This window comes from Candidatus Jettenia sp. AMX1 (assembly GCF_030263775.1).
Taxonomy (GTDB): Bacteria; Planctomycetota; Brocadiia; order Brocadiales; family Brocadiaceae; genus Jettenia; species Jettenia caeni.
This window is the reverse complement of the sequence record NZ_SZPP01000009.1, coordinates 1-57671: the sequence shown is the minus strand read 5'-3', so window position 1 is coordinate 57671 and position 57671 is coordinate 1. Positions and strand designations below refer to the sequence as shown.

The window sequence follows — 57671 nt, the reverse complement described above, 5'->3', positions numbered from 1 at the left end:
ATTCCTATCCACAAGTTGGGTGAAATGATGCAGGTAAAGTACCATGTGGGGAGACAAAAGGTACATGAAACCCATCAGAGATATTCAGTTTTCCTTCCCTATAAAACCCTTGAAATCCCTGCATCTTTGTTAGATAATTGTTTTGTTACATCTGTATAAATTGATTTTCTTTGCTTTATGAGATAAGCATATATAATTATGGTACATCCTGGTTTTCTGTTGAGGAATTTCAATTCTGTAGGGCAAACCTTTCGGTTTGCTATCCTCGTGTAGGTTATTCAGGAGGGGAGGCAAGGCTAAAGCCTCGCCCTACAAGGTTAGGTTCTTATGATAGATTATTTTTCAAGAACAAAGATTGTATGCACTATTGGACCTGCTTGTAGCTCCGCATCCATGATTGAGGGTTTGATCCATGCGGGCATGGATGTTGCACGGTTAAATTTCTCTCATGGAACCCTATCGGAACATGAGGCTACTATTAAGAATATACGCCTCGTTTCTCAGCAACTCAACAGGCCAATTGCTATCCTTCAAGATCTATCAGGGCCAAAGGTTAGAATAAAATCTCTCTATAAAGATGCAATTACCTTGAACGCTGACGATGTATTTACCCTCACCAGCAAGGACGTGGAAGGAAATGAAAAAATAGCATCAATTACCTATACGTGTTTACCGGACATCGTTTTCCCTGGCGATACTATCTTTCTCTGTGATGGCGAAATAGAATTAAGGGTCGTCAGTAAAAATAGTACGGACATTATCTGTCAGGTTATTGTCGGTGGTATTTTACCATCAGGAAAAGGAATTAACATACCCAAAAGGAGCCTGCCAATACCTTCTCTTACGGAAAAAGATAAAAGTGACCTTGAATTCGGGATTGAACATGATGTAGATTACGTGGCTCTGTCATTTGTAAAAAATAAGGATGATATTCTTGAGCTTAAGGAAATTATACGCGCGAAAAACAGAGATATTCCCGTTATTGCTAAGATTGAAAAGCATGAAGCGCTGAATAATCTTGAGGATATTATAAAAACCGCAGACGCTATTATGGTGGCCAGGGGAGATTTGGGCGTTGAAATACCGCTGGAACAGGTCCCTCTGGCTCAAAAGAAGATCATTCATCTGGCTAATTCTTACTGTAAGCCTGTTATTACCGCCACCCAAATGTTAGGCTCTATGGTCACAAATTATAGACCAACCCGTGCAGAGGTTACTGACGTAGCGAATGCTATTTTTGATGGAAGCGATGCAGTTATGCTTTCCGAGGAAACAGCTAAAGGCCGATATCCCATCGCATCCGTCATTATGTTATCAAAAATTGCTAATGAAATAGAACCTGCTTTAGTGAGAAAAGAAAACTTCGAGACATTACGGATACCGGACAGTCCGATTACCGTACCCGATGCAATAAGTATTGCAACATGCCAGGTTTCTAATAATCTCAATACAAAAGTTATCATTACCGCTACACAGACAGGAAGTACTGCGCGATTCATTTCTAAATACCGTCCCAAACAGCATATTCTTGCAGTAACCACATCATTACATACCTATAGAAGACTTGCACTCGTATGGGGAGTTACTCCTATCGTTACGGAACCCATACAAAATACTGATGACATGATGAAAAAAAGTATAGAAGCCGCTAAGCAAGCTGGTTACATCAAAGAGGGTGAAATGATTGCCTTCACCGGTGGAGTTCCTATCTGGAAGCCAGGCTCTACTAATTTGTTAAGGGTTTTTTAGGCCAGTAAAGAAAAAGAATGAAAAACAAAAAAGGCTTAATCCTTATCAGAGATTAAGCCTTTTTATTATTTTTCTGAAAAGCCCGGTTACGAGCAATCAGAGGTTTTACATAGCCTGTTAATCAACCAGACAATTTTCACCCTCATGTTTACAAGCTGATTTATCTACATCGCCTGGCTTTCTTCTCCAGCCCAAGAGTAAATCGGTATACTCGCCGTGCTTCCAGAAATCATATGCTTTATGTTTTATGCCTACCTTATCTTCCAGCGCCCTTAATCTTCTTAACCGGCTGGCCTCGCTCTTCACCTGAACAAGCCAACGATCCTGCAGAAAAGCGCCTTTCCCGTAAGTAGCGCCATACATAGCGCCATGCGCCATCGCCTTGTACACGGCATTGGTTACATAGACAAGCATCTCAAAGGAGGTTCGCTCTATGTCGGAAACGTTATACATTCTTCCCTCGCCACCTAACAGACTAAAGGTATAATGCCCTGCATAGTCGGGCGCCAAATCGTTTGGCATGGGATCCAGCATACCATCATTGTAGAGATCCATTACGACCTTCATAGCTTCACGCCATTTGGTAAAACTGAGCTTTACGGCCTCATCCATAGCATTTAGCTGATCTGCCGCAAATCTGGGTGAGTGACATCCCTTACAGGTATTAATCCAATTTTGTCTCTCCTCTTTAAATTTCGGCGCTCCCCGGTCTACCAGAGATGTACCCATATGACTGTAGATGGTAGACGCCTTCTGTGCGTTGTGTTCACCATCTTTCATATGACAAAATGCACAGGTAGGGGTCTTATAGTTTGCCGGTTTCAGAGGCTTCGTCCAATCCCAGGTATGTTGTTCAGATTCATAAATCATCCCGTGGTATGATTCCCGGTACATCTCATACTCATAGTGGTCCAAGCCTGTATGACAGATACCGCAGTTATTGGGCTTTCTTGCCTCTGCCAGAGAGAAGTCGTGTCTTGTGTGGCATCCATCACACCGATTTTCAGCTATACCATGGCACGTCGCACAGGCGGTTACCTCTTCTGCCGGTTTTGCTATCTGCCACGGAGTCTCTACTACATTTACGTGAAACGCATATGCGTGCGAGCCTAACTTACCATCACGATGGCCTGATTGCTGCTCCGGATGACATTCACCGCAGTGTCGCCAGGAAGGCATGTAGAGCTGCTGATGATTGTTCCCGTGGCATTTATCACATCCCACCACACCCTTTTCCGTTGATGCATGCTTGCTTTTCTTCCACTGTGCAACAATACCCGGCGTTTGCACCGTATGGCACATAACACATTCTTCGTGTCTAAACTCTCCGGAAACTGCCATATTCGGTGTATAATAATGGTCCGGATCATACCACCTTATAATAGGCAAAAAGCTGAATAGCTTCCCGAATTTACCTTCACCGGGGAATACCTCTTTTGGTCCTGTATAGGTTGCTGTCAATCCGTTATGGTAGAGATCGCCAGAGTTATCAGGGCCTATTTTTTCCCCTGTTATCTGAGAAATAATTTCCTGAATTGTCCTCGTATCTTTTGGATGAGAAGCCATTTCTTCCTGTTTTGATGGGCAACCGGCATGCGATTCTTTACGCTCCTCCTGCTCCTCAGGGACAGGAGCTTCTTGTTTTGCTTCTTCCTTTTTTACTTCTGCCTTCGGCTGAGCAACAACTGGTTCCTGAACAGCTTGAGTAACTGACGGCTTTTCTATTGTCTCTTTCGTTATTTTGGGCGCGGTAACAGCTTCTGCTTTTCTCGCACTCGTATTTTTGCAGCCAAAACCGACACAGACAAACAGAGCCATCATTATTATAGAGACGATACATCTTACTTCTTTGATCATATAAACCTTTCCCTCCTTAAATTCAAACAACATATACATACATAAAAAATAGATTTTTCCCTACGCGGGTTATAACCCGTGTTATTTTTTTGTTATTTCTACCTTCCAGGTTTCCGGTCCTTGTTCAATATATTTCCAATCCATTTGCCCCTTTCGTTCCGCATCAAGCTGATACTTTAACGGCTTGGGATCATGATCGTTTATCAGGACCATCATCTCTCCTTTTTTGAGGCCATCAAAAGTATTAAAAATCTTTGGATGTCTTTCCCTGGGCACAATATTTCTAACGTCTAACGTAACAGGTGATTTCTCACTCATGACTACTCCTTGTCTAAAAGTCTTTCATTATGGCCGCGGTACGATTGAAGCAAGGACAACCATCTGCTCATCAGCCTTCATTCCATGCGCTTCCATGCTCTCACAAATCGCTACAGAATCTGGTTTAACCTTATATATCTTGTCTCCTACAGTAAATGAACCTTTTCCTGAAATTACCAGCATTATCACCTGAGGTTTCACTGTATGCAAAGGCACCTCCTGCCCTTTTTCCAAACAGAACAATACGACCCGTGCCTTATCACTATCAAACAGGATTTTTGATACATATTTTTCTTTTGAAAACTCTATCTGTTCTTTTACATTAATTTTTCCCATTCTTTTACCCCGCACTCATAGCTAAAACAACCATTCGTTCCACACATTTCATTCCCCTGGATGCGCCTTCCGGAGCAATAACTACGGTTCCTTTTTCCATATCAATTTTCTGATTATCGAGGGTGAAGATCCCTTTACCTTCCTTCACATAAAATATACCCACGCTGTGCCCTCCATGGGATGGAATTTCCTGTCCGGGTTCCATACAAATAAGGGGCATTTTTACCTTCGGAGAGGCATAAAGGATATTTGGGATAAAATGCTCTTTATTAAATTTTATCTTTTCTTCCAAATGTATTGGCTCCAAATGTATTTATCAACCTCCTCATCAGATTTTCGGGTTTCTTTAAAGATGTATACGGGATCGTTTATGAGGTTTTACTTGCCTCTTGTTTCGCCGCTTCGTTTAGTTCTTTGACAAATTTATCAACATCTGTATTATGCATCATGCATGCAAGGTTAATATCCTCTGTGCCAAAGGAAGGGCAATCAAAACATCCTTTCCCAAAATATTTTGTGAAAACCGCTTTTGTTGCCGGGTATTTCTTTGTCACTTCTCCCGTGCTCATTTTCTTTGTGATAAGAATCTCATTACCCATAGTTACCTCCGATCATAGAAATAATTCAAAGGATAAAAAACTTCTTTTATTTTCGTCACTAATGAACTCCTGCAAGATTAGTCTCCTGTTCCGCCAGTTCAACAGGCGCGATATCTTCTATTTTTACCGGTAGTCTTACATCTTTCGGAAGTGGATCAATATACTTCTTTCGGTATGCCTTACTTTGCATCCGGCATGTAGGATATCTCTTGCTAAAATCCGGATGCGTGACCATCTTTTTCCATATTTCCTGAATAGACATCTCACGTACATTTCCGAAATTAATCGGGTTGAAATCACAGGGATTGATATCGCCATATGCTGTCATATAAAATTGCGATTGTGCTCCATAGCAACCCACTCCCCTTGGAGAATTAATAATTGACATGCAATTGATCCCCATAGGATGATCCATCTCATGATATTTCTTTGTAAGCGCAATCAATTGTTTCCGGTCTTCCGCTGTCAGTATTTTTGATGTATCTTTTAAGAACCGGCCTGAAGGTATGCAATCAAAAATAGTAACCTCTGAAAAACCCTGATCCTGTGCGATCTTTAAAAGCTTTTCGACCTTCCCTGTCTTGATACTTTCGCCGGTCGCATAGGTAGAAATACCTGTTAAGATGCCAGCTCTCCGGCAGCGTTCAGCTCCTTCAAATGCTTTTTGGTAACAACCGGGTACCGCCCTGAACTCATTGTGGAGTTCAGGTTCACTGCTATCTATAGAAATATTGAGCGAGAATAAGCCTGCATTGGCAAGCTTCCGGACATTCTCTTCCGTCAGAAGCAATCCGTTCGTAAATATCATAGGAATAGCTTTGGTCTTATCTACATAATGAATGAGTTCGTAAAGCTCTTCGCGAAGCAAAGGCTCTCCGCCCACATAAATAACCAGACTTGCGCCAAGGTCTAGTGCGCCATCAACAACTTTTTTTATCTCCCCGACCGTAAGCTCTTTCTTGGCAGGGTCAATAAATGGGTCTGCACTGCAGTGAATACACTGGCACTGGCATTTATGCGTTATGGCTAAATTAGCGGTGACAGGGAATGCCATTTTAGAGAGCATCATTCTTAACTTTCTTTCCAGGAATCTCATTCCTGCCTGACTGGGGAATGGCGGATTATAGAGATTATATACCTGCATTCCATTCTTTTTTGCAATTACTTTTAAGGAATTGATCTTTTCAAAAAATTGATCTACATAGGGCTGTAACATCTTGCCCAGCACCCCTCCTGCCTTCCCAACAACCCTTCCTCCAATAATTTCAGCATCGATATGCAGAAAATCAAATGATGTCATAATTCGTCCTCCATACTTGGCATATGGGCCAGCTTAAGATTTCTTTCTATCTCGCATACAATATCGTTTGCGACCTCTATAGCTTTTAAGCCTTCTTCACCTGAAACAAGAGGCTCTTTATGCTCTACAATACAATTCACAAAAGATTCCAGCTCTTTTTTGAGCGGTTCATAGTCATCCATCTTGATATGTTCTATCTTTAACAGGTCGCCAAATACATAACTTTTCAGATCTGCGATAGTAGAAACATCCATCTCAGAGACATTCAATGCCTTTAAGGTTAATTTAGGTGATTTTTTATATAGTAACGCATCCTTTTTCTGATAATCAACAGAAATATATGAATCCTCAGAGAATAATCTCATTTTACGCATAGGGGTAAGAGAGACGCGGCTTGCTGTTATATTTGCCACGCATCCGTTTTCAAACTGAAGACGAACATTCGCTATATCCTCTTTATCGGAGATAACATTTACTCCTACAGCATCGAATTTCTTTACTTTAGAACCTGTGATATGTAAAATGATATCAATATCATGTATCATCAGATCTAATACCACACCAATATCTGCCGAACGGAAGGTAAATGGGCTTAGACGATGACATTCAATAAATTTTGGATTAATAGAAAATTTTTTAATCGCAGCTATAGCAGGATTAAATCGTTCAATATATCCTGCCTGAAGTATCACGCCCTTTGCTTTACTGATATGTATTAATTCCTTCGCCTCAGGTATTGTCCCCGTCATTGGCTTTTCGATCATAACATGTATGCCATTCTGCAGAAATTCCTTTGCAATAGCATAGTGTGATTTCGTAGGCACCGCGATACTTACGGCCGAAACCTTACCGATTATGTCCTTATAATTTGTAAAATAACACGTATTGTGCAGTTGGGCAATTTTCTCTGCCTGACCAGTGTGTATATCGACTACGCCAACCAGCTCTACTCCGGGCAGTTCGGCGCATACCCTTGCATGCTCTTTCCCTAAATGCCCAACACCAACAACTGCAATTTTTAATCTCCGCATTCCTCTCGCCTGGTAGTCCTTACCATGAATTCGTTTAATCTAAAACATTTTAGATTTGTATATCGGCAACCCGGCCTCTTTTTTATCTTCTTCCGGATCAGATGTAGTATTTAATTTATCGTTACATGATGAATATCGGAATGCCTCCCGATATCTTCCAAACTTGCCTTTATCAGAATTTCTCAGGAAAGTAATCAGATAACTGACCTCAGAGGAGATATCTTTTTGCTTTTCCAACATTTCTAAATTTTTATTCCTGCCTGATTCATTCCTGCGAAACAATGTCCGAAATGCCTTTTTGATTTCGTCAACTTGCTCTTTCTTAAAACCTTCCCTCTCCAGCCCAATGACATTCACTTGTCGGATCTTTGCGGGATGACCCTCAATAATTACATATGGTGGCACATCCTGAACAATTCGGGTATGACCTCCCACATAGGCATACCGTCCAATAGTTACAAAAGGCTGTATGCCAACAAGGCCCATTAATTTTGCGCCTCTTTCAATAATAACATGCCCACCGAGTAATACTCCGTTCGCCAGAAGAACATTATCTTCTATGATACAATCATGGGCAATATGTGCATACGCCATAAAGAAGTTACTATCGCCAATTACGGTCTTTCCTCCCCCGACTGCTGTACCTATATTAATGGTCACACCCTCCCGAACTACGTTATTATTTCCCAGAAAAAGAGAGGTACATTCACCATGGTATTTAAGATCTTGCGGTTCGGCGCCCAAAACTGCGTTGGGATGGATAATAGTGTTTTTCCCTATCGTGGTATTTCCTGTAATGGTGACATGATTCTTAATAATCGTTCCATCTCCAATAGTAACACTTGCTCCTATAACTGAAAAAGGCCCGATTTCAACATCATTACCTAAAACAGCATCCGGATGCACAATAGCAGACTTATGAATTCTCATCCCATTTCTTTCCTTTTCTTCGTACATTCCTTATGTTTTTAAAATGTCACTATGAGCAACCATATTCTCTAAATCAAGCACCCCTTGTGCAATCTTTTCTGCCATCTGAACATTGAGGGAGTGACCAGATCTGTGCGCAACAATATGGCCTTGAATTACTACATTAGCAAGGTAAAGATCCCCCACAAGGTCTAAGATTTTATGCCTTACAAACTCATTGGGGAACCGTAATTCCGCAGGTTCCATAGAAATGGGTCTTGTTATCTTGCCATCTTTATGCACAATGACGCTGTTAAAATCGGTAATCCCTTTCCCCAAACCAAGCAATTTAAATTCTTCGACATTGGTGCTTAAGCCAAATGTCCTTGCTGGCGCGATCTCCCTGCAAAAGTTATCCTGCGTAAATTCAATATCGTATGTTTGCTGAGGGATAAAAGAGCCATCAAAATCAAGGGTATAAGAAAATATCAAACCTTTTTCATACGGCAGCGCCATAACACTTGCATTCCCATTCTGCACAATGATTGGATCTGTTACGATATAGAGTTTCTTTTTACCGCCGAGCACAACAATCCCTGCTTTTTTGAGAATTTCTAAAAATAGCTTAGCGCTTCCATCAGCACAAGGAATTTCCCGACCGTTAATTTCAATCTCTATATTATCTACGCCTAAACCTGCTAATGCCGCCATAAGATGCTCTACGCACTCAACCTCAGCCTCTTTCTGTTTCAGAAATATACGTTTATAATTACTCGATAAGGAACAAACATGAGCAGGAATTCTGGGTCTGCCAGGCATATCTACACGAACAAAATATATACCCGAATTTAACGGTGCTGGCTTAAAACGAAGCTTTGTACTTTCCCCCCGAAACAACCCTACACCAGAGTACTCTATTTCTTGTTCAATTGTCTTTTGTCTGTTATCCACGCATTATTTTCCCTTGCTAGCTTCTGCATATTTTTTATTTAAGGTCTCAATTACCCGGTTGGTAATATCAATTTCATCAGAATGGTATAAGACTGCTTTTATTCCAACCTTAAACTGCAGCTCTGAGATTCCCCCGCTCTGCAATTCAGGCTCTTCTTTCTTAATAATCAGATCATATTGTTCAAGCTTGCCTATATTTTCTACTTCCTTACATACCTCCGTGTAAAGATTTTCAAAATAATCCTTATACTTCTTCATCAAGCTTTTCTCGGCAAACTTCGCATATGATTCTAATTCTATATTTTTCTTTTCAAAAGCCTCTTCATCTTTTCTCCTTGCTTCACTTCCTAAATCGAGGAGTTGTATCTTCTCATTCAAGCTTACCAGCTCTTTCTTTTTATCATTAATAATTTTTTGATGCTTCTTCTCCTGTTCTTTAAGCTGCGCATCAAAATTCTTTCTCTTCTCATACTTCTCAAACACACTGTTTAAATCAACCACTCCTAACTTCAGGTTTCTTGAAGGCACATTCCCCCCGACTGCTTCTTTTGCCTGCACAAGCGACAAACCCGACAACGAAAAGAGATACAAACAGGTAACCATTGCTGTAATACATAAAAGATTGTTTATTTTCCTGCCATGCTTCAGTACTGTTTCTAATTCCATAATTAGTAGCTACCGCCTCCTCCAAAATTAAATGAAAACGCCTCAACCTCATCCGCAGCTTCTTTCATAACAGGAATACCGTAATCAATCGAGATCGTAGAACGGCCAAGAAAGGGAATGCTCAACCTTAATCCAACTCCCATTGATACCCTGAAACGATCGAAATTAATATCACTAATTCCCCGGTCTGCCTTTCCGCTATCAATAAAAAAAGCTGCCCGAATAATATCTTTATAGAGAGGGACAATATACTCTGCATTCATCAACATCAATAAATTTCCACCGATTTGATCTTCTGTTTTTTCATCGACAGGCGCTACCCCTCTATAGTCAAACCCTCTCAATGAGCCATAACCGCCGGCAAAAAATCTTTCAAATATTGGCACATCTTCTCCGGAAGTTGATTCCACAACACCAAACGTACCTCCATACATAAAGACATGCTTTCCCCACTTTGGAACATCAAAGAGTGGGTGGTATCTCGTCGTTTGGATTTTATACTTAACGATATCCACATCCATCCCTGCAAACTCTAACGAAGAATCTCCTTCATAGCCTCTCATTGGCGCATAGATATTATCAGTTCTGTTTATAAGCGCTGATAAGGTAATACCAGCCTTCAAATGGCTTCCCGCAACATCCAGTACATCTTGCGGCGTATCCTCTTTCTCATCCTGTCTTTTAATATTTATAACACTAAACTCCGGACTTACTCTTACAAAAAAATCCCTCTGAATCTCTCTTCCCAAAGAAACTCTTGAGCCGCTACTTTGCTGCTGATACTCTCTGTACCATCTCAGATAACTGAATAAGCTTAATCCGGCGCTGTAGGGAGAATCGAATACGGCCGGATTCGTTAAAGATGCCAGGATTTCGGTCCTCTGGAAACCAGGGCTGAACCGCAATGTTAGCACCTCACCTGCGCCGCGGAAGGCATTGCCTTCCAGGAAATCATTCCAGCTTTTTGGTAAATCCGTAACATCAAAATTTCTATCAGTATAAGAAATATCACCAAAGGCCCCAACGTTTGCGCCGTAACCGCCACCAAACCGCAACATTCCGGTTCTTCCCTCTTTCACCTCCACCAGGATATTTTGTTTATTAGCTTCAGAACCCGGTTCGAAGTTAATTCCCGCCGGCACGCCGGATTCCATATCAAAATATCCCGTATTGGTAAGACGTCTCTGGCTATCACGTATCTTTTCCGTATCTAACTTTTCTCCGGGATAGAATGTCAATTGCCTTCGAATAACATTATCCCGTGTTTTATCATTACCGAGTATTTTAATCTTTTCTATATAATGTCTGTCTTTTTCGTCTATAGTAAAAAAGACATTTACCTTTGTACCTTCCGAACTAAAGGTATGTCTTTCCTCAACACGGGCGCCAATATATCCCTGTTCTCCATAGGCCAAACGAATTTGATAGGTATCTTTATCGACGGCATCCAAAAAGAAGGGGCCGCCCTCTTTTAACTTTAGCTTTTCCTTTAATTCCTCTTCGGTAAACAGGTTTTCCCCTTCTATCTTAACATTTTCCACATAATATCGTTCGCCCTCTTTTATATGGATAATAATATACATCTTATTATGATTCTTGTAGGCTATTTCCCATCCAATCTCGACATCCAGCCATCCATTATTCATGTAAAATTCTTTCAGTTTATTTATATCAGATTCAAACGTTTTCTTATCAAACCTGCCCGGAAATATGAAGGTTGGGAAGCGTTTCCGCCGTATTTCCATTTGCTTCAGAAGTTTTTTACGTTTAAAACCTGTATTCCCTTCAAACTTTATCTTTGCGATACGGATTTTCGGGCCCTCGTCAATATGAAAGACTACTATACTTCTGCCGTCTGCTATTTTACTTTCCGCTTGCACCTGTACTCGGGGAAAACACTTTTTGATGTAAAACTCCCTAATCTTATCCTCGTCCAGCTTCAAAAGATAATGCTTTAAATAATCTCCCTCTTTGATTTCAATTTGCTTTTTCAGCTTTTTTGTCTTAATTTTCTCATTACCATCAAACTGTATTTCATCAATTACGGTACGCTCAGTAACAGCAAATATAAGCTTCAATCCTCCAGGAATCTCTTCCAACTCTACTTCTATATTATCAAAGAACCCCATTGACCAAATTGCATCCACATCCTGACTTACTATCTGTGGATCATACGTATCGCCTTCTTTTACCCGAATACTGCTTTTTATTGCAGCCGTACTAATACGTTGATTCCCTTTAATTTCAACCTTTTTGATGATCCTTGAGATTTTTTCTGATGCTTCGGCACATAAAACTTTCGTATATACAAGACAAAAAGTTAAAACCAGCAATAGAATTATCCCTGTCTCACGCAGTAAAACTTTATATCTCATTTGTTACCTGCAGAGGCCAAACTCTCAAAACGCATAATATGAGAACGAAACGCCAGCTTCACTGTTCCGGTGGGCCCGTTTCGTTGTTTGGCAATAATAAGCTCTGCGGTGTTGTCCTTTTCCGGATCGTAATAACTATCCCTGTGCAAAAGGATAATAACATCTGCATCTTGTTCAATTGACCCTGATTCACGCAAATCTGACATCCTTGGTTTATGTCCTTCTCTTGCCTCCACAGACCTATTTAACTGCGATACAGCAATCACCGGGATCGATAATTCCCTGGAGAGTGATTTAAGGCCACGGGATATAATGGAAATTTCTTGTTGTCGGCTTTCCGCCCGTGGCGATTCCATCAACTGTAAGTAATCTACTACTACTACTTGAATATCATATTGAGCCTTTAACCTGCGTGCCTTTGCACGCACTTCCAGAACAGTAAGGCCAGGAGTATCATCGATAAATATTGGCGCTTCAGACAAGGACCCCAATCCAAAGGAAAGATTACTCCATTGTTTATCATCTAAGAAACCCATACGTAGTTTATGTGCATCTACCTGCGCATGGGAGCACAGCATGTTCTGGGCTACCTGTTGTGCTGACATTTCCAGAGAAAATATGACAGCGGGTTTTTTCTCGACAACTCCCACATGTTCAATAATATTGAGAGCAAGACTCGTCTTGCCCATACTTGGTCTTGCAGCAACAATAATAAGTTCAGAGGCTTGTAATCCACACGTAATGTCATCTAAATCGTAAAATCCTGTAGACAATCCCGTTAATCTGTTTTGCCTGTCATGTAAATTTTCAATACGATTAAAGGTTAATTTAAGAACTTCGTTCAGTCTCGTAGAAGCTGTATTAAATTTTTTTTGGGTAATATCAAAAATTGCTCTTTCTGACGTATCGAGTAAATTATCAGTGTCTAAAGTATCATGAAAGGCTTCCTTTTGAATATTTGCTGCCACTTCAATTAAATTTCTTTTAATGGCTTTTTCGCGAACTATATTTGCGTAATATTCTACATTTCCTATCGTAGGGACAGACTCTTCCAGTCCTATTATATATTCTATCCCGCCGACCTTCTCTAATAATGAACGCTTCTTCAGTTCTTCTCTGAGAATAACTAAATCAACCGTTTGTCCTTTATCGTAGAGTTCTACTATGGTTTGAAATAATTCCTGATGTGCCGTTTTGTAAAAGCTATTTTTGCTTAGAATGGGAATTACGATACTAATTACCTCATTATCCAGTAGCATCGCGCCCAGAACACTCATCTCGGCCTCGATGCTTTGAGGTAGGGTGCGTTCAAGTATGGACTCAACAGCCATGACTACTTCTCCGAAAAGAAATTAAGTGTTCTCTGGCTGACCGGCATCCTCGTTTACCACCGTTACTTTACACTTTGTTTGTAATTCCATATTCACGGCGACTACAACATCATATACACCACAAACTTTTATCGGGCTATCTAATTTTACCATTTCTTTATCTACCGGATAGCCTTCTTTTGCCAATGCTTCTGCAATTTGAGCGCTGGTAACAGAACCAAAAAGCTTGCCTTCTTCGTTTGCCTTCGCAGGAATTATACAAGAAGCAGCAGCAATTGTATCGAGTACCCCCCGCAATCGTTCACCCTCTTCCTTCAACTGCAAGACCATCTTTATCTTTTCTTTCTCTATCTGTTTTACATTAGCCGGAGAAACGGTTGTCGCTAACCCTCTGGGCAATAAATAGTTTCTTGCATACCCTTCCTTTACCTTTACGATATCACCAATCATGCCCAGTTTATCTACGTTCTTCTTCAACAACAATTCCATACGTTTTATTTCCTCCTCGGTAACTCAAATTTCAAGCTTAATTACAAATAACAGAATATTTTATGATTCCACAATTATCGTTCCTTCTTTTTTGTAGCGATTACGCTACGTAGGGAAGCAGCGCCATAAATCTTGCCCTTTTAACAGAAAGCTTTACTGAATGCTGATGATGAGCGCAATTTCCAGAACGTTTTCTTGAAAAAAGCTTTCCCTGATTTGTGGTAAGTTTTACCAGGTTTTGAGTGTCCTTGTAATCTAACTCTTCAATCCCCATCCTGCAAAACCGGCACTTACTTGTTCTGTTAAACCTCTTTTTACTCATGGTTAATCCTTTTTATCCTTATAAAAATTTTATGAAACGATCTTAAAACGGTATATCCTCATGATTTATATCAAGATTAACATCTTCCGGCACATCGCCTGATTGTTTACCTTCTTTAGATGATACTCCAGCCCCTTCTTCCGGACGTTTCGTTAAACCTCCAATGAATTGGAAGTTGTCTGCAACAACGCGAAGCGTGTTCCTTTTTTGTCCATCTTTGGTCTCCCATTGATTATACTGTAAACGACCTTCTATAAAAATCGGATTCCCCTTACTAAAATATTCACCAACAACCTCTGCTCTACGCCCAAAAATATTAATGTCAACGTAGCACACTTCCTCTTTCTTTTCTCCACTTTTAGCTGTCCAAGCGCTATTGATTGCAATCCCGAAACTTGCGACTGCTAATCCTGCCGGGGTATATCTTAACTCCGGGTCTCGAGTAAGATTCCCCATAAGAAAAACCTTATTAAGACTTGCCATACGTTACTCCTTTAAAAATTCTTCCATAAATATATTGCTGCAAACCTTGATGCCGGTTTGATGAGTCCCTGGGTACGACCCGATCCCTGGAGATGCTATACTTCGCCTGTAACATTGATTGCCATATCTGTTTTTTCCAATAATTCTGCATCTTTTATTTCAGGAGTTACACCCGTGTTTCTTCCGGGTATTGGCTCAATTACACCGATCTGAGATACCTCCTCAATTTTATCATCTTTTACGATTAAAGAACGGATGATATAATCAGAAAGCTGGAAATCCCTTTTTATAGCTGTAATAGCTCCGCTTTTAGCGTTAAAATGGATAAGCAGATAAGTCCCGCGTTTATGTCCTTTGATCTTATATGCTAATTTTTTTTCACCCCATTTTTCTGTTTTCAGAATCTCCGCTCCATTTTTTTGCAGAATATCATGGATATGCTTTACCACGTTATCCCATTCCATGCTGGCATGGGTGTTATCAATTAAAAACAATCCTTCGTACATCCTCAAATTCTTAACCTCCTACTTTTTTCTATTTTACTATAAAAATTACAAAACTATTTTATACTATTTTCATACACGATAAAAAGATTAATTAAACTTATTCATACACGTCTCAATCCCTTCAAAAATCCAGATTTTTAAGGCCTGACAAGCTTTATCTAAAGATTCCTTTACTATAGCTTCCTCTTCCCCGGAAAAGGTGGACAGGACATAATTACCCGGATCACCCGCAGGTGGCCTCCCTATTCCAACCCTTAAACGGGGAAAGTTTGTGGACCCTAAGCTCGCCGCGACAGATTCCAGACCCCGGTGTCCTCCACAACCACCACAACGCCTAATACGCATTTTTCCCAAAGGCATATCCAAATCATCACCGATAATCATAAGATCTTGAAACGCGCATTTATACATATTTACAGCTTCCTTTACGGCGACTCCGCTTAAGTTCATAAATGTCTGTGGTTTTAATAGTATAATCTCTTCATCTTCCAGTACCCCCTTACCAAAAAGAGATTGAAATCTTTTGTTATTACATTCCATATCAAATAGCGGGGCAAGTTGATCGATTACCATAAAACCCAAGTTGTGCCTTGTTTTTACATATTTTTTCCCGGGATTGCCCAGACCAACTATGATCTTCATGAAAACATACCATGCTCTATTTTTATGCAGATTTCGCTTCTGTCTCTTCCCCTTCTTTCGGCTTCTTGGTAATAACTTCAGGCTCAGCCAAGAGTTCTTCCTCTGGCACAACTTTTTCCGCTGCAGGCTGATGCACAGATACAATCACTGCATCGGGATCCGATATGTATTGAATACCCTCCAGCACAGGTAATTCTTTAACATGAATTGCTTTTCCCAGATTTAAATCCGATATATTTACTTTTATTTTTTCAGGTATGGCAATTGGCAGACATTCCACTTCTACATCCTTCATAACATAAGTCAGCACACCGCCTTCCTTTACTCCGGCAGATTCACCAAAGAGTTCGATAGGTATCCGCAGTTTAATCCTTTCATCCAGATCAATCCGGGAGAAATCCACATGGATTACACGATCTGAAATGTAATCATACTGAATATCCTTTATAAGTACGGATTCTTTTTTATCATCAAACGCCAAACGGACCATTCTTGCTCCAGTATTGAGTATACGGGCAAATTGACCCTCTTCAAAACACAGCATGACATTATCTAATTTATGACCATATAAAATAGCCGGGATTTGTCTTTCCTCTCGCAATCTTTTCGTTACCTTTTTCCCTTTTGTTGTTCTTTTTTCTGCCTTTAATTCTAAGATTTCCATCTCTATTTGCTCCCTAAAACATAAAATAATAATTAAACAAAGAGAGAACTCACGGACTCGTGCCGATGAATCCTCATAATCGCATCTCCTAAAAGCTCAGAAATTGATAATACCTTAATTTTATCATGACAACTTTTTGCCTTTTCCGTAAGCGGTATCGTATCGGTTACAATAATCTCTTTTATCGGCGCAGCAGAAAGCTTTTCTACGGCGCTTCCGCAAAATACAGGATGGGTAGCGCCGACATAAATATCCTTTGCACCCCTTTCTTTTAGTACATTTGCTGCCTGAACAATGGAACCGCCGGTAGCAATTAAATCATCAATCATTATTACATCCTTATTATTTACATCTCCTATAACAAAGCCAATTTGTGTTTCTTCAGGCCCTACCCTTCGTTTATCGACAATAGCCATTTTTATTCCCAGTTTTTTGGAATAATTTCTAGCCAGTTTTATTCCACCCACATCAGGTGTTACCACTACCAGATCTTCTGATTTTAGCCTTTCAAAATACTTCGAGAGTACGGGAAAAGCAAGCAAATGGTCTACAGGTATATCAAAAAACCCCTGTATTTGAGCTGCATGCAAATCAACGGTAAGCACGCGATCAGCGCCTGACTCTGTGATAAGATTTGCCACTAATTTTGCTGTTATTGGTACACGGCCCTCGTCTTTTCTGTCTTTTCTGGCATACCCATAATAGGGCAATACCGCCGTAATACGTGCTGCTGATGCCCTTTTTAAACAGTCTATAAATATAAGCAATTCTGCTAAATTTTCATTTACCGGAGGACATGTCGGCTGTACAAGAAACACATCAGCGCCACGGACATCCTCGTTTACCTTCAGATCAATTTCTCCATCCGGGAAACGACCTACGTATGCATTACCCAGACGAATTGATAAATGTTCGCAAATTTTCTCTGCCAATACAGAATTTGCATTCCCCGAAAATATCTTTAAATTATTTATCTCTTCGAGCTTTCTTTTTTTATCCATGTTATCCTTCTACGAAAGAGGTAGTATCACTCTGGAATCCATTAATTTCTTTAATTTTTAACCCCTCTGCATTCGCCTCACTTTCTTCTATAATCCCTTTTATACCGCCGTGTAAATCTCTGGAAATCCTGCCATATCCCCGTGGTTTATCCAGGCAAGCTGTTAATAATGTTACATCTGCTTCTGTCCCGGTATTTATAGTAATTAATTTCTTCAACGTTTGAGGCTTGACGAGAGGAGTATCACCATTCAATACTATGATAGCATCCGTCCTGTTTGGAAGAAGGTGTCTAGCAGACATGACGGCGTGTGCGGTTCCTAATTGCTCATACTGCTCTGCAATTTCAACGGACATCTTTTTAAGATTATCTTTTACTGATTCTTTTTTATCTCCTGCAACAACGATTATTTGCGAGACCCCGGCATCCTGTACAGCTTCAATCACATATCCTAAAAGGGGCGTGCCACATACCTCGTGCAGTGCTTTGGGTCTCGACGACCGCATACGTGTTCCTTTTCCCGCGGCAAGTATGATTGCTGTGGTCTTTCTCATTTTTGCTGATTCCTGTGAAGAGTATAAAAGAGTGCTCTGCTTTATTCTCTTCCATAAAATATAATGGCTACCCGGGGAGGACTCGAACCTCCAATGAGAGAGCCAAAATCTCTAGTGTTACCATTACACCACCGGGTAGCAATAATTTTAGAGGTTTTACATACAGGACTTTTTAGTCCGCCATTAACACAGCCCCTTTATCCGCAGATGTTACACATTTTGCATATCGAGCTAACAGGCCTCGGGTTATCCTTGGTTTAGGAGGCGCCCATCTTGTCTTGCGTTGTGCAAGCACTGCCTCCGTTACATGCAAATCTAATTTCCGATTTGGAATATCGATAGTTATTTCATCGCCATCCTCTACCAGCGCGATAGGCCCGCCAATCATTGCCTCCGGAGATACGTGGCCAATACAGGGACCCTGAGTTCCTCCCGAAAATCGGCCATCAGTAATTAATGCTACAGATTCATCTAAACCCATACCCACAAGCGCCGCTGTAGGAGCCAACATCTCTCTCATTCCAGGCCCCCCGCGTGGCCCCTCGTAGCGTATTACCACTACAGTACCTTTGCTGATTTGCGAACCCATAATTGCCTTCATTGCAACTTCTTCACTATCGAATACTTTTGCCGTACCACGGAACCGCATCATCTTTTCTGATACAGCACTCTGTTTAACCACAGCGCCATCAGGAGCTAAATTTCCATATAAAATGGCAATTCCACCTTCTTTGTGATATGCTTTTTCTTTTGTTTGAATAATATCTCCATCGCAAATTTCCGCCGCTTTTGCAATTTCCTTTATGCTTAAGCCGCTCACCGTTGAGCAATCGTGCAGATCATTATACAAACGCTTCATAACCGCCGGGATACCGCCAGCATAATATAAATCCTCCAGTAAGTATTCACCGCCTGGCTGTAAGCTCGTTATATGAGGAGTTCTCGCACTGATTGTATCAAACAATTTCAGATCCATCTCTATGCCAGCCTCTTTTGCAATGGCGGGAATGTGTAAACAGCTATTTGTAGAACCGCCTAACGCCATGTCAACCATAATAGCATTTTCAAATGCTTTTTGAATCATAATTTTTCTGGCAGTAACACCATTTCTCACAAGCCCTACCACCTGCTGCCCGCTTTTATATGCAATCCGCTCCTTTTCGGAAGAAATTGCTAATGACGCAGCACACCTCGGCAATGACATTCCAAGCGCTTCAGACACACAAGCCATAGTATTGGCCGTATAGAGCCCCTGGCAGGAACCAGGCCCCGGACAAGCATCCATCTCCAAACAGGATAACTCATTGTCATTAATCTCGCCTCTCCGTCGCCTTCCCACTGCTTCAAAGGTATCCTTCACTAACGATAACTTTTGCTTTCCATAACGTCCGGAGATCATAGGCCCAGCCGTTACAACAATTCCCGGTATATCTAACCGGGCAATACCCATCAACATACCAGGGGTAATCTTATCGCAATTTGTCAGCATTATCAGCCCATCCAAACAATGGGCGCTCACTACGCATTCGATAATATCAGCAATAAGGTCCCTGGAAGCAAGCGAATAACGCATACCATCATGCCCCATTGCAATCCCATCACAAATACCAGGCACACCAAAGATGAAGCTAATACCACCACCGGCATGAATCCCCTTTTCAATCGCCCTTTCCAAAGACCGCATATGCACATGTCCGGGAATAAGGTCTGTAAAACTACTTGCTATTCCTATAAAGGGTTTTCCCAAATCTTCCCTGCTCAAACCTGTTGCATATAAGAGCGCCCGGGCCGGAACCCGCTCGAGGCCCTTTGTAATTGTGTCACTTCGCAAAGATTATTCACCTTTCAATTGTAAACTATTATCATTATATAACATCAAGCCTTTTTATTATAGCGAAAAGCTTTTTATTGTCAAATTAAAACTCCTCACACCTTTTCTCCAAAAAGAATTATCTCATAGCGAGAAAAAGGGGGCTCTGAACGCAAGAACCCTTCTATGAGTATGGAAAGAATTTATCAGGGCGAAGATTTTGCAACAAGAGATGATGCTGTTTGTACTACAAACAATTCCAAAAAAAATTAAACTAATTTCTATTTAATTTCAGACTATAACATATTACAATAATTTTTAAACAAAAGATTCTATGATAGAGAAATCTAAAAACCTTTCTCTATTCTTTTATTCACTCATGAATAAAGTCTATATTTCTGCTACCATTTGAGGGATATTCTTATGAAGTATGAAGAAGCAATGGAATTGTCGCAGGTTAAAAAAGCAGGTCTGCATAGAAGGCTTTATGAATGGACACTGCACTGGGCTCATACCCCTTATGGGGCTTTTGCTCTTTTTGCACTGGCTTTTTGCGAATCATCCTTTTTCCCGATACCTCCTGATGTGCTTCTTATGGCGCTTGCATTCTCAATTCCTAAAAAATCTTTCAAATATGCGGCAATCTGTTCTGCAGGGTCTGTATTAGGTGGCTGTTTTGGTTATTTTATTGGATATCAATTCTTTGAATACCTGGGACTGCCTATCCTTAATTTCTATGGGATAACCGATAAATTTGATTTTGTCAAAGAGGAATACAACGCTAACGCCTTTATTGCTGTAGCCATAGCCGGATTCACGCCTATTCCTTACAAAGTCTTTACTATTGCAGCAGGCGTCTGCAAGATCAATATTTGGACATTTATTATAGCGTCAGCAGTGAGCCGTTCCGGACGGTTTTTCATCATAGCAGCACTTACCTATGTGTTTGGACCAAAAATTAAGGATTTTATAGATAAATACTTTAATATAATCTCTATCGCTTTTGTAATATTACTGGTTGTTGGTTTTTTCATCATCAAATTACTCACATAAGGAAACTATCATGAGACCTTTATCCCTTTTTGTTTTTTTTCTCATAGTCTTATCAAATTCTCTCTTATTTGCACACACAGAACTACAAGAAGTTTGGGAACCTCAGGTAGCAGGACGTTTCTATTCTGAAAATGAAAATGTCTTAAAAGGACAAATTAATACTTTCTTCAAGAACATACCGGAGCAACCAGACAAGGGTAAACCCCTGGCCGTCATTTCTCCCCACGCCGGATATCAATATTCCGGCCAGGTGGCAGCATATGGATATAAAAGTATTAAAGGCTATGAGTTTACCCGGGTTATCTTATTATCCCCCAGCCATTTCTCGAGCGGCAAGCGTTTCCGGGGCGTTTCAATTCTAAAGACAAAAAATTTTAAAACACCCTTAGGCCTTATCACTGTTGATCAGGAAGCATGCAACTATTTACTTACCTTTGCGAAAGGCTCATCACCAACCGCACCTCAAAAAACAACAACGCTTTTTGGATCATATGAAGGGGCATATAGCGGAGAACATTCTTTAGAAACACAATTGCCCTTTTTGCAGCTATCTCTGGGTAATTTTACCTTAGTCCCTATTATGGTCGGTATATTAGTAGATGACGATTTTGATCAGATTGCTCATGCTATCCGGCCATTACTAAATGATAAAACACTGGTAGTAGTAAGTTCTGATTTTACCCATTATGGGGAAGGATACGGCTATGTTCCCTTTAAAACAAATATTGAAAAAAATATCAAAGCCTTAGACTATGGGGCATTTGAAAAAATTCTTTCAAAAGATTTCCATGGATTAAGAACATACAGAAAGGAAACGGGAATAAACACATGCGGTATCATCCCAATCGCTTTGCTTTTAAAATTATTACCCGAAAATGCACAGGGTGAAATTTTAAACTATGATACATCCGGACGTCAATCCAACAACTTTTCTTTTTCGGTAAGCTATGCATCAATTCTATTTACAAAACTTCCGGAAACCAAATCTGGCCATTATATACCACCATTAGATTCTTCAGAAAAACATCCACCTTTTAGTTTAACAAGTGAAGAAAAAATACGCTTATTGTCTCTTGCCAGAAATACCTTGCAAACTTACACAAGAACAGGTATTCCGCCCGATTTAACCCCTATAGAGCGTACCGTTACACCAAAATTAAAAAAGAATTATGGAGTTTTTGTAACATTAAAAAAATACGGCGAACTTCGGGGATGCATGGGATATGTTCTGCCGAAGAGAGCACTCTTCCAGGGTGTAGTAGAAAATACCATTAAATCATCTTCTGGCGACTGCCGATTTAATCCTGTAGAGGCCCAAGAGATATCTGATATTATTATAGAGATTTCAGTTTTAAGTGAGCTAAAAAAGATTAACAAACCCGTTGATTTTCTCCTGGGTAAAGAAGGTATTCTTATACGTAAAGGGCTTGCTCACGCCGTTTTTCTGCCACAAATTGCGATTGAGGAAGGATGGGGCAAAATAGACACCTTACGGCATCTTTGCCAAAAAGCAGGATTGCCAAAAGACGCATGGAAAGACGATAGAATGGAATTTTATGTTTTTACCACAAATGTATTTAACGAAGTAGATACTATTTAACATGCAATTCTCTACAATCGGTTATATTTTCCCCTTAGGTTTACAATACGCGGTATTTAGTCTTGGATAGTCAGGCAAAAAAACTTCTCCTGCAAATTGCCCGGAAACAAATTGAGGCTGCGGTAAAACAAGAGCCTATGCCTTTTATTCTCTGTGATCATTCTGATCTTCAGGGGAGAGAAGGTGCTTTTGTAACCTTAAGAACACATGGAGAACTCAGAGGTTGTATCGGTCGTTTTATATCAGATATACCGCTCTACCAATTAATCTCTGAGCTTGCTATTTCCTCGGCAACAGAAGACTTCCGATTCGCATCTAATCGTATCAAATTGTCTGAATTAACCAACCTGGAAATCGAAATATCTATCGTATCGGAATTAAGACCTATTAAAAATCCCTTCGATTTTGAGCTTGGAAAACATGGCATATTCATAAAAAGAGGGATTCAGATAGGATGTTTATTGCCACAAGTAGCTGTAGAGACCGGATGGAATAAAGCGAAATTGCTCTCTTACTGCTGTTCGGGTAAAGCAAATTTACCTTCTGATGCCTGGAAATCTAAAGATATTGAAATATTCACCTTTACCGTTGAGATTATTGAAGAAAAAGATAAAATTTAGTTTTCTTAAACAGGAAAACTATTTACCTTTTTTTTCAAAACTGCGCCCCAAATAAAAAATTACCGCGCCGATAAACAGCAAAAGAACTTCTATCTTCATAGAATCCCGGGCGATCCCAAAATACAGTGCATCTAACACAACAATCATACCAATAATTTGTATAATCCTGCCAAGTGTCATTACATTAACCTAATTTTTCTGCAAGTTCTATCGCTTTCAATAGACCCTTAGCCTTATTTAAAGTCTCCTCATATTCCCGTTCCGGAATAGAATCCGCAACAATTCCGGCGCCGGCCTGGATGTAAGCATCGTTGTTTTTTAAGAGAATAGTGCGGATCGTGATACACGTATTTACGTTTCCAAAGAAATCGAAATATCCAACAGCTCCTCCATAGGGACCTCGCTTCGTAGGCTCGATTTCATCAATAATTTCCATTGCTCTTATTTTTGGCGCGCCAGACAAGGTACCGGCAGGTAAACATGCTTTTAAAGAATCAAAGGCATTTTTATCTTCCTGCAATACACCACATACACTGGATGTTATATGCATTACATGTGAATATTTTTCAATTACCATCTTTTCTTCAATATGTACACTACCATAGCGCGACACCCTTCCCACATCATTCCTTCCCAGGTCTAAAAGCATGATATGCTCAGCGCGCTCTTTAGGGTCTGTAATCAATTCCTGAGCAAATATTGTATCTTCTGTATCATCTTTCCCTCTTTTTCTCGTGCCGGCGATAGGCCTTACAGTAATCTTCGCATCTTCCACCTTTACCATAACTTCAGGTGAAGACCCAATGAGTTTCAGATTCCCCAGCTTTAAATAAAACATATAGGGGGATGGATTGATCACCCGTAAAACGCGGTAGATATCGAATGGATCCGCCTGCGTTTGTGTCTTTAAGCGTTGAGAAATAACTACCTGGAATATATCCCCCGCACGAATATATTCCTTGCACCGATCTACAGCTTTCAGAAAATCAGCCTTTGGGAAATTCGAAGAAAACGAAATATTGACTTCTCCATGAGTCGTAATATCATCACTTAAAGATGTTACCGGTGTTCGAAGTTTTTCGATGATACGATCGATCTTTTGTGTTACTTCTGTATATATACCCTCTCCATATTCTTTATGAATGTGCGCTGTACAAACAACCTTAATAGTTTTTGTTACATGATCGAATATAATTATCGTATTATAAAACATCACCTGTATATCAGGAAGCGACAGATCATCATGAGGCGGATTGGGAAGCCGCTCAAAATAGCGTACCGTATCGTACCCAAGATAACCAGCGGCACAGCTAAAAAATTTTGGCAGACCCTGTACCTGAACAGGGATAAAGGCCTTCATTTCCTTATGTAAAACCTCTAAAGGGTCTTCTGCATATAGTATTTTTTGCTCATGGGCGCCTCGTTTTATCTCTACACGATTACCAAACGAAGTAAATTCAATAAACGGGTCTGAACCAAGAAGCGAATAGCGGGCAATCTTTTCTCCGCCCGCAGCGCTTTCAAGTAAAAATGCACAGTCAGTATCTGAAATCTTCTGAAATGCGGATACCGGCGTGAGGGTATCTGCAAATAATTGCCGATAGACAGGAATAATGTTACCTTTTCCGGTTTCTGCCAACTGCTTAAATTCGTCAAAGGTGGGAAAATATCTATTGTTCATAATCTTAGGAATTTCCATCTATTATGTAGAGTGCCCTATCAGGGTTGTTCTGCAAGACTAAGGCCTTGCCCTACATTTTAATACCTTAACTTAGCTCGCTACTATACGCCTGACAATAAAACAAATAAAATACAAGTATACCAAATAATTTAATTTCAAGAAATTATTTTATTTTGCCGATTACAATTTTAGCAAAAAAAATGGGTGTTGCATATGCAACACCCATTATAGGTATATAATGACACTACATTAAAAATTAAAAACAACTGAATCAACAATTAGAACGTAACCGTGGTTTGCAGATAACCCCAGTGGGTATCAATATCATCGATTTCATCCTCGATCCAATCCTCTGGTCTGAAAAAGGAATATCCAGCAAGGATTTTAACGTTTTTATACAGGTCGTAGCTTACGGTTAAATCTATTTCTTGTGCAAGGTTATCATCGTTACTTGCATAACTGCCACCAACACCGCCAGGCCTTGTACCGGTAGCAAGTAAACCATTAGCAAAATACCAACCATCTTCCTCTTCATCCAGCAAGAAGTAATGATAATCGACCTGTACCGTCAATTTGTTTGTAGGCACAACCTTTATATTACCCCTGAAGTCATGTATGTTTTGCCAGGAAATCAAATCGATGAAACCATAGTTTCCCTGCCAGTGGTTTGTTGGATAGAGGTTATCAAACGTCTTGTGGTCATTATCCGAAGGATCATCATCACCTGAAGCATAATCATATTCAACACCAACACGGGGTGTCCATGGCAATTCTTTGAAGGTATAACCCGCTCTGGCGGCAATAGCCCATGCCTCCTGGTCCTGAGTTCCATACTCTCCACCCTGGAAGTGTGACTCTACCGTATAATCTATAGCATCTAAACCTGGAACCTTTCCATCGATCCTTATACCGAAATCGTGGATAACAACGTCATCCGAAGCTCCTACAGGATCAAATCCTGTTGCGGTAGCACTATTAGCGACACTGTCCTGGTCGTTTTTCTGAATATACATAAGCTCTAATAAAGCGCCGGGTATAAGCTTTTTGAATCCTAACTGTGCTGCATAAATATTTTCATCAGAATTGCCATCGTTATCAGTTTCTGCAGTCGTCCAGCCATCTTCATCTACCTTTGCGGCAAACGCCTCAGCATGTATGGCATCCGTATCCCACATAAAACGTCCACCATCGAATGTACGGCCAACGTTAGACCATACAAAGTTACCGATAACCCTATGATCTCCCCATATAATTTCCTGACGACCAACCCTTACTGTTAACGGAAGATCAAATAACTTTTTTAAATCAAAATAACCTTGATGAATATCTAAAATGGTATTCTCATCATAAGCATGCGCAAATCCGACCGTAGTACCTTCTGCACCAAATGTCCTTGCATCTTGAAGCTGAATAAATACCCTTAAATGCTCATTTACATCAGCATCTGCCCAGAGTCTTGTTTGATTCAAGATGTAATCATCATCCACTGACCTATTCCTTGTAGTAGCAGGTCCTGAACCACCAGGCAGGGTTGCATTGCTTGTTGGTACCTGGTAAAAACCGTTTGCATATTCCGCCCTTGTTCTGATCTGGCCGCCGAGCTTTACCCTCTTTGCAAACTCGGAGTAAACATTTCCTGTTATATCTTCAGCCTTTAGGGTAGGCTCCGCCTGGGCAGCGGTTTTCATTTCTTCCTTTAATGTATTAACCTCATTTCTCAATGCTTCAACATCCTCTTTTGCATCAGATGATGCATCTGCCGTTAATTTCTCCTGCTTAACAGACTCGATCTGCTCCGTTAGGCTTGAAACGGATGCCTTTAAAGCATTTAACTCCTTTTCCATGTCTTCTATAGACTTTCCATCCGCCCCAAACGACTGGGTACAGGTTGCAACGCAGAAGACGGCGGTAGCAAAACCACCCATACAGGTCTTCCACAAAGCTTTCTTCATTATTCTCCCTCCTTATATAAAAGGACAAATAGGACCCTAAGCTAAACGAGACTCAGTCAATAAAACCTAAATACTACTAAAAATTAATCTTAGAGTAGTTAGCCTCCTTTCTCCTCCTCTTTCTTTTCTAAAAAGCATTTTAGCAAAGCGGGACATTATAGTAATAAAACTAAAAAAGTCAAGCCTTTTTATAAAACCTAAAATTACAGCCGGCAGCCAGACACGAAAGAGCGCAGATGAACACGGGTTTTTGACAATATTTATAAGAAGCTATGTTCATCATCTATTAAAATTGGTAATTTATAAATATACCTGTATACCATAATATTAAACTGTATCTTGTTATGGAATTTAGACGGTGTATGCAATAAAGACAAATATCATTCCCAAAACATTATTCTTGGATAAATATTACATTAGTAATTACATAACAATCATTTATAGTAAAAGCCAATACTAATTTCTTATCATGAGATGTGGCAAAATATATACCTCGGTATTTCATAAATGAAATATTTTTTACATTGTGCATCAATACTTAGTTAAATTAGTAGTTACTCAAAGCTATAAATGAATTTAAGTATCATTAACATAATTTACAATACTGAAAAAATATAACTTTGTTTATTTTTAATTTTTTATTGACCTTAGCGTAACACACTCTTATAATTTTCTTGAACCACAAATGGCACACTTTTATAATCTAGGTTTATTATCGCTTACTGATAAATAACTTAAGCATACTCATTAAAGGTAGTTTATGGACAAAGACTTTAAACCAAAAGCCAGGTTTCACCATATGTATCGGAATATCATTGTAGCACTTATTGCATTATTGATTATAGCAGGTGGTATATATGGCGGCAGAGAATTAAGCTGGAAAGAGATTGCAGCTGACGAAGTGGCAGTAGTTGTAAATAATCTCACAGGGGGAATAAAGCTTATTAACAGGGCAGGAGCTGTTCTCTATTATCCTTTTATTCAAGATATATATGTACTGGATAAGCGTGAACAGGTCTTAAAGATGACATCCGCAGAAATAGATGAAAAACATCCTCAAGGTAACCCGTTAACTATTAAAACGATCGATGGTGGAGATGTCGTGTTAGATTTACAGATTCAATACATGTTGAAACCTGAATTTGCGATGTTTATTGTCCAAAATACCGGTGTTGGAGATGTATTTAAAAGAAAATGGCTTTACGATTATGCACGAACTGTATGTTATTATAATTTTGGCGAATTAACGCTAGGCGAATTCCCCATTGCTTCCAAGCGTGACGTAAAGGCACAAAAGGCACGTGAAGAGATGAATAAAATGCTTGATCCACACGGACTTTACGTTACTTCTATTAACCTTTCTGACTACCGTTACTATCGGGAATATGCTGAAAAAATACAGGAACGAAGACTGGCGGATAAAGAGGTTGAAGAACAAAAGACACGAGCCTCCGCCGCAATGGAAAACCAAAGAAGGGTTGTAGTTGAGGAAACAAAAAAGCTTGAGGTAGAAGTAGCGCGGTTTCGGGGAGAATGTGACAAGCGCATCATGGATGCAAGAGGTAGCTCTGAAGCGAAAAAACAGGATGCCGATGCTTACATAATCCAGAAAAGATATGAAGCTGACGCAGAATTTGAAAGACTAGCAAAGCAGGCAGATGCTGTTCTCGCCACGGTAAAAGCCGAAGCGGAAGGTATTAAGGCATTACGTATAGCACTAGAGGGAGATGGAGGACGCAATCTGGTTAGGCTTGAATATGCGAAACGTTTAAAACAAGCAATTGTAAGAAGCACACCTATTATCAGACAAGGTATTGAAACTCCCCAAAGCATACAAAGGTTTAAATATATTGAGGATGCGCCAAAGATTGATTACATGTTCCCGGAACCACCTGATGCTGCTTTAGTAAGTCCTTTAAAGCCCGGGCCTGATAAATCTCCGTAAGAAAATTAACGGTATGTTTTGTAATAAAGATTTCTTCACTAAGGAAAAATTTTTAACAACATTTGCTTTCGTGAAATCGTACATCATAAATTAATATATTTGTAAAGAGGTGAAAATGCACATAGGAAAATTTACCGCGAAATATATAATTCCTATAGGTATTCTTGTATTTATCGCTATTTTTGTTATTGGTGTAAAATTTTTCGTCATTAAGGTTGGTGTTGACCAGGTAGGGGTAAGGACAATTATCTGGGGTGTGAAAAGAGGTATTGTCCAAAGGGACTATGGGCCGGGATGGCACAGGGCAATTACTGCTATTGACCAGTGGGATCTTTACGACGGTACCGTCCAAACACTAGAACTTGCGAAGGAACCTTCCCGTATAGGACATGATGAAAGAAGAGAGGCTGCAATACGAACTGCAGATGACTATGATGTATCGGTAGATATGATTGTTAAGTATCAAATAAAAGAAGGTGAGGCGTGGAAATTAAGACAGGATTTAGGTACTGGTGAACGCTACAAAGTTATCGTTGAGAATGAAACGCGTGACGTTGCGAGAAGCATATTCGGTAGAATGGTGGAGCGTGATTTATATAACCCTGACGAAAAAAGAAAAAGGGCGGAAGAATGCAAAATACAACTCATGGAAAGGCTTTCGCCGCGCCACGTAAATATTATTGATGTGCTTATCCTGGAAATGAGATTCGATCCGCAGCTTGAGAGGAAGATCAAAAATATTAAATTAGCTGAACTTGACAATGTATTAAATAAATCAAAAGCCCTTGCCGCTGAACAGCGCGGTATTACCCAAACTATAGAAGCAGATACAGAAGCCCTTGCGCAGAAAATCGTAGGTGATAAGGAAAGAGCAATTACCGTACTTGATGCTGAAACAACGAAAACAACGATAGAACTCCTTGCTGAAGCTGATAAATACCTGGTACAAAAGAAAGCAGAAGCCGACCTTTATAAGCAGCAGCGCATAGCAGATGGAACATTGTTAATTAAAAAGTCACAGGCAGAAGGAGAAGGATTAAGAAGGGAAGCCCTTTCTGGTTTAGGCGGTGATATTATTATTGCTATGGAAGCAGCAAGAAACATGAATTTAGCAGATGTTAATATCTCAAGCCTTGATTTGAATCTCCTTGATGTTGACGATATGGCAACCCGGCTTGGCGTAACAGATACAAGAGGAATACTTCGTGTAGATCCAAAAACATTTAAACAAATCCAGGAGATGTTAAATCAACCAAAAACTCCTGATACTGCAAAACCAAAATAACACTCGCCCGTCCGCTTTTTCGGAGCATATAAATGGTTGAATTAAGCCGTTTATATGCTCTCCTGCATACATTAAAAATCATTTCTTTTTTTCTATCGTATTATCAATCATGTAGTTACCATATTTTCATTATATGGAATAAAACTTGCTAATATGCTTAAACGTGATTAAATTTATTAGCTTTACTTATATTTTCATATTATTTTGACTAAATTTTAGAAGATAATAATTATGCATTACATAAAAAAGATACTAAAGAAATCTAAAGCTGTCCATATCATAGTGCTGTTCATTACGATAATGAATATCGCCAAAACAAACAATGTATTTGCAGATACAGAATCTAAAGATGTCGGGAAAATAAAAAAATCGACCAAATACTTAAAATTTTTTGATGAGAAAACGCATTGGTGTGACGCCCTGGTAATTACGTGCAGCGATTTCCGGTTTACTACCGCTACGCAGGAATTTATTAATGACAGGCTTGGATTAAAAGGTAACTATGATTATATCTCCATCCCTGGCTCTATTCATAACCTCTTGAATTCAAAAACAAGAAGCATAGTCTTAAATACATTTGGCGTTTCTGTCCGATTACATCATGTGAAACGTATCATTATTCTCGGACACCAGGACTGTAACGCAGGCTACGGAGGTTCTAAAAGTTTTTCTGAACCTGCGGCAGAATATAAGGCAATTTGTAAGGATTTAAAAAAAGCACGAAGGCTCATGCGTATAAGATATCCTCATTTAAAAGTATATCTATACTACGGTACTGTTTTATTTAAAGATCATCAACGCATATATAATTTTAAACAAATTTTATAATTATTAATTATTTTAATATTCATCTTATGGTAGCTTTCATTCATTGTGTATTACAATACCGATCTTTTTGTATTTTATTTTCTAACCTTACTCTTTGAAATATTTCAAATGAATAAAAATTGGAAATTCGTATGTCTGGGCATTATCTTGTCTTTTATCATTTCTCCAGGCTGTGCCTATAATAAATCATCTTTACCCGATTTACTTGTGGACAACCAGCAAATAGCCATCACTGCAAACCCCGATGCGGCAAGAAATGATTGCGATACCTTGGTAATCACCTGCATTGATTATCGGTTTGCGATAGCAAACCAGGAGTTTATAAACAACACCTTGGGATTAAAAGATAATTATGATCACATTTCTATACCAGGCAGTATCTACAATCTGGTAAATCCGGAAACACGGGACCTGCTCTTTAGTAAGTTCTCTCTCTCGGTAAGTCTCCATCTTATAAAACGAATTGTTATTATTAGCCATAAAGATTGTGGAGGATATGGAGGGTCCGTATCGTTCGGTTCTGAAATAGCCGAATATGAAACTCTTTGTACAGATTTAAGAAATGCCAGAGAATTATTAATAGAAAGATATCCCACGCTTGAAGTGGATTTATTTATAGAGTCTTTAACAACGGAAGAAAAACCAAAGGTCCGGTTTGAGAAAATACCCTGATTAACGTTTCAGAGCGAAAGAACGTATGGGGGAAATGCTTAGAGGATTAGCGTTTGAATAAGTATTACAAGGCGAGGTTGTCTCGCTTGACTGAAATTATCTGCGATAAGCTTTGAAATATTATAAATCATTCTGTATGTATACAGGAATTCCAACGTATTATTTTTCCGCTGATTTTACACAACGAAATCCAATTTGCGGACTCTCGGCATACCAAGGTACCCGATAGCGCGCCGCGCACCGTGCATAATGTCCAAAATACAGGAAGCTACCACCACGGACAACCCTTTGCAGACCGGAATCAGGACCTGCAGGATTTTTTTGTAAAGATACGTAATAATAGTTTTGATCATAATAATCAGCACACCATTCCCAGGCATTCCCTGCCATATCATAACATCCGTAAGGGCTTTTACCATTCTCATATTTTCCAACCGGTGTTGTTGCTTTGATCACAGATTCCCACACATTACATTTCTCTTTGTCAAATTTGTTCCCCCATGGCCATACACGCTTATCCGTACCACGTGCAGCTTTTTCCCATTCTGCCTCCGTGGGTAATCGTTTTCCAGCCCAGGTTGCATATGCAACAGCATCTTCCCAGGTAATACCGACAATCGGCTGCTTGGGCTGATTGAATCTGACATCATTCCAGCAACGTGGCATGCGATGCCCCGTTTCTTCTACAAATTTCTTATATTGTTCATTGGTTACTTCATATTTATCTATATAAAAAGCATCCAGATAAACACGATGCTCAGGCCCGTCGTAAATATTATAAGCCAGGAGAAAAGTCCAATCATAGTAGGTACTATCACCCATGATAAATTCACCGGCAGGCACCAAAACCATATCAGGATATTTCTCTTCAGCAGCCAATGATTCTTTTAAAGTATGAATAGAAAGACAACAGAACAAAATCCATACTATGAGATATGTATGCTTAACCAATTTTTAATATCTCCCTTTTGGAACGATTTCATATTTTGCAATATCCACCGGTGCATATCCACTGATAATTTCATTAAAGGTTCGAATTTCACCCTTCTTAAAAGTCTTGATTGCAAAATCCTGTGTAAAGAGAAGTATGTCTGAGGCGTTGTAAATCTTAATTGCGAATCTTACAATGCTCTGGTCTCTATCTGATACATTCTTAATCTCGCCTCTAATCTGAGAGGAAGACCCGAAAGGAAGAAGTTTTACATTTCTCAGGTAAAAATCATCCCCAAGTTCTTCGAAACCCTCTTCTTCAGGGGTTGGCGCACGCTCTTCCTCAACCACCTTGGCAGTTTCTGTGCCTTCAACGATTTTTACCGTTTCTGTGCCTACGGGCGGCTGCGCTTGCACTGCCCCGGCTGTTACTGTTCCGGTTGGGGGCGGAACTCCTTTTTCCAGCTTTTTTACCTGTTTTTGTAAATCACCAAGGGTCTTCATTTGGTCTTCGAAAGATTGCACACGTGTTTTCATACCCTCTTCAACAGCGGCCATCTTTTTTTCCTGTTCACCTAGTTTTTCTGTCACTAATCTGCTGAGGTCATCGATAGCTTTTTTGATTGGTTCTAACGGTCTTTGCGCCTCTTGATATCTCTTTTCAAGCACAGCGGTTTTTACCTCCTGATCCTCAACGCGTTTCGTCAAATCAGATAGTAATTTCTTTAAGACAGCAAGGGTTTCATTAAAAGAAGTAAGCGTAGCGCCGATCTCTGCTACAGAAGCGCTTCTCTCAATGGCCATTACTCTTGGAAGAACCGAATCCAGCCTCTCTTGCATCCCCTTAATCTCTTTCGAAATTCCACTAAGAGGAGCCAAACTCTCGTTTACATTCTTCTGAAGCGTATCAAATTGACTGCTCAAGGTATCAAAATTCTTCATCCAGCCAGAGAGAGATTTTTGGAAATTCTCCAAGTTATTTAAGACTTCTTGCGATCCATCCTTAGCATAAGTACTCTTTGTAACAGGGATAGTAAACAGGAGAAACATACTTAATACTATGGCAATTATACCTTTCATTGAATGGAGCTCCATTTGATAGCTATATAATTCATAAAAATAAACAGTAGTAGTTTAACAAATATTCTTATACATCGCAAATATTTATCAGCGCAAAAAAAGCAGAAAAAACCTGAGTAGTTTCAAATTGATTTTACCTAATAAAATTGTTATTATTAATAAGATTAATTCTATACGCCTGAGAAAATACGGTCTGATTGAAAATAATTATATTTATGGTTTGTTATTTTGAAAGAGGTCGAAATGCTGGTTCTGATTGCAGATGAACTTCCCGATATATGTATTGAAATACTTGAAAAAGCTGGCCTTGAGGTTTTAAAAAAACCCGGCATAAAAGCAGATGAATTAAAAACAATCATCCACTCCTGTGATGGAATTATCTTACGCAGTGGCACAAAGATTACAGCGGCCTTACTTGAAAATGCTCAAAAATTAAAGGCGGTTTGCCGTGCTGGAGTCGGAGTTGATAACGTAGATGTTTCCGCTGCTACCAAAAAAGGTATCGTAGTCATGAATACACCGGAAGGGAATATTACTTCAACCGCCGAACATACGGTGGCCTTACTATTTTCTCTTTCACGTTTTATACCACAGGCATGCTCGTCGGTAAAAGCGGGAAAGTGGGAAAGAAAACAGTATACCGGTTTTCAAATTGCCGGAAAGACTATCGGTATCATTGGACTTGGCAGGGTGGGAAGGCAGGTTGCAAAACGTGCCAAGGCCTTAGAAATGAAGGTAATCGGGTATGATCCATTTATTTCCCAGGAAATTACATCTCAATATAGCATCAATATTACCAGGAATCTTAAAGAATTGCTTTCTCAGGCTGATTATATAACAATCCATGTGCCTTTCAATAGTGAGACTAAAAATCTTATAAGGCAACCCGAATTTTCTTGCATGAAAAAGGGCGTTCGAATTATCAACTGCGCACGGGGAGGGATTATTTCTGAAGAAGACCTTTACAATGCCATAAAAAATGGTCAGGTAGCGGGAGCTGCTATAGATGTATTCGATGTAGAACCGCCGGTAGGCAACAAATTACTCGAATTAGACCAGGTAATTGCAACCCCTCATTTAGGGGCATCAACAGAAGAGGCTCAATTTGCTGTAGCCGTTGAAGCTGCCGAACAAATGGCTGATGCGCTTACGGGAAGGGGATTTAGAAACGCGGTAAATCTTCCGCCTTACAATCCCGAAGAATATATCAACCTGAAACCCTATATCATTCTTGCAGAGAAAATGGGGTCGCTCCTTATCCAAATAGCGAAAGAAAATATACGGGCGATACATATTACTTATACAGGAGAAATCTGCAAGAAGAATGTTCGGCTCGTTACCGATAGTCTGCTTGTAGGATTGCTCAAACCTTCTCTTGAAGATGGCGTCAATCTTGTTAGTGCGCCCATTCTTTTAGCGGAGCGTGGTATTAAGGTTGATGTAACCACGAGTAACATTATCAGCGATTTTACTAGTTTGGTAACTGCAAAAATAACTACAGCAAAAGATGAACTGGTAATCTCAGGAGCAGTATTTGGCAAGAATGAGCCAAGAATTGTTGATATCAATGGCTACGGTGTAGAAGCTTCGCTGAACGAACACATGCTTGTTCTTTTTGGAAAAGATAAACCAGGCTTGATTGGTGATATTGGATCTCTTCTCGGCCGTAAAAAAATAAATATAGCCCAGATGGCGTTTGGAAGGAAAGAGATTGGCGGCAACGCTATTACGATTTTAAATGTAGATGCACTATTGCCCGTAGAATGCCTCCGGGAGATTGAAAAGTTGGGTCATATAGAATCGGCCCACCTGATCCATCTGTAAATTTGGCCATATTTACTCTATATCAATAGTATTAAATAATATGTTCTCTTAACCGCAAGGCGTTTATCCCTGGTAAATGCGCTGAGTATATCTTCTCTACGGCTTCGTTAATGTTATATTTTACGCGCTTAATCTTTACCATCTTCTCTTCTACGTAGTAAATAGCACAAGAAGCCCTGAGATCCCAATCCCGTGGCTGTCCTACGCTTCCTACGTTTATCAGCGCCTTTTCTGCGCCATTTAAGTCAAAAACATTCCCTCTATCAATATGCATATTCCCTCCTTTGTCTAAAAAAATTCCTAACGGCACATGAGTATGGCCATAGAAACAAACCGGTGTTTTTAAAATATCGAGATTTAATTGTGCATCAGGACCTGTTATTATATAATCAAAAAATTCCGGGTGGTTTAATGCTCCGTGGACAAGAGTAATACCCTCTAATTCTTCAATTAAGGGTAAATTTTCCAAAAAGCTTATATGCTCATCGGAAAGTTGTTTTGCTGTCCATAAAACGGCAGCTCTTGCATCAGCGTGGAAATAACCTAGAGGAAATTTCCCCACCACGGCATAATCGTGGTTCCCGGCTACGCTTATACAATTTAGCTCACGGAGCAAATCTATGCACTTTACTGGTTCAGCGGCATAGCCAATAATATCTCCGACACATAATATCTTATCGACTTGTTCTAGCTGAAGCTCATTAATAACCGCCGTTAAGGCATCATAATTACTATGAATATCGCCTATTATACCGTAGATCAATCACACATCCTTCCCTATAGACATCCTGCCTTTCATTTATTTACATTCTCTTTTATTAAAAAACTCACATGTCAACATTATAACAAGCATTATATACAGAATGGCGTATAGTAGTAATAATGCTACATAAGCGAGATTAAATTTCTGGAATCCGATTCTGGCGCCAATAGTGTTTAAACCACTAAGGTTCGGGAAAAATATAAAGAAAATTGATGCATACCAGGGGAAACCTTCTTCATTGCCCTGAAACAGCTTCTGGAAAAAATACGTTGAATTCCCCATGGCATAGATAAACAGACACAAGCTTAAATTTGATACCATAGGGATATAGAGAGCTCCTGCAATTGCAATTGAACAAATTATGGCTGCTTGAAAAAAAGAGCATACTAACTCAAAAAATACAGAATAACCAATATCAGCAAAGGAGCTTAACAATCCTTTGTGATATTCCAAAGAATCTTTGATACTCAACGAAACAGTCAAAAAAAGTCCCATCATTCCGCAGGACAGGAAAACAATAGCTAGTATGCCAAAAAACTTACCGAAAAGGATGGATTTTTTATTTACCGGTTTGCACAACAAGGTCATCATTGTCCCTTTTTCCAACTCACTGGATATGGTAATTGTTGCACTTAACGAGGCAAGACACAGGCAGCAGATCATAATTGTCGATATTCCCATTTCTTGTATCATCCTTGTTTCTTCCCCAAAGGCAAACAAGGTAAAGAAGAAAGATAGAAATATCAGCAAAATTCCACCGCATATAATAAAGTAAAACATCGATTGCCGTGTAACTTCTCGTATCGTGTTAACAGCAATAGAAAAAATGCATCCGTTCATAAAAAAATCTTGCAAATATAAAAAAATTTCATACACTAGCTAAAACTTAGTATGTTTCACGTGAAACATCCCTTACTGCATTAGAACATAAGTTATGCAACATCATATTCCAACGTATCTCCTACTTTGAGTTAGGATTAAATACTAGCATCCATAACCTCAGAATGCAATTGAAAATCATCAAGAAAAGGAGTGTTTGATTATGTCAAAAAAGGAAAAACTTAGCCGCAGCCTCCAGTCTCTCCTCGGAGGTGTTATTGGAATAGAAGGAGAGATAGAGCAGGCCTCCGTTGTAAAACTGAACCCTGAAGACATCCAGCCAAACAATCTTCAGCCCAGAGACATCTTTCGTGAAGATGAGATGCAAGGGCTCATTGAATCCATAAAAAAATATGGCATTTTGCAGCCTATCATTGTAAGACCGATACCACACGGATACATGCTCATTGCTGGTGAACGCCGATGGCGGGCAGCAAAACAGGTCGGACTAAAAGAAATTCCTGCAATAATTCGGTATACAGACGAATTAAGTAATCTTGAAATTGCCTTGATAGAAAATATTCAAAGGGAAGACCTCAATCCAATCGAAAAAGCCCGAGCATTCCGAGAATTAACGAATAAATTTGGACTTACCCAGGAACAGGTTGCAAAGGCTATGGGAAAAGATCGTAGCTCTATAACAAACTATATCAGACTATTAGATTTGCCTGAGGAAATTCAAGAGAATGTTTCACGTGGAACAGTATCTATGGGGCACGCAAGGGCGCTAGTATCTATTCAAGAAAAAGAAATGCAGTTAGATCTCCTTGAACGCATTCTAAAAGAGGGACTCTCTGTAAGAACGGTAGAAGAGATTGTCTCTATGGGAAAAGTACCCAGGACTGGCAAATCAACTTCCCCAAAAGAAAAATCTCCTCCACATATAGAAGACCTGGAAGACCGATTCAGGAGATTTTTCGGAACAAAGGTCACTATTAAGGAAAGGAACGGCAAGGGGAAAATTATGATTGTATTTCACACGAATGATGAATTTATCCGGATTACCAATGCCTTAGGAATTCATCCTTAATTGTTTTCTTTGTAAAAGCCGATAGCAGCCCGTATAAATTCTTTGAATAGCGGATGGGGATTTATAGGCTTTGACTTAAATTCAGGATGAAACTGTACACATACAAACCATGGATGATCCTTAAGTTCAATAATCTCTACCAATTGTTCATTCGGTGAATGGCCGCTGAAGATCATGCCCTTAGATAAAAATATCTCTTTATAGGTATTATTAAATTCGTATCTATGCCGATGGCGTTCCGATATATCCCGTCTTCCATACGCCTGAAACGCCTTTGTATTCACCTGCAGAACACAAGGCTGGGCGCCTAACCTCATAGTCCCTCCCTTGGAAGATACCTTGCGCTGCTCTTCTAATAAACTAATTACCGGATGGACTGTATTTATATCAAACTCTGTGCTATTTGCTCCCTTCAAATTACATACATTTCTTGCAAACTCAATGGTTGCACATTGCATCCCGAGACAAATTCCAAAAAAGGGAATCTTGTTTTCCCTCGCATATCGTATCGCCTCAATCTTTCCTTCAACGCCACGCTCACCAAATCCACCCGGCACAAGGATACCTGCGACCCCTTCAAGATACGACTTAACTCCGTTTTTTTCTATATCCATGGATTCTACCCTGCGTACCTTTACACGTGCACTATTGCCTACCCCCCCATGTATCAGAGATTCATAAATAGACTCGTACGCCGATTGATGACCTATATATTTCCCTACAATAGCAATTTCTGTGGCTTGGCTTGGATTTTTTAGTGTCTCTAGTATCGATAACCACTTATCAATATTATCGCCATTTGTCTTTAAACTTAATTTCTGGATAATAAGCTTATCTAAGCCCTGCTCAACAAGAATGAGCGGTATTTCATAGAGATAGGGTTTTACATCTTTCTCCTCAATAATTGCATTCTTATCCACATTGCAGAAAAGAGATAACTTCTCTTTTACCTCTGCACTCAAGTGCTTTTCAGTCCTGCAAATAATTATATCAGGCTGAATACCCGCCTGTCGCAACATCCCCACGCTATGCTGTGTTGGTTTTGTTTTTATCTCCTCGGCAGCACTGAGATAAGGGATAAGCGTCAGGTGAATATACAGCACATTTTCTCTGCCGACCTTTTGACCAAATTGCCTTATAGCTTCAAGAAATGGTTGATTTTCTATATCTCCCACGATACCGCCAATTTCAGATATAACGACATCCGTATCGGGCCCGTCCAGCTTTTGTATACACTCCATAATCTCATTGGTAATATGGGGAATCACCTGCACTGTCTTCCCTAAATATTCCCCTTTACGTTCTTTCATAATAACGGAGTAGTAAATTGAACCGGTCGTAAAATTGCAATACCTGTTCGTCTCGGTGTTTGTAAACCGCTCATAATGCCCCAAATCAAGGTCTGTCTCGGCGCCGTCCTCAGTTACATATACTTCCCCATGCTCATAAGGGCTCATAGTTCCCGGATCTATATTCACATAGGGATCAAATTTCTGAAGTCTTACCTTCAATCCCCTGCTTTCTAATAACATCCCCATAGAGGCAGAATTGAGGCCCTTACCAAGCGAAGAGACCACACCGCCAGTAACAAATATGTGTTTAGTCATGTTTATATTTTCCCATAAACGCTGTCAAATCATCCCTCGTGTCAATACCATGGGATGTATAGTTCGTAATTGCTACCTTTATCTTATAGCCGTTAAAGAGCGCCCTGAGCTGCTCTAGCTTCTCAAGATCTTCCAAAGGCGAAGCCGGCAGTTTCGTGTATTCTAATAAAAAATTTCTCTGATACGCATAAATACCAAGATGCCTCAGAAATAGGGCTCCCCGCTCATTCATCGGATCTTTACTATCTCGCACATACGGGATCTGTGAACGAGAAAAATAAAGCGCATATCCATAACGATCAAGCACAACCTTTACCACATTTGGATTCGATAATTCTGAGGCATTTGTTATGGTATTTGCAAGGGTAGCCATAGCAGCTTTATCGTCCTTTATCAAAGTATCAAAGACCTGATCTACCATTGCCGCATCTACCTCCGGTTCGTCTCCCTGTACATTTACGATAACGTTTGCATCCAACCGACTTGCTACCTCTGCAATTCTATCTGTTCCCGAGATATGCGATAAAGAGGTCATCTCTGCATCTCCGCCAAATCCTTTAACAATGTCGTATATCAATTGACTATCTGTAGCAACAATTACCCTGCTAATTCGTTGTGACTGTTTTACATTCTGGTAGACGTGCTCTATGATATATCTTCCGGTAATAGCTTTGGCTTCTGGCAGGATTAATTTCCCAGGGAGTCTCGTAGATGCATACCTTGCAGGAATAATAACAACCGCACTCAATTCTTTACCCAATTATTCATTATTTTAAGCATAACAATAAGCCCATAGTATATTAAAAATCTCTCTTATATTCAAATAATTTATTTTTAGAATAGGAATGATACATTTTGAAAATTATAAAAATTGAAATTTACAAAGATGATTAAAAATGATATATGTAATATTCTTGTCTTTTAGTATTCGATACGTACTATTTTGTATAACGGGAACAGTCTAGCTGTTTTCAGAAAAAGTCTTAAACCATGCTCTTAGTGATAGGAATTATATTCGGAGTCGTTTTTACGACTTTTCTGTTTGCTATACTTCGATCAAACAAGCAAAGAGAAGAAGAGTATAAAAAAATATATAGGGATATACGGAAAAAAGATTCCCCGCAGGATAATGATAATGGTAATACCTCAAGCTCATGTTAAATCATATCTATATGTTTATAAGTATTATGTAATCAAAATTGTTAAGCAAATAACAGCTTTATTTCTTTCACAGAAAACCTCACCGGCTTGCCTGTTTCGTGAACCCCTTGGTCGTACAAGGTCATCTCACATCCCGATATTGAAATGTGATATCTATATTTTCCTCTTATAAAATCTCGACTCGTAATTATACCCTCATAATAGCCGTTCTTCTCAATCAATGCTTGATGCGGTCTGAAAAAGAGAAATGCATCTCCCCTCTCATAATCTTTTGTGTTACACACGAATTCTCCCCATGGGGCTGATACTCTGTCTCTCCCCAGTATTCTTACTGGTAAGATATTTGATTCTCCTACGAAATTGGTCACAAAAAATGTTTTCGGAGAAAAATAAATCCCTTCAGGACTATCCACTTGCTCTATTACTCCTGCATTCATTACTGCTATCTTGTTTGCTAAGAGAAATGCGTCTTCCTGATCATGGGTTACGTAAACGGCGGTAATTTCCGTCTCCTGCTGAATACGTTTTATTTCCTTTCTAATATCATCACGCAATTGCACATCAATATTCGATAAGGGCTCGTCCATGAGGAGTAACTTGGGCTCTGTAACAATAGCCCTTGCAATAGCAATAAGCTGTTGTTGCCCCCCTGAAAGTCTCGATGGATACTCATTGGCATATTTTTTCATATTAACCTTATCGAGAACAGCCGCAATCCTTTTTTGTCTCTCAGCCCTTGTAAGCCCAATTGCCTTTAATCCAAACTCTATGTTTTTATATACCGTCATATGCGGCCAGAGGGCGAGGTCTTGAAATACCATTCCGATATGACGTTCTTTTTGGGACATCACTATCTTTTGGCTGCCGCTGGCAAGTACTCCATCTATCCAAATCTCACCATAATCGGGTAATTCTAAACCTGCAATTATTCTCAGCGTTGTTGTCTTTCCACATCCGGAAGGGCCTAAGAGGGCAAGTAGTTGTCCCCTCTCAACCTCAAAGGAAACACCTCTCACAACCTCCTTTTTACCAAGGATTTTTATTACGTATTTTACTTCAAGCATATTCATAGTAAATTTATTACCATAAGCAATCGTACTACTGTAGGACTCCACTCCCTTTTACTTCCATTTTAGGAAATATCTTGAGGTCGCAAGGAAAACACCGAGAGGTAATAGCGTCATTACCACAATGATAAGAGAAAGCGCTGAAACAATAGTTGCCGGACTGTTCACCATCACCGTGAATAGTGTTATCGGAAGCGTTTCGTGTCCCGGTGGATATACCAATATCGTTGTACCCAATTCTCCAACACAAAACATGAAGGAAATCAACCATGCAGCGACTATACCATAGCCTTGTAAAGGTACGATAATCTTCCTTAAAATACAGAACCATGGGGCACCCATTACTATGCCTGCTTCCTCTGTCGAGCTGGGAATTTGCTTAAAATAATTCGCCATAATACGGCTCGATAATGGCAAAAAACGCGCCCCATACCCCAAAATAATGATCCATAAGGAACCATAGATAAACTGGAATATACCTTCAGGCCTATTGCAGACCTTAATGAGTCCGACACCTATCACCGTTGCAGGCACTGCAAAGAATAGCCAAATAAACGGTGCTATACTGTTTCTCCATCTTGATTGGACTTTTTCTGAAAGATAGCCTAAAAAGAAACCCACAACGGTAAGAAATGTAGCCCCGATAGAGCCGTAAAGGACAGTATTTTTGATACCATTTCTCGCTAAACGAAATGCGTCATAATACACCGATACTGTTTTACTGCTAACAACAAGGGTAGTAAAAGGAACAATAACACAGAGAATGAAAATAAAGGTACAGAAGAGTGTACCTATCACGATGAGCCATCTCTCTTGATAATGTATCGTACCATGCGAAGCCCTTTTTCCCAATACCTCAAACGACTTTCCCCGGAAATAAATCTGCTCTAATATCATGAGGATAATGGTAATTCCTATAAGTGGGAAGGCAATTGCCGTTGCAGCTTTCTCATTATAAAAGGCACTAAACTGGGTAAATATCTGTGTCGTAAGTACATTAACCTGCAATAACGACGGTATCCCAAACTCAGAAAGCGACAGGATAAAAACAATCATCATGCTGGAAAGAATGGCAGGGGCGATTAAGGGTAACGTAATTTGTCGTACTACCTGAAAAATACTCCCTGCTATAAGGCCGCTCTCTTCAAGCCGTGGATTTACATTTTTTAGGGCATATTCAGTCATTAACATTACGACAGGAAAGAGATTTATCGAAAGGATAAACGAAGCACCATATAAACTATATATAAAATGTGAGACTGATTCAGGAGAAAGCGGCGTATATTGAGACAGGAGGGTATTCAAAAACCCTGTTCTTCCTAATAAATTTGCCCACGCAATACCTGCGATATAAGGTGGTATAATAAATGGGATAAGAAAACATATTTTAAAGACATTTTTAAAGGGAAGCTTTGTTTTTGCCAAAAAAAATCCTGTAGAAATGCCTGCAAGTGAGGACAACAGGGTTGTGATAGAAGCAAGGATAAGGCTATTAAGGATAACCCTTACATACCTTTGTGTTAAAAAAATATCCCTGTAATAAACAAATGAAAACCTGCCATCCTCATAGAGAGAGCTTCCAAACATCCACACAATTGGTATGAATGTGGTACAGACAAACAACGTAAAGAAAAAACCCAACGTTAACCTTTTTTGCATCTTTCAATAGTATATTCTAAAATTTGTCAAGTAGGGCAAGGCTTTCGCCTTGCAGAAGGCAACCCTAAAGGGTTTGCCCTACAGAATTGAATTTCTCAAACATAAATTAGTACCCTGCCCACTGCTTGAGAAATTCACCGATCTCATCAAGCTTTTGTGCAACTGCATGGTAATCAATATCCATACCTTTTATGGCATCAATTGTTACAACGTCTGCGGGTGTTCGTACATCGTATCTCAGTGGCATTTGTGCGCACGGTGCCCATGCCAGGCTTTTTTCAACTTCTTTACTCAAAAGAAAATCAATTAATTTTTTCCCATTGTCTGGATTTGGGCTGTTCTTTATAAGACAAACCATATTTGGCATAATAAGTGTGCCCATATCTTGCTGGTCCGGAAACACTAGCTTTACCGGACTTCCCTCCTGAATAACAACGTTCGCGTCATCAGTATCAGTAAGACCCACTATAACCTCTCCTCTTGCAACAAGTCGTTTTACCTCACCGTTCGATGAGACGATTTTTACACCATTTGCTTTTAAGTCTTGGAGAAACTTCCTTGCCTTTTCATCACCTAGTGTGATAAATAGGGCTGCCATATGTATGGAGGTAGTACCAAATAATGGGTTTGCGATGGCAACCTGCCCTTTCCATTCTGGCTTTGTAAGATCAAACAGGGATAATGGCTTCTCATCCATACTTATAAGACTTGTATTGTAAAGAATAATGCGGGCACGCGCGGAAAAACCAGTCCAATGTCCCTCATTATCCTTGTAGATTTCCGGGATATCTGCCGCGGAACTTGAGATATACGGTGTTGTTATTCCTTTCATCTCAAGCAACACAGGCCGTACCGGATCTCCACTCCAGAATACATCAGCCTGTGGATTATCCTTTTCAGCAATCAGGCGGTTAACCAAACCGGTACTCTTTGTTTCTTCCGTATCATAAATAGCACGAACCTTTATCCCTGTCTTTTTCTCAAACTGCTGAAGAACAGGCTCTGAGAAGACCTTATCTTCTGAGGTATAAACAACTACCTCTCCTCCAAGGCATATTCTTAGACAAAGTAATGGGACTAAAATCATCAAGGTAATAAATTTCATAATTTCACCTCTCTCTGTTTTTCTGGTACTTTCAGTGCAAAAATAAATGACGATACTATCAACAAAAGGGCAATAATAATGAACGAGTATTGATAACTCAGACGCGACAAAAGGAGCCCTGCTAAAATGGGACCCGCGGCATGGCCGATATCAAAGATACTTCCGAACGTCCCCATAGCAGCGCCATAGTTCTGTTCCTTACAGAAATCAGCAACCATAGCTGCCGAAGAGGAGGTTACAAATGCCTCACCAACACCAAAGATGGCAGCTAAAAGGATCAAAAAGTAAAAATCTTGCATCAAAGGGATACACGCTAAAGAAACAGCACATATCCACATCCCAGAGAAGATTATGGGCTTTCTCCCGTATCGATCGGAGATCTTCCCCATAACCGGTTTTGCAAGGATTGTTGTAACCACCTGTGCGCCCCAGAGAATTCCAGCCCGAAATGGATCCAATTTTGCTACAGTAACGGCATAGATAGGTAAAAAAGCCTCCAGGGCACCAACCGACAGATTCTGTATGCCTTCCATATTACTGGTGATAATGATCCGATAGTCGCTGGTGACCTCCCTGATACCTTTCAAGAACTTCCTCCATACTTCACTCAGAGGATTTTTGGTTTGTATGGTTCCTGATTTTCTTGAATTCATCAGTTTTACGGTAAAACCTAAAGAGATCAGACCAATAATCCCACAGACGAGATATGCATTATGAAAATGCTGTACAGAATTACTTCCGTTGCCGGACAGATATTTGAGGATATATCCGCCGAGTGGTGCACCAATGAGATTTCCGATAATGGTAATAGATGAAAATATCGAAAGCCTTTCCCCTTTTTTCTCTCCGGCAATATCGGCGATTGTTGCCATGGCAACAGGTCCATAGATCGATGTGGCCAATCCGTGGAAAAATCTGAGAGAAACGAGCTGCCAGTAACTTGTTACCAGATAGTAAACAAAAGGGGTACATGCAAAAACCAGGACGCTGAGAAACAGCATCTTGTATCTGCCATAAATATCGGAAAGTGTACCTGCTGGTAATTTGAAAAAGATACCTGTTATAGTAGAAGCACCGACAACAAACCCAATTGCCTCCGGACCTGCGCCCAATGATAACGCGAAGAGGGGCAATAGCGGGGTTCTTGCCATAGCATAACTTATCCTTGCGAAGAACCCCACCGTGCAAAGGGCAATGAATGGGGATAACACGCTGGTATTGTTTGTCATTTGAAAAGCCCAAAGTATTGCAGATTTTCCTTGCTGTTTTTAAAATGATCATTAAGTGGCGGCATATCTGTTATCTCCTTTCTTTGTCTTGATTGTATAGGAAGTTTTATTCATGCGTGTTTGTGGTAGGGTGGATTAAGCGAAGCGAATCCACCATATCATAAAATATTGAAGGTGGATTCGGCGTAAAAACCAACGCCTTAATCCACCCTACTTATAGTTTTAAGAGTAATAGTGATAGAGGGCATCAAATATCTCCATACCCTTTCCCAATAACTTATTATCGTTGTTGAGCTTTTTGCTAAGACCCGTGATAATTTGATCTATTCCATCGGCCTCTTTGCGATTATATTTATTATCTTTCAAATCTATATCATGCACAATTTCTGCAATTGGTCGTAAAGCAGGGTCTTTTAAATCAAACGCTTTGATTAAGGTTTCAAAGGTACAGTCATCGCCATGATGGGTAAACTCTGCGCCATACATATCGAAAGGTACAGTATTTTTTGGTAGGTTATTTTCTCCTTTGGATAGAAAGACAAACTTCGTATTTGGATCGATAAATCTTCTGATAAGCCAGGCAGATGCTAAACGATCAATATAAATATCTTTTCGCGTCACCCATTTTTTACCCAGAAAATCCTTTTTTTGATAAACTTTATTGATCACAGGTACTTCTTCTTTCATTTTTTTAGACCATTTTTCTATCTTCTGGCGTATAAATTCAATTTTTTTCAGGAGTACATCTCTCTGTGGGGTATGGAAAAAATCGATCTTTGCTACCTCATCAGCACCTTTTATTATCTCGCTTAATTTCCTTTTCAAATCTTCCACAAAACGGTCTGTTACTCCTTCTGTCCCTTCTATCTGTTCTACTTGTTTTAGCACATCATTGCATTGATCAATGAATGGAACATATTCCTTATTACAGGATTCTTGAAAGGTTTTTATAATCTCTTCATTGTGCTTTTTGTCCATTGATTCAGTAATAAAGAGTGATGCATCACTTCCACTGTCTCTAATTTGTTTACAAATCCACTGCATACTCTCCTCATGTTCCTTAGTGTAAGGGAGTAAATATACGGCATTTTTGAAAAGTACGGCTCCCAGTTTTTTCAGATGACGCCAGACCTTTACTCTAAGGTTTGGTGCATCTTGTGCAATTTGATGTGTAAGAAGTATCCATTTATTCATAGTTATTATTAAATTAGGCCTACGGTAACTTTCATTTCTTATCAAATCAAAACGTAGGGCAAGGCTTTAGCCTTGCTTCCCGCTTGAACGTATACGGGGAATAGCAACCCTAAAGGGTGCCCTACGTAATTGAAATTCCTATACATTACATGAGGCTGCCTTTGGTAGCAATTTTTTAGATATACGACCAATGGCCGGTTAAACAACCCCCTAACCCCCTTTACTAAGGGGGAAAAACCCCTAGCCCTCTTTCTTAAGGGGGATTTCCTCAAGTCCCCCTTAGTAAAGGGTAAAGGGGGATTCAGGGGGTTGTCTGGTTTGCTCTGATACAAACTTTGAATTTCCTTAACATTAAAACCGAAAAACTATTTCATCTAGGGAAATGCCCATTCAAATCCAGCAGTTATGCCCCATTCTACAACACTCTCATTCTCCGTAAACCAAAAGAATGGCGCTATATCATATTCTATCCCTTCCCCTCCCATTACTTTGATAACATTAAAAGGATTTGTCCAATCTATTCCTGCAAGAATAACATGTTGGCGTGGTTCTTCCTCAAACTTCTCAATTCCATATTCGGCAACAAAGCGCAAATCCTTATACAGGGGAAATGGGTAATCAATAAAGGTGCCAAAGGCTAATCTAAAATCATCCTTTCCTCCCAGCTCTACAACTTCTCCTTCTACAAGAAAATGCAGGCTAAACGTATCATATACATCCCATAAGCTTACAGCAATAAAAGCCGGTAAATTGAATCGATCTGTTTCACGCCTTTCCCTTGTGGTTGGAAAGTCTATTCCTATTTCTCCTCCTATCTGTATGTCCAATATATCGAATTTCCAGGTCTTGAATTCCTGTTTGTAGAAAATGGCGAATTCACTCACCGGTTCTATCAAATCACTTTCTCTTTCTACTAATAAGGCCTGAGCCCTATAATCAAATCCAATCTCCGCATTCCAGGGCAAACCGTAATCCAAATCAACCTCACCCGGAAACTCAAATCGTGTTACCTTTGAATCCTCGGACCTAAGCCTCTCTAATACAAAACCATATTCAAGCTCCCAGAGACCGGGAGCTTCAGCGTCTGCATCGTCTGCTATCTGGTATGGCCTTATGGCGAATACAGGGCGCTCTACCATCAATAATAGTCCAAAGATACAGAACAACACTGTCAATAATTTTTTTCTAAAAGTCATCCTAAAAAACCTTATTAGGGTAATAACAGCACAGACCCTATGAACCAAAGATATATAAACCTTTAGACCGCTCATGGGAGATAACCCATGCTTTTACTATAGCAAAAAGGCCTCTATTCGCTGTTAAGCATGAGATTATCAAAATACGTCCGGGCATCGGCCTTTGTCCATAAACCAATCTTGCCAACCTCTGGTAAAGCTGAATCCTTTACCTCCAGATACTTCTTTCCACCATAATAGCACTCAATATGATTATCCACCATAGTTACTCGAAGTATATACCAGCCTTTCCTGTGTTTGATGTCTGCGCTCTGCAATTGTGTTCTCTCTCCATTTACAACCTTGTAAACACGGTAGTTACTCTCTAATGGATTATAACGCACAACATAATAATTATTCGCATCCTTTACCCTCCAGACCAGTCCACCACCTTGATCTTCATCTCCTGCTATTGGCTTCATTTGTACCGATAGATCCACATCTTTTCTATCTGTACTGTTTACCAAAGCAAGATTAAATGTTGAACCAGAATTTTTTGCTAACTGTGCCAATACATGGGGTTTTGAAGGGGCCGTATCATCAACAATCACTTTCCATTCGCCTACTTCAGAGGTAAAGTCCTTTGCAATCGTATCAGCTTTGTCATTATCAAAATTCCATACCTTTGTCTCCGCCTGGGTTACTACGCCATTCATAAATAGCACCATCACACTAATAATAACGGCAATTAATTTCATTTTTAACTCCCTCCCTGAACAAAGACAATTTAATATATGTTATAATAGTAACGTAATGTTATTATTGTAACAACATCATCTTTTATGTCAACAAATTCTTATATAGGTAAGATTCGATTTTGCAGTCGATTTATGAAAATTTGTTGACACTGCAATATATTATGAATTAATATTGTTTTCAAAAATTTTTTAGTGTTTTGTTCTCCAAATCCTTTATGATAAAAATAAGACCAACCAAACTTCACTTACTATTAATAGCCCTTGCATTTTGTCTGTCAAATGCAACGATGGGCGAGCTTTTGGAACATGAACATAAAGTTCATTTTGTACACAATACTGTTCATGTCCATCACACGAATGGAGATCATAAATTAGGAGGTCATGGATTAGGAGAAACGGAACATAGAGACGTAAGGAATATTTTGTCTTTTGATTATTTATCAGGAAACACATCTGTCTCTCAAAATGTCAGTCTTACCCTAAAACATCATTTACCCCTATGTTTTTCACTTCGTCTGGATAATCAAATCCCCTGGTTTACTTCAAAAATCTTCTATCATTTGCCTCCGGATCAATATTATTCCACGAGATTATATCAACTCAATGCTACCTATCTTATCTAAATCAACCGTATTACCACATTCCACTTTGTTCGCAAATTTGTTTTCTTTCGGAAAATAGTGTCATTTTTTGTCTCTTTTTTTAACGGAAGTAAATACCCGCTATTTTTTGAATTAAAATAAGCGATTTACCACAGAGGACACAGATGATAAATATTGGCAGTAATTCTTTTTAAAAGATGAAAAAAGTTCTGCATGACATTATTATTTTAAAAGTTTTTCTTTGTGTTATCTGTGGTTAGGTTTTGACAATACCCCGATATTAAATAGGAGGAGATATGAATAAAGCAATTATTTCATTCATCATCGTTGCAGGCTTATTAGCAGGCTGTAATGATGATAATCATGAACTTGGTAATGCAGAACACGGGCATTTGCACGGAGATGAAGTACATACAGGAGAAGCGCTTGAACCGCTTGCTTACACGCTCTACACAGATAAATCGGAACTATTTGTAGAGTTTAAACCTTTGATCGTAGGAGAAACCTCAAAGTTCGCTGCCCATTTTACACAATTAGGAGAAAACTTCAAAGCAGTAACGGAAGGTTCCGTAACAGTTAGCCTGATCGGAAACGAGACACAACTAACTAATAAAGCCGAAGCACCATCATCTCCAGGCATTTTTCGATTGGCTTTAAATCCTGAAAATCCTGGCACATATCAGGTGGTCTTTGATATTCAAACGAAGGAGTTTTCCGACAAAATAACCATAGCCAATATCACTGTTTACCCTGACACACAAACTGCACTCGTAAACCAACAGGAACAAACAATCGGCGAAGAAATTGTTTATTTAAAAGAACAGGCATGGAAGATAGATTTTGCCAATAGGGAAGTAAAAAAACAGCCCTTTACTGAAATAATCAAAACCACAGGACAGGTCTTGCCTGCACCTGGAGACGAGACAACAATAATAGCAAAAAGCAAAGGCATCATAACATTCGGAAACAATAAAAAACTGATTGGTTCTTCGGTAAATGCAGGTGAAACACTATGTATCATTTCAGGGGCCGGTTTAACGGAAGGTAATGTAGACACGAAATACAAAGAAGCAAAAAATAACTACGAAAAAAGCAAAATAGATTTTGAACGAGCCAAAACATTGGTGAAAGACCATATCATTTCACAAAAATCTTTTCAGGAAATACGTCTACGATACAAAAATGCTCAAACCGCTTTTAACACTATTGAAACAAACTATACTACTGGTGGACACACAATCATGTCGCCAATACAAGGGTATATAAAAAATGTGATGATAAGCGAAGGAGTGCATGTTGAAATTGGGCAACCCATCGCTATCGTTTCCCAAAACCGCAAACTCATTTTAAAAGCCGAATTGCCTCAAAAGTATTTCTCAAAACTCAATCGTATTTCATCAGCAAATTTCATAACTGCTCATGACAGTAAAATATACAGCACTGACAGCTCAAATGGCAAGCTCGTTTCATATGGGAAAAGTGTCGATAATAACACTTATTATATTCCAGTAAACTTTGAGATTGACAATAATGGTGAAATCATTCCTGGCTTATTTGTAGAAGTATTTTTAAAAACTACGGTAATTAAAGATGCTCTAGTAATCCCTTATTCGGCGCTCATAGAGGAGCAGGAAAATTACTTTGCCTATGTGCAAATATCAGGCGAAGGATTCCAAAAGCGTGAATTAAAAATCGGAGCCAGTGATGGTATGAATGTGCAGGTATTAGCAGGCATAAAGGAAGGCGAAAGGGTTGTCACGAAAGGAGCCTACCAAATAAAATTAGCAACAATGTCAGGTAAAATGCCTGCTCATGGGCACGAACATTAATGAAATTTTGGATTATGAATGTTAAATTTTAGATGATAAAGGAGAACTTATAAAATGAAAAAGGGAAATATAATTCTTGAGAAATCATTCAATTTCGTCCTACAAATTATTGAGCTATACAAACAATTAATTACTGAAAAAGAGTTTGTGCTTTCAAAACAACTACTCCGAAGTGGAACAAGCATTGGAGCTAATGTTGAGGAGGCAACAGCCGCTATGTCTAAAAAGGATTTTACTGCAAAAATGTCTATTGCATCCAAAGAAGCAAGGGAAACAAGATACTGGTTAAGATTACTTGACAAAAGTAAAATCGTAAATATTGATTTCAATACCTATCTTAATGATATAGAGCAACTTATCAATATTCTTACTGCAATTGTTAAAACATCTCAAGAGAAATGTTGAATGTTAAATGTTGAATGAAAAACCAATAATTCAAAATTTCTACAATGTTAAATGAAAAGCCACTAATTCAAAATTTCTACCACTACCATGATAAATAAAATTATAGAATACTCCTTAAACAATCGCTTAATAATTATAGCGGCATCAGCGCTGCTTTTGATAGCGGGCATTTATACGGCTTCAAAAATGGAAGTTGATGTTTTCCCTGACCTTACTGCCCCAACGGTAGTAGTGTTAACCGAAGCGCATGGAATGGCTCCGGAAGAAGTCGAAAAATTAGTAACCTTTCAGATTGAAACGGTAGTCAATGGCGCCACCAATGTGCGCCGTCTAAGATCATCATCTGCCGCAGGAATATCCATTGTGTGGATAGAATTTGAGTGGGGGACGGATATTTTTAAGGCACGGCAAATAGTGAGTGAAAAACTCACAACCATAGCCGAAAAGCTGCCGCTGGGAGTTGGAAATCCTACACTTGCGCCTCAATCGTCCATCATGGGGGAAATTATGCTCATTGGTTTATCATCGGATAGCACGTCTCCAATGGATTTAAGAACCATTGCTGACTGGAATATCCGGCCAAGGTTATTAGCGATAGGAGGAGTATCACAGGTCATGGTAATTGGCGGAGAATTCAAGCAATACCAAATACTTGCGTCTCCCCAAAAAATGAAACATTACAACATTTCTTTAAACGAATTGCTGAAGGCAAGCAAAGAAAGCAATCTGAATGCTTCAGGTGGTTTCATGAACGAATTTGGTAATGAATACATTATAAGAGGTGTTGGAAGAACAAATAGCTTGGAAGAAATAGGTAATGCAGTAATTAAGGTTGTCAATAATGTTCCGATAAAAATAGAGGATGTTGCAGAGGTTAAAATAGGGGGAGCGATACCTAAAATCGGCGATGGTTCACTGAAAGCAAGCCCGGCAGTTATTATGACCATAGCAAAACAACCGGGCGCTAACACCCTGGAACTTACAGAAAAAATTGATAATGCCATTACAGAGATTGCCAAAACCTTTCCTTCTGACATTAAAATCAACACCAAAATATTCCGTCAGGCAGATTTTATTCAGGCCTCTATAAGCAATATCAAAGAAGCGCTCATAGAAGGTTCTCTCTTTGTTGTTATAACTATGTTCCTGTTCTTAATGAACTTTCGAACCACTATTATTTCCCTTGTTGCTATGCCCCTTTCACTGATCATTTCCATTATCACCCTTAAATTTTTGGGGTTAACCATCAATACCATGTCTCTCGGCGGGATGGCAATAGCTATTGGCGAGGTGGTAGATGATGCCATTATTGATGTGGAAAACGTTTTTAAGCGCCTGAAGGAAAATGCACAAAAAAGTATTGAAAGTCGAAAAAGCACACTTGTTATCGTTTACGACGCTTCAAAAGAGATGCGGTCTTCAATCCTTAATGCGACCCTTATCATCATCGTTGCTTTTATCCCCTTGTTTTTTCTTGGTGGGATGGAGGGGAGAATGTTGCAGCCCCTGGGTATCTCCTTTATCGTTTCTCTGTTTGCATCTCTCCTTGTTGCGGTAACACTTACCCCTGTGCTTTGCAGTTTTATGCTTACCAGCGACAAAATGCTTTTAAAACAAGCAAAAGGTAGCTGGACGGAAAGATGGCTTCACCGATATTATAATTCCGCATTGAAAAGAGTAATGAGAATGAAAAAAACAGTACTTGGGATATCCCTCGTGTTGTTCATTGTGGCGATTTTTCTCATGTTTGGTTTGGGACGGAGTTTCTTACCCGAATTTAACGAAGGCACCTTAACGATAAGCGCTGTCAGTATGCCGGGCATATCACTCGAAGAATCAAATAAAATTGGAAACAGGATTGAAACTATCCTGTTGTCAGTACCCGAAATCCCAATTACTTCACGCAGAACAGGAAGAGCCGAATTAGACGAACATGCGCAGGGTGTAAATGCCGCTGAAATTGATGCGCCTTTTGTTTTGGCAGGAAGAAGCAAGGAAGAATTCATGAAGGACGTTCGGGAAAAATTAAGCGCTGTTTCTGAAGCAAACATTACCATCGGGCAGCCCATAGGGCATCGTATTGACCACATGCTCTCAGGCACAAGGGCCAACATTGCCATCAAGCTTTTCGGGACAGACTTATCTAAAATGTTTTCTCTTGCCAACCAGATACAACGCAACATTAAAGACATAAAAGGGCTTGTGGATATTAGCGTGGAGCAGCAAATTGAAATTCCTCAGGTACAAATAAAAGCAAAACGGAATATGCTGGCCAAATATGGCATTTCAATAGGTCAATTTACCGAATTCATTGATGTCGCCTTTGCGGGAGAAAAAGTATCTCAGGTTTTTGAAAGTAACAAAAGTTTTGATTTGGTATTACGATTTAATGATGAGAACAGGGGCAAAATAGAAAATATCCGTAACGTTTTAATTGATACCAATATCAATCCAGACCAACAATCCAAAATTCAAAATTTAACATCTAAAATTCCGTTACATTATGTAGCTGACATTGTTTCGACAGCAGGCCCCAGCACCATTAACCGGGAGAATGTGCAACGAAAAATTGTGGTTTCAGCTAATATAGCAGGGCGTGATTTAAAAAGCGTAGTAAACCAAATCAAAGAAAAAATACATGATACTATTCAGTTGCCGGAAAACTACCACATTCAATATGGAGGACAATTTGAAAGTGAAGCAAAGGCATCGAAAATATTATTCTTCACCTCTTTCATGTCTTTATTCACTATATTCCTTCTGCTTTATCAGGAATTTAAAAATATCAAGCTTGCAGGAATTGTTTTTCTCAATTTGCCGTTGGCACTGATAGGCGGTGCCTTAAGCATTTGGTTTACCGGAGGAATCATAAGTATTCCCTCGATCATTGGATTTATTTCACTGTTTGGAATAGCAACACGTAATGGGATCTTATTGGTTTCGCATTATCAGGCATTGGAAAGTCAAGGTATTACTTTGTATGAAACTGTTATGAGAGGCTCTTTAGACAGACTAAACCCGATTTTGATGACTGCTTTAACTACGTACCTGGCATTGATTCCTTTAATAATAACAGGCGACTTACCTGGAAATGAAATACAAAGCCCCATGGCAATCGTGATATTAGGGGGATTACTCAGTTCTACCCTCTTAAATATATTTATTGTCCCTGTTGTTTACTACATTTCAAATGTCAAATGTGAGTGTGATATTTCTTCGTGTTCATGCACATGAGAGTGCCATAAACCATGCGGTACATCAGGCAGAATATGGGCCATGATGCTCATCATCATGTTTGTGTCAGTGATCATAGGTAATGGCATAATGGATATGTTCGTGTTACTATGATTGATATAAATAACTCTCAAACATTACGTTCAGTCGAGCAGCCAACGGGGCTGGAGAGCTGTAGCGTCTCCGATAGCCGTCATACCCCACCGGTCTGATGCATCGCCTTGTCCGGTGGCCACCCTTGCTCAAACCGACTCACCTGAGCTTCTTGGACTTTTTTCCGACGGACCTTGCGAACCACGACTCGAACAGCACCCCTTTCGACAACATCGCCCCCGCGAACTTCCCTGCCCAGATGACCGCTGACCCAATCATTGAGCGTACGGGCACCGGCCGTTGGGAGATAGATACTTAGGTCGATGCCGGTTGTGACTTTCAATCGATCAATGGAAACCCCTCCACCTGCAACCCAGGAGGAACCAGATTCGACAATGTGGGCAGGGAGGCGATCGTACTCGTCCTCAATCTCGCCCACCAATTCCTCCAGGATGTCTTCGAGCGTGACTATCCCCACCACCCTGCCGTCGGTGTCACGCACCAAGGCGATGTGTGTGTGCTCGCGCATCATCTGCTCAAGGCATAAGGCGATCCGTTCGTCATCCTTGAGGGACAGGATTGGGCGAATGATGGAACGGAACGTAAGTTCCCGTGGGGCCAAGCGCATCGTGGCAATAATATCCTTGAAGTTTGCGTAGCCGATGATAGTCTGCGGGTCGCCCTTCCGTGCGACTACGGGAAAGCGTGTATGCATGTCGAGGTGGGCTGTGATCAGGTTGTCCGCCAGTGAGGCGTTTGCATCGAGCGTGGTCACATGTTCAACCGGGAGCATGATAGTGCGGACTGAGCGTGACTGCATCTCCATTGCTCCCAGAATGATACGCTCTTCTCGGTGCCCAATAAGCAGCGAGGCGCGGGCCATGGCGGCTGTTGCGCGGAGTTCTTGAAGTTCTACCGTCTCAGGCTTGCCCGCACCGCCCGAGCCAAGGCGGCGCTCGCCCCACGACATGACACCCATGACGACCGTTTCAAACAACCACACGGCAGGCCAGACACTGAAGGAGAACCATCGCATGAAGGGCGAAAGGGTGAGGCACACCTTTTCCGCATTGCGCAGCGCGAACACTTTCGGTATCAACTCTCCGACTACGATTGTCACGACGGTAAGAGGGACAACCACGAGCGCAATGGCCAGAACCTCAGCCGTACCCTCTGAAACACCCAAGCGACTAATAAGGGCAGGGGCTACATCCTCTACAGCACCAGTCCCACCGACAGCCGCCGCGATGGCGCCAACCAGTGTAATCCCCAGTTGGACGACGGCCAGACTCGCCTCCATGTTCTGCTTCATGTACAGGGCGACTTTCGCCCCGCTCCGGTGATCATCTGCGAGCCTCCGTAGTCGGGCGAGGCTCACGGACGCCAAGGCAATTTCGTACGCTGCAAAAACGCTGTTGATGCCAATCATGGCGACCATGATGGTGAGTTCAAATCCCCACATATGCCCTTATATCAAGCCTCCTGTTGGTGAGCGACGATCCCTGCCATGAGTATCACAGGCAAGCAGAACGCTTCCACCGCCGAACATTAATTAGATTGATCCGCATACTATGCAGAATACAGATTTATAGTATATATAACATGCCTTTGATATGACAAGTATTATATTAGTAAGTACTTCAGACACCACGTATATCTCTTTTACACTTTTATCATGTCACCTTATACGAGATCAACATAAAATACTCTTGTTCCATTTCAAAGTATATCTCACAGAGAGATAATAGGAATTTATTTTTTTAAGAGAACGGATATCGTAATTTTACTTCTTTCTGCCAGCCTTTTCTATCCTGTCTATCTGCTCATGGAAAAAGTCTATTACTGCCTTGTCGCTCTGGACTGCCATTTTAAGGTGTTCATCTGTTAACTGCCCGCTTATCTTTTCTTCGCTTAGTCTCTTTGCGTCGTTGACATTCACCTTTCTCCCGGTATTGCGATTCGCCATATTTTGTAGGAATCCCATTTGTCGTCCGTGTACTTCATGCCACTATACTGCTGCATTTCCGCAGGATCGGCCAGATGTACCTTATATTTCGCCGCCTGTAATCCGTCCACCAGCCAATACCAAGTTGTACGTCGACTCCACCACAATCCCTTCTATCTTCTTCTGAAACGGCTCCAGTGTCTTTAATATCACACCAAGATCGTTGGTAATTTTCTTCCCAAATACCCGACTATCTTTTTTATCAATCACCCCTATGTAACTATTATCCGAATGTAAATCTATTCCCACAAAATAACTCATATCTGCTCCTCCTTTCTTACCGTTTTCACAGTTTGTTTCACGATGCCCTTATGATACAATTTGCCATCGCTTTGTAAAGGAGCCTTCTATATGATTATCACACCTTGATTAGTGGCGTGCCCAGCGAAGGGTACTACTTACTAACGGGTGCGAATCCCGTCATGGTAAAAGCCTGAGCCATGTAGCTTGGATGGCAGGAGGATAGGGAAACATTACCTTCTGAAGCCCATCGACAAAGTCGGCGTAAGGCCGG

Annotated in this window: 54 protein-coding genes and 1 tRNA gene; 14 read left to right on the top strand and 41 right to left on the bottom strand. The window is 40.0% G+C overall.

Annotation, left to right across the window (positions count from 1 at the left end; translation table 11 throughout):
- The first annotated feature begins 327 nt into the window (after nucleotides 1-327).
- Nucleotides 328-1749, top strand: a complete 1422-nt coding sequence (gene pyk / locus FBQ94_RS03465) for a pyruvate kinase (protein WP_007220542.1) — start codon at nucleotides 328-330, stop codon at nucleotides 1747-1749.
- 117 nt (nucleotides 1750-1866) lie between these two features.
- On the opposite strand, the gene FBQ94_RS03460 is transcribed toward pyk, so the two are convergent.
- From FBQ94_RS03460 to ilvD, 22 genes are all read right to left on the bottom strand, one after another.
- On the bottom strand, nucleotides 1867-3606 hold the full coding sequence (locus FBQ94_RS03460) for a multiheme c-type cytochrome (RefSeq protein ID WP_007220541.1): 1740 nt from the start codon (nucleotides 3604-3606) through the stop codon (nucleotides 1867-1869).
- A gap of 81 nt (nucleotides 3607-3687) precedes the next feature.
- On the bottom strand, nucleotides 3688-3924 hold the full coding sequence (locus tag FBQ94_RS03455; RefSeq protein WP_007220540.1) for a DUF2249 domain-containing protein: 237 nt from the start codon (nucleotides 3922-3924) through the stop codon (nucleotides 3688-3690).
- A 27-nt stretch (nucleotides 3925-3951) separates the two neighbouring features.
- On the bottom strand, nucleotides 3952-4260 hold the full coding sequence (locus FBQ94_RS03450) for a cupin domain-containing protein (protein WP_007220539.1): 309 nt from the start codon (nucleotides 4258-4260) through the stop codon (nucleotides 3952-3954).
- A gap of 4 nt (nucleotides 4261-4264) precedes the next feature.
- Nucleotides 4265-4567 (bottom strand): cupin domain-containing protein, encoded by a 303-nt coding sequence (locus FBQ94_RS03445; protein ID WP_040543250.1) that lies wholly within the window; start codon nucleotides 4565-4567, stop codon nucleotides 4265-4267.
- A 61-nt stretch (nucleotides 4568-4628) separates the two neighbouring features.
- On the bottom strand, nucleotides 4629-4859 hold the full coding sequence (locus FBQ94_RS03440; RefSeq protein WP_007220537.1) for a DUF1858 domain-containing protein: 231 nt from the start codon (nucleotides 4857-4859) through the stop codon (nucleotides 4629-4631).
- A 58-nt stretch (nucleotides 4860-4917) separates the two neighbouring features.
- On the bottom strand, nucleotides 4918-6159 hold the full coding sequence (locus tag FBQ94_RS03435) for a radical SAM/SPASM domain-containing protein (RefSeq protein ID WP_007220536.1): 1242 nt from the start codon (nucleotides 6157-6159) through the stop codon (nucleotides 4918-4920).
- Nucleotides 6156-7190: a Gfo/Idh/MocA family protein gene (locus FBQ94_RS03430; RefSeq protein ID WP_007220535.1), complete on the bottom strand. Its 1035-nt coding sequence runs from the start codon at nucleotides 7188-7190 to the stop codon at nucleotides 6156-6158. The genes FBQ94_RS03435 and FBQ94_RS03430 overlap by 4 nt, the downstream gene beginning before the upstream one ends.
- A 39-nt stretch (nucleotides 7191-7229) precedes the next feature.
- A complete protein-coding gene (gene lpxA / locus FBQ94_RS03425; protein WP_007220534.1) occupies nucleotides 7230-8120 on the bottom strand; it encodes an acyl-ACP--UDP-N-acetylglucosamine O-acyltransferase in 891 nt (296 codons plus the stop codon).
- A gap of 30 nt (nucleotides 8121-8150) precedes the next feature.
- Nucleotides 8151-9050, bottom strand: coding sequence for a UDP-3-O-acyl-N-acetylglucosamine deacetylase (lpxC, locus tag FBQ94_RS03420; RefSeq protein WP_007220533.1), 900 nt, complete (start codon nucleotides 9048-9050; stop codon nucleotides 8151-8153).
- Between the two features lie 3 nt (nucleotides 9051-9053).
- Nucleotides 9054-9716: an OmpH/Skp family outer membrane protein gene (locus FBQ94_RS03415; protein WP_007220532.1), complete on the bottom strand. Its 663-nt coding sequence runs from the start codon at nucleotides 9714-9716 to the stop codon at nucleotides 9054-9056.
- Between the two features lie 2 nt (nucleotides 9717-9718).
- On the bottom strand, nucleotides 9719-12091 hold the full coding sequence (gene bamA / locus FBQ94_RS03410) for an outer membrane protein assembly factor BamA (protein WP_007220531.1): 2373 nt from the start codon (nucleotides 12089-12091) through the stop codon (nucleotides 9719-9721).
- Nucleotides 12088-13422 carry a replicative DNA helicase gene (gene dnaB, locus FBQ94_RS03405; protein ID WP_007220530.1) on the bottom strand — a complete coding sequence of 445 codons (1335 nt, stop codon included), beginning with the start codon at nucleotides 13420-13422 and terminating at the stop codon, nucleotides 12088-12090. Before dnaB ends, bamA begins: the two co-directional genes overlap by 4 nt.
- Before the next feature lie 21 nt (nucleotides 13423-13443).
- Nucleotides 13444-13911: a 50S ribosomal protein L9 gene (gene rplI, locus FBQ94_RS03400; RefSeq protein WP_007220529.1), complete on the bottom strand. Its 468-nt coding sequence runs from the start codon at nucleotides 13909-13911 to the stop codon at nucleotides 13444-13446.
- Between the two features lie 100 nt (nucleotides 13912-14011).
- Complete coding sequence (gene rpsR, locus FBQ94_RS03395) at nucleotides 14012-14233, bottom strand: 30S ribosomal protein S18 (RefSeq protein ID WP_040543248.1); 222 nt, start codon at nucleotides 14231-14233, stop codon at nucleotides 14012-14014.
- A 42-nt stretch (nucleotides 14234-14275) separates the two neighbouring features.
- Entirely contained in the window at nucleotides 14276-14716 is a 441-nt protein-coding gene (locus FBQ94_RS03390) for a single-stranded DNA-binding protein (protein ID WP_007220527.1), read from the bottom strand.
- 95 nt (nucleotides 14717-14811) lie between these two features.
- The gene (gene rpsF, locus FBQ94_RS03385) at nucleotides 14812-15222 is read right to left on the bottom strand and encodes a 30S ribosomal protein S6 (RefSeq protein ID WP_051006132.1); all 411 of its coding nucleotides are present in this window, start codon (nucleotides 15220-15222) and stop codon (nucleotides 14812-14814) included.
- 87 nt (nucleotides 15223-15309) lie between these two features.
- On the bottom strand, nucleotides 15310-15864 hold the full coding sequence (pth, locus tag FBQ94_RS03380) for an aminoacyl-tRNA hydrolase (protein ID WP_007220525.1): 555 nt from the start codon (nucleotides 15862-15864) through the stop codon (nucleotides 15310-15312).
- Between the two features lie 22 nt (nucleotides 15865-15886).
- Complete coding sequence (locus FBQ94_RS03375) at nucleotides 15887-16528, bottom strand: 50S ribosomal protein L25 (protein WP_007220524.1); 642 nt, start codon at nucleotides 16526-16528, stop codon at nucleotides 15887-15889.
- Between the two features lie 32 nt (nucleotides 16529-16560).
- The gene (locus tag FBQ94_RS03370) at nucleotides 16561-17529 is read right to left on the bottom strand and encodes a ribose-phosphate diphosphokinase (RefSeq protein ID WP_007220523.1); all 969 of its coding nucleotides are present in this window, start codon (nucleotides 17527-17529) and stop codon (nucleotides 16561-16563) included.
- Between the two features lies 1 nt (nucleotide 17530).
- Nucleotides 17531-18082: an NTP transferase domain-containing protein gene (locus FBQ94_RS03365; protein WP_007220522.1), complete on the bottom strand. Its 552-nt coding sequence runs from the start codon at nucleotides 18080-18082 to the stop codon at nucleotides 17531-17533.
- A 64-nt stretch (nucleotides 18083-18146) separates the two neighbouring features.
- Nucleotides 18147-18220: transfer RNA gene (locus FBQ94_RS03360), tRNA-Gln, on the bottom strand.
- 34 nt (nucleotides 18221-18254) lie between these two features.
- The gene (gene ilvD, locus FBQ94_RS03355) at nucleotides 18255-19913 is read right to left on the bottom strand and encodes a dihydroxy-acid dehydratase (RefSeq protein ID WP_007220521.1); all 1659 of its coding nucleotides are present in this window, start codon (nucleotides 19911-19913) and stop codon (nucleotides 18255-18257) included.
- A 402-nt stretch (nucleotides 19914-20315) separates the two neighbouring features.
- Here ilvD and FBQ94_RS03350 point away from each other — a divergent pair, with 402 nt between their 5' ends.
- The 3 genes from FBQ94_RS03350 (at nucleotide 20316) to amrA (ending at nucleotide 23165) form a co-directional block, all read left to right on the top strand.
- A complete protein-coding gene (locus FBQ94_RS03350; protein WP_007220520.1) occupies nucleotides 20316-20945 on the top strand; it encodes a YqaA family protein in 630 nt (209 codons plus the stop codon).
- Nucleotides 20946-20955: 10 nt separating this feature from the next.
- Nucleotides 20956-22545, top strand: coding sequence for an AmmeMemoRadiSam system protein B (gene amrB, locus FBQ94_RS03345; RefSeq protein WP_007220519.1), 1590 nt, complete (start codon nucleotides 20956-20958; stop codon nucleotides 22543-22545).
- A 62-nt stretch (nucleotides 22546-22607) separates the two neighbouring features.
- Nucleotides 22608-23165: an AmmeMemoRadiSam system protein A gene (gene amrA, locus FBQ94_RS03340; RefSeq protein WP_007220518.1), complete on the top strand. Its 558-nt coding sequence runs from the start codon at nucleotides 22608-22610 to the stop codon at nucleotides 23163-23165.
- 18 nt (nucleotides 23166-23183) lie between these two features.
- Here the strand turns inward: amrA and FBQ94_RS03335 are convergent, their stop codons facing one another.
- From FBQ94_RS03335 to FBQ94_RS03325, 3 genes are all read right to left on the bottom strand, one after another.
- Nucleotides 23184-23345, bottom strand: coding sequence for a hypothetical protein (locus FBQ94_RS03335; protein WP_007220517.1), 162 nt, complete (start codon nucleotides 23343-23345; stop codon nucleotides 23184-23186).
- A gap of 4 nt (nucleotides 23346-23349) precedes the next feature.
- On the bottom strand, nucleotides 23350-24846 hold the full coding sequence (gene trpE, locus FBQ94_RS03330) for an anthranilate synthase component I (protein WP_007220516.1): 1497 nt from the start codon (nucleotides 24844-24846) through the stop codon (nucleotides 23350-23352).
- Between the two features lie 278 nt (nucleotides 24847-25124).
- On the bottom strand, nucleotides 25125-26798 hold the full coding sequence (locus FBQ94_RS03325) for an alginate export family protein (protein WP_007220515.1): 1674 nt from the start codon (nucleotides 26796-26798) through the stop codon (nucleotides 25125-25127).
- A 760-nt stretch (nucleotides 26799-27558) separates the two neighbouring features.
- Here FBQ94_RS03325 and FBQ94_RS03320 point away from each other — a divergent pair.
- From FBQ94_RS03320 to FBQ94_RS03305, 4 genes are all read left to right on the top strand, one after another.
- Nucleotides 27559-28743: an SPFH domain-containing protein gene (locus tag FBQ94_RS03320; protein WP_007220514.1), complete on the top strand. Its 1185-nt coding sequence runs from the start codon at nucleotides 27559-27561 to the stop codon at nucleotides 28741-28743.
- 115 nt (nucleotides 28744-28858) lie between these two features.
- Nucleotides 28859-30028: an SPFH domain-containing protein gene (locus tag FBQ94_RS03315; RefSeq protein WP_007220513.1), complete on the top strand. Its 1170-nt coding sequence runs from the start codon at nucleotides 28859-28861 to the stop codon at nucleotides 30026-30028.
- A gap of 231 nt (nucleotides 30029-30259) precedes the next feature.
- Nucleotides 30260-30856 (top strand): carbonic anhydrase, encoded by a 597-nt coding sequence (locus FBQ94_RS03310; protein ID WP_007220512.1) that lies wholly within the window; start codon nucleotides 30260-30262, stop codon nucleotides 30854-30856.
- Nucleotides 30857-30964: 108 nt separating this feature from the next.
- Nucleotides 30965-31528, top strand: coding sequence for a carbonic anhydrase (locus tag FBQ94_RS03305; RefSeq protein WP_007220511.1), 564 nt, complete (start codon nucleotides 30965-30967; stop codon nucleotides 31526-31528).
- Nucleotides 31529-31687: 159 nt separating this feature from the next.
- Here FBQ94_RS03305 and FBQ94_RS03300 read toward each other — a convergent pair whose 3' ends face one another.
- Nucleotides 31688-32479, bottom strand: a complete 792-nt coding sequence (locus tag FBQ94_RS03300; protein WP_007220510.1) for a formylglycine-generating enzyme family protein — start codon at nucleotides 32477-32479, stop codon at nucleotides 31688-31690.
- A gap of 3 nt (nucleotides 32480-32482) precedes the next feature.
- Nucleotides 32483-33538, bottom strand: a complete 1056-nt coding sequence (locus FBQ94_RS03295) for a hypothetical protein (protein WP_007220509.1) — start codon at nucleotides 33536-33538, stop codon at nucleotides 32483-32485.
- 243 nt (nucleotides 33539-33781) lie between these two features.
- Here FBQ94_RS03295 and serA point away from each other — a divergent pair, with 243 nt between their 5' ends.
- Nucleotides 33782-35362 carry a phosphoglycerate dehydrogenase gene (gene serA / locus FBQ94_RS03290; RefSeq protein ID WP_007220508.1) on the top strand — a complete coding sequence of 527 codons (1581 nt, stop codon included), beginning with the start codon at nucleotides 33782-33784 and terminating at the stop codon, nucleotides 35360-35362.
- 31 nt (nucleotides 35363-35393) lie between these two features.
- On the opposite strand, the gene FBQ94_RS03285 is transcribed toward serA, so the two are convergent.
- Together FBQ94_RS03285 and FBQ94_RS03280 are read right to left on the bottom strand one after the other, a co-directional pair.
- Nucleotides 35394-36125: a metallophosphoesterase family protein gene (locus FBQ94_RS03285; RefSeq protein WP_007220507.1), complete on the bottom strand. Its 732-nt coding sequence runs from the start codon at nucleotides 36123-36125 to the stop codon at nucleotides 35394-35396.
- Nucleotides 36126-36161: 36 nt separating this feature from the next.
- Nucleotides 36162-36965: an ABC transporter permease subunit gene (locus FBQ94_RS03280; RefSeq protein ID WP_007220506.1), complete on the bottom strand. Its 804-nt coding sequence runs from the start codon at nucleotides 36963-36965 to the stop codon at nucleotides 36162-36164.
- A gap of 202 nt (nucleotides 36966-37167) precedes the next feature.
- Between FBQ94_RS03280 and FBQ94_RS03275 the strand changes: the two genes are divergently transcribed.
- Entirely contained in the window at nucleotides 37168-38034 is an 867-nt protein-coding gene (locus tag FBQ94_RS03275) for a ParB/RepB/Spo0J family partition protein (RefSeq protein WP_007220505.1), read from the top strand.
- Here the strand turns inward: FBQ94_RS03275 and pyrG are convergent.
- The 9 genes from pyrG to FBQ94_RS03230 form a co-directional block, all read right to left on the bottom strand.
- Entirely contained in the window at nucleotides 38031-39641 is a 1611-nt protein-coding gene (gene pyrG, locus FBQ94_RS03270) for a CTP synthase (RefSeq protein WP_007220504.1), read from the bottom strand. The two genes, FBQ94_RS03275 and pyrG, sit on opposite strands and share 4 nt — an antisense overlap.
- Nucleotides 39634-40401, bottom strand: coding sequence for a 3-deoxy-manno-octulosonate cytidylyltransferase (gene kdsB / locus FBQ94_RS03265; protein WP_007220503.1), 768 nt, complete (start codon nucleotides 40399-40401; stop codon nucleotides 39634-39636). The genes pyrG and kdsB overlap by 8 nt, the downstream gene beginning before the upstream one ends.
- 442 nt (nucleotides 40402-40843) lie before the next feature.
- Entirely contained in the window at nucleotides 40844-41872 is a 1029-nt protein-coding gene (locus tag FBQ94_RS03260) for an ABC transporter ATP-binding protein (RefSeq protein WP_285441984.1), read from the bottom strand.
- A 51-nt stretch (nucleotides 41873-41923) separates the two neighbouring features.
- Complete coding sequence (locus FBQ94_RS03255; RefSeq protein WP_007220501.1) at nucleotides 41924-43528, bottom strand: ABC transporter permease; 1605 nt, start codon at nucleotides 43526-43528, stop codon at nucleotides 41924-41926.
- Between the two features lie 106 nt (nucleotides 43529-43634).
- Complete coding sequence (locus tag FBQ94_RS03250; protein WP_007220500.1) at nucleotides 43635-44633, bottom strand: extracellular solute-binding protein; 999 nt, start codon at nucleotides 44631-44633, stop codon at nucleotides 43635-43637.
- Entirely contained in the window at nucleotides 44630-45862 is a 1233-nt protein-coding gene (locus tag FBQ94_RS03245) for an MFS transporter (protein WP_040543243.1), read from the bottom strand. Before FBQ94_RS03245 ends, FBQ94_RS03250 begins: the two co-directional genes overlap by 4 nt.
- Before the next feature lie 222 nt (nucleotides 45863-46084).
- Nucleotides 46085-47056, bottom strand: a complete 972-nt coding sequence (locus FBQ94_RS03240) for a chromate resistance protein ChrB domain-containing protein (protein WP_007220497.1) — start codon at nucleotides 47054-47056, stop codon at nucleotides 46085-46087.
- Nucleotides 47057-47430: 374 nt separating this feature from the next.
- Complete coding sequence (locus FBQ94_RS03235) at nucleotides 47431-48252, bottom strand: hypothetical protein (protein ID WP_040543242.1); 822 nt, start codon at nucleotides 48250-48252, stop codon at nucleotides 47431-47433.
- 113 nt (nucleotides 48253-48365) lie between these two features.
- A complete protein-coding gene (locus tag FBQ94_RS03230) occupies nucleotides 48366-48989 on the bottom strand; it encodes a hypothetical protein (protein ID WP_007220495.1) in 624 nt (207 codons plus the stop codon).
- A 215-nt stretch (nucleotides 48990-49204) separates the two neighbouring features.
- Here FBQ94_RS03230 and FBQ94_RS03225 point away from each other — a divergent pair, with 215 nt between their 5' ends.
- The 4 genes from FBQ94_RS03225 to FBQ94_RS03210 all read left to right on the top strand — a co-directional run bounded on the left by FBQ94_RS03225 (nucleotide 49205) and on the right by FBQ94_RS03210 (nucleotide 55059).
- A complete protein-coding gene (locus tag FBQ94_RS03225; RefSeq protein ID WP_285441983.1) occupies nucleotides 49205-49612 on the top strand; it encodes a hypothetical protein in 408 nt (135 codons plus the stop codon).
- Nucleotides 49613-49887: 275 nt separating this feature from the next.
- Nucleotides 49888-51420 (top strand): efflux RND transporter periplasmic adaptor subunit, encoded by a 1533-nt coding sequence (locus FBQ94_RS03220; RefSeq protein WP_007220493.1) that lies wholly within the window; start codon nucleotides 49888-49890, stop codon nucleotides 51418-51420.
- 54 nt (nucleotides 51421-51474) lie between these two features.
- Nucleotides 51475-51825, top strand: coding sequence for a four helix bundle protein (locus tag FBQ94_RS03215; RefSeq protein ID WP_007220492.1), 351 nt, complete (start codon nucleotides 51475-51477; stop codon nucleotides 51823-51825).
- Nucleotides 51826-51912: 87 nt separating this feature from the next.
- The gene (locus FBQ94_RS03210; RefSeq protein ID WP_007220491.1) at nucleotides 51913-55059 is read left to right on the top strand and encodes an efflux RND transporter permease subunit; all 3147 of its coding nucleotides are present in this window, start codon (nucleotides 51913-51915) and stop codon (nucleotides 55057-55059) included.
- 193 nt (nucleotides 55060-55252) lie between these two features.
- Here the strand turns inward: FBQ94_RS03210 and FBQ94_RS03205 are convergent, their stop codons facing one another.
- The 3 genes from FBQ94_RS03205 to FBQ94_RS03195 all read right to left on the bottom strand — a co-directional run bounded on the left by FBQ94_RS03205 (nucleotide 55253) and on the right by FBQ94_RS03195 (nucleotide 57418).
- A complete protein-coding gene (locus FBQ94_RS03205) occupies nucleotides 55253-56614 on the bottom strand; it encodes a hemolysin family protein (RefSeq protein WP_007220490.1) in 1362 nt (453 codons plus the stop codon).
- 321 nt (nucleotides 56615-56935) lie between these two features.
- Nucleotides 56936-57118, bottom strand: coding sequence for a hypothetical protein (locus tag FBQ94_RS03200; RefSeq protein WP_007220489.1), 183 nt, complete (start codon nucleotides 57116-57118; stop codon nucleotides 56936-56938).
- 81 nt (nucleotides 57119-57199) lie between these two features.
- On the bottom strand, nucleotides 57200-57418 hold the full coding sequence (locus FBQ94_RS03195) for a hypothetical protein (protein ID WP_007220488.1): 219 nt from the start codon (nucleotides 57416-57418) through the stop codon (nucleotides 57200-57202).
- Nucleotides 57419-57671: the final 253 nt, after the last annotated feature.

Excerpts from the sequence above, each read along its gene's own strand:
- pyk (WP_007220542.1), top strand. The coding sequence starts at position 328 with ATGATAGATTATTTTTCAAGAACAAAGATTGTATGCACTATTGGACCT.
- FBQ94_RS03460 (WP_007220541.1), bottom strand. The coding sequence starts at position 3,606 with ATGATCAAAGAAGTAAGATGTATCGTCTCTATAATAATGATGGCTCTG.
- FBQ94_RS03455 (WP_007220540.1), bottom strand. The coding sequence starts at position 3,924 with ATGAGTGAGAAATCACCTGTTACGTTAGACGTTAGAAATATTGTGCCC.
- FBQ94_RS03450 (WP_007220539.1), bottom strand. The coding sequence starts at position 4,260 with ATGGGAAAAATTAATGTAAAAGAACAGATAGAGTTTTCAAAAGAAAAA.
- FBQ94_RS03440 (WP_007220537.1), bottom strand. The coding sequence starts at position 4,859 with ATGGGTAATGAGATTCTTATCACAAAGAAAATGAGCACGGGAGAAGTG.
- FBQ94_RS03435 (WP_007220536.1), bottom strand. The coding sequence starts at position 6,159 with ATGACATCATTTGATTTTCTGCATATCGATGCTGAAATTATTGGAGGA.
- FBQ94_RS03430 (WP_007220535.1), bottom strand. The coding sequence starts at position 7,190 with ATGCGGAGATTAAAAATTGCAGTTGTTGGTGTTGGGCATTTAGGGAAA.
- lpxA (WP_007220534.1), bottom strand. The coding sequence starts at position 8,120 with ATGAGAATTCATAAGTCTGCTATTGTGCATCCGGATGCTGTTTTAGGT.
- FBQ94_RS03415 (WP_007220532.1), bottom strand. The coding sequence starts at position 9,716 with ATGGAATTAGAAACAGTACTGAAGCATGGCAGGAAAATAAACAATCTT.
- bamA (WP_007220531.1), bottom strand. The coding sequence starts at position 12,091 with ATGAGATATAAAGTTTTACTGCGTGAGACAGGGATAATTCTATTGCTG.
- dnaB (WP_007220530.1), bottom strand. The coding sequence starts at position 13,422 with ATGGCTGTTGAGTCCATACTTGAACGCACCCTACCTCAAAGCATCGAG.
- rplI (WP_007220529.1), bottom strand. The coding sequence starts at position 13,911 with ATGGAATTGTTGTTGAAGAAGAACGTAGATAAACTGGGCATGATTGGT.
- rpsR (WP_040543248.1), bottom strand. The coding sequence starts at position 14,233 with ATGAGTAAAAAGAGGTTTAACAGAACAAGTAAGTGCCGGTTTTGCAGG.
- FBQ94_RS03390 (WP_007220527.1), bottom strand. The coding sequence starts at position 14,716 with ATGGCAAGTCTTAATAAGGTTTTTCTTATGGGGAATCTTACTCGAGAC.
- rpsF (WP_051006132.1), bottom strand. The coding sequence starts at position 15,222 with ATGTACGAAGGATTGTTTTTAATTGATAACACCCATGCCAGCATGGAA.
- pth (WP_007220525.1), bottom strand. The coding sequence starts at position 15,864 with ATGAAGATCATAGTTGGTCTGGGCAATCCCGGGAAAAAATATGTAAAA.
- FBQ94_RS03375 (WP_007220524.1), bottom strand. The coding sequence starts at position 16,528 with ATGGAAATCTTAGAATTAAAGGCAGAAAAAAGAACAACAAAAGGGAAA.
- FBQ94_RS03370 (WP_007220523.1), bottom strand. The coding sequence starts at position 17,529 with ATGGATAAAAAAAGAAAGCTCGAAGAGATAAATAATTTAAAGATATTT.
- FBQ94_RS03365 (WP_007220522.1), bottom strand. The coding sequence starts at position 18,082 with ATGAGAAAGACCACAGCAATCATACTTGCCGCGGGAAAAGGAACACGT.
- FBQ94_RS03350 (WP_007220520.1), top strand. The coding sequence starts at position 20,316 with ATGAAGTATGAAGAAGCAATGGAATTGTCGCAGGTTAAAAAAGCAGGT.
- amrB (WP_007220519.1), top strand. The coding sequence starts at position 20,956 with ATGAGACCTTTATCCCTTTTTGTTTTTTTTCTCATAGTCTTATCAAAT.
- FBQ94_RS03335 (WP_007220517.1), bottom strand. The coding sequence starts at position 23,345 with ATGACACTTGGCAGGATTATACAAATTATTGGTATGATTGTTGTGTTA.
- trpE (WP_007220516.1), bottom strand. The coding sequence starts at position 24,846 with ATGAACAATAGATATTTTCCCACCTTTGACGAATTTAAGCAGTTGGCA.
- FBQ94_RS03325 (WP_007220515.1), bottom strand. The coding sequence starts at position 26,798 with ATGAAGAAAGCTTTGTGGAAGACCTGTATGGGTGGTTTTGCTACCGCC.
- FBQ94_RS03320 (WP_007220514.1), top strand. The coding sequence starts at position 27,559 with ATGGACAAAGACTTTAAACCAAAAGCCAGGTTTCACCATATGTATCGG.
- FBQ94_RS03315 (WP_007220513.1), top strand. The coding sequence starts at position 28,859 with ATGCACATAGGAAAATTTACCGCGAAATATATAATTCCTATAGGTATT.
- FBQ94_RS03310 (WP_007220512.1), top strand. The coding sequence starts at position 30,260 with ATGCATTACATAAAAAAGATACTAAAGAAATCTAAAGCTGTCCATATC.
- FBQ94_RS03305 (WP_007220511.1), top strand. The coding sequence starts at position 30,965 with ATGAATAAAAATTGGAAATTCGTATGTCTGGGCATTATCTTGTCTTTT.
- FBQ94_RS03295 (WP_007220509.1), bottom strand. The coding sequence starts at position 33,538 with ATGAAAGGTATAATTGCCATAGTATTAAGTATGTTTCTCCTGTTTACT.
- serA (WP_007220508.1), top strand. The coding sequence starts at position 33,782 with ATGCTGGTTCTGATTGCAGATGAACTTCCCGATATATGTATTGAAATA.
- FBQ94_RS03280 (WP_007220506.1), bottom strand. The coding sequence starts at position 36,965 with ATGAACGGATGCATTTTTTCTATTGCTGTTAACACGATACGAGAAGTT.
- FBQ94_RS03275 (WP_007220505.1), top strand. The coding sequence starts at position 37,168 with ATGTCAAAAAAGGAAAAACTTAGCCGCAGCCTCCAGTCTCTCCTCGGA.
- pyrG (WP_007220504.1), bottom strand. The coding sequence starts at position 39,641 with ATGACTAAACACATATTTGTTACTGGCGGTGTGGTCTCTTCGCTTGGT.
- FBQ94_RS03260 (WP_285441984.1), bottom strand. The coding sequence starts at position 41,872 with ATGAATATGCTTGAAGTAAAATACGTAATAAAAATCCTTGGTAAAAAG.
- FBQ94_RS03255 (WP_007220501.1), bottom strand. The coding sequence starts at position 43,528 with ATGCAAAAAAGGTTAACGTTGGGTTTTTTCTTTACGTTGTTTGTCTGT.
- FBQ94_RS03250 (WP_007220500.1), bottom strand. The coding sequence starts at position 44,633 with ATGAAATTTATTACCTTGATGATTTTAGTCCCATTACTTTGTCTAAGA.
- FBQ94_RS03245 (WP_040543243.1), bottom strand. The coding sequence starts at position 45,862 with ATGACAAACAATACCAGCGTGTTATCCCCATTCATTGCCCTTTGCACG.
- FBQ94_RS03240 (WP_007220497.1), bottom strand. The coding sequence starts at position 47,056 with ATGAATAAATGGATACTTCTTACACATCAAATTGCACAAGATGCACCA.
- FBQ94_RS03235 (WP_040543242.1), bottom strand. The coding sequence starts at position 48,252 with ATGACTTTTAGAAAAAAATTATTGACAGTGTTGTTCTGTATCTTTGGA.
- FBQ94_RS03230 (WP_007220495.1), bottom strand. The coding sequence starts at position 48,989 with ATGAAATTAATTGCCGTTATTATTAGTGTGATGGTGCTATTTATGAAT.
- FBQ94_RS03225 (WP_285441983.1), top strand. The coding sequence starts at position 49,205 with ATGATAAAAATAAGACCAACCAAACTTCACTTACTATTAATAGCCCTT.
- FBQ94_RS03220 (WP_007220493.1), top strand. The coding sequence starts at position 49,888 with ATGAATAAAGCAATTATTTCATTCATCATCGTTGCAGGCTTATTAGCA.
- FBQ94_RS03215 (WP_007220492.1), top strand. The coding sequence starts at position 51,475 with ATGAAAAAGGGAAATATAATTCTTGAGAAATCATTCAATTTCGTCCTA.
- FBQ94_RS03210 (WP_007220491.1), top strand. The coding sequence starts at position 51,913 with ATGATAAATAAAATTATAGAATACTCCTTAAACAATCGCTTAATAATT.
- FBQ94_RS03205 (WP_007220490.1), bottom strand. The coding sequence starts at position 56,614 with ATGTGGGGATTTGAACTCACCATCATGGTCGCCATGATTGGCATCAAC.
- FBQ94_RS03200 (WP_007220489.1), bottom strand. The coding sequence starts at position 57,118 with ATGGCGAATCGCAATACCGGGAGAAAGGTGAATGTCAACGACGCAAAG.
- FBQ94_RS03195 (WP_007220488.1), bottom strand. The coding sequence starts at position 57,418 with ATGAGTTATTTTGTGGGAATAGATTTACATTCGGATAATAGTTACATA.